At 44.1% G+C, this 57671-nt stretch carries 47 protein-coding genes and 2 tRNA genes (2 of these 49 cut by a window edge); 26 read left to right on the plus strand and 23 right to left on the minus strand.

Annotated elements, in window-relative coordinates:
- Nucleotides 1-536: the 3' portion of an ABC transporter ATP-binding protein gene (locus FKN05_RS14485; protein WP_170887812.1), read on the plus strand. The gene continues 493 nt to the left of window position 1, outside the view; the window shows 536 of its 1029 coding nt (coding positions 494-1029); its start codon lies off the left edge, out of view; it ends in the stop codon at nucleotides 534-536.
- A gap of 57 nt (nucleotides 537-593) precedes the next feature.
- Here the strand turns inward: FKN05_RS14485 and FKN05_RS14490 are convergent, their stop codons facing one another.
- From FKN05_RS14490 to FKN05_RS14550, 13 genes are all read right to left on the minus strand, one after another.
- Nucleotides 594-2009, minus strand: coding sequence for a phosphoglucomutase/phosphomannomutase family protein (locus FKN05_RS14490; protein WP_170887813.1), 1416 nt, complete (start codon nucleotides 2007-2009; stop codon nucleotides 594-596).
- Between the two features lie 46 nt (nucleotides 2010-2055).
- The gene (locus FKN05_RS14495) at nucleotides 2056-4458 is read right to left on the minus strand and encodes a glycoside hydrolase family 94 protein (protein ID WP_170887814.1); all 2403 of its coding nucleotides are present in this window, start codon (nucleotides 4456-4458) and stop codon (nucleotides 2056-2058) included.
- Nucleotides 4459-4546: 88 nt separating this feature from the next.
- A complete protein-coding gene (locus FKN05_RS14500; RefSeq protein WP_170887815.1) occupies nucleotides 4547-6463 on the minus strand; it encodes a beta-N-acetylhexosaminidase in 1917 nt (638 codons plus the stop codon).
- Between the two features lie 4 nt (nucleotides 6464-6467).
- A complete protein-coding gene (locus tag FKN05_RS14505; protein ID WP_170887816.1) occupies nucleotides 6468-7349 on the minus strand; it encodes a glucosamine kinase nucleotide-binding domain-containing protein in 882 nt (293 codons plus the stop codon).
- Nucleotides 7346-9073 (minus strand): glycoside hydrolase family 9 protein, encoded by a 1728-nt coding sequence (locus FKN05_RS14510; protein WP_170887817.1) that lies wholly within the window; start codon nucleotides 9071-9073, stop codon nucleotides 7346-7348. The genes FKN05_RS14505 and FKN05_RS14510 overlap by 4 nt, the downstream gene beginning before the upstream one ends.
- A 54-nt stretch (nucleotides 9074-9127) precedes the next feature.
- Nucleotides 9128-10123 (minus strand): ABC transporter ATP-binding protein, encoded by a 996-nt coding sequence (locus FKN05_RS14515; RefSeq protein WP_099610612.1) that lies wholly within the window; start codon nucleotides 10121-10123, stop codon nucleotides 9128-9130.
- A gap of 39 nt (nucleotides 10124-10162) precedes the next feature.
- Nucleotides 10163-11146, minus strand: a complete 984-nt coding sequence (locus tag FKN05_RS14520; RefSeq protein ID WP_170887818.1) for an ABC transporter ATP-binding protein — start codon at nucleotides 11144-11146, stop codon at nucleotides 10163-10165.
- 2 nt (nucleotides 11147-11148) lie between these two features.
- On the minus strand, nucleotides 11149-12174 hold the full coding sequence (locus FKN05_RS14525; RefSeq protein ID WP_099610614.1) for an ABC transporter permease: 1026 nt from the start codon (nucleotides 12172-12174) through the stop codon (nucleotides 11149-11151).
- A 3-nt stretch (nucleotides 12175-12177) separates the two neighbouring features.
- Nucleotides 12178-13164 (minus strand): ABC transporter permease, encoded by a 987-nt coding sequence (locus tag FKN05_RS14530; protein ID WP_099610615.1) that lies wholly within the window; start codon nucleotides 13162-13164, stop codon nucleotides 12178-12180.
- A 161-nt stretch (nucleotides 13165-13325) separates the two neighbouring features.
- Nucleotides 13326-14996: an ABC transporter substrate-binding protein gene (locus tag FKN05_RS14535; protein WP_170887819.1), complete on the minus strand. Its 1671-nt coding sequence runs from the start codon at nucleotides 14994-14996 to the stop codon at nucleotides 13326-13328.
- 943 nt (nucleotides 14997-15939) lie between these two features.
- A complete protein-coding gene (locus FKN05_RS14540; RefSeq protein WP_170887820.1) occupies nucleotides 15940-19329 on the minus strand; it encodes a response regulator in 3390 nt (1129 codons plus the stop codon).
- A gap of 198 nt (nucleotides 19330-19527) precedes the next feature.
- The gene (gene rsmC, locus FKN05_RS14545; RefSeq protein ID WP_170887821.1) at nucleotides 19528-20550 is read right to left on the minus strand and encodes a 16S rRNA (guanine(1207)-N(2))-methyltransferase RsmC; all 1023 of its coding nucleotides are present in this window, start codon (nucleotides 20548-20550) and stop codon (nucleotides 19528-19530) included.
- A gap of 65 nt (nucleotides 20551-20615) precedes the next feature.
- Nucleotides 20616-21701, minus strand: a complete 1086-nt coding sequence (locus FKN05_RS14550) for an AI-2E family transporter (RefSeq protein WP_099610618.1) — start codon at nucleotides 21699-21701, stop codon at nucleotides 20616-20618.
- A 101-nt stretch (nucleotides 21702-21802) separates the two neighbouring features.
- On the opposite strand from FKN05_RS14550, the gene FKN05_RS14555 reads away from it, so the two are divergent.
- On the plus strand, nucleotides 21803-21961 hold the full coding sequence (locus tag FKN05_RS14555) for a hypothetical protein (protein WP_157928678.1): 159 nt from the start codon (nucleotides 21803-21805) through the stop codon (nucleotides 21959-21961).
- Nucleotides 21962-22036: 75 nt separating this feature from the next.
- On the opposite strand, the gene hemL is transcribed toward FKN05_RS14555, so the two are convergent.
- The gene (gene hemL, locus FKN05_RS14560; protein WP_099610620.1) at nucleotides 22037-23329 is read right to left on the minus strand and encodes a glutamate-1-semialdehyde 2,1-aminomutase; all 1293 of its coding nucleotides are present in this window, start codon (nucleotides 23327-23329) and stop codon (nucleotides 22037-22039) included.
- A 358-nt stretch (nucleotides 23330-23687) separates the two neighbouring features.
- On the opposite strand from hemL, the gene erpA reads away from it, so the two are divergent.
- A complete protein-coding gene (gene erpA / locus FKN05_RS14565) occupies nucleotides 23688-24029 on the plus strand; it encodes an iron-sulfur cluster insertion protein ErpA (RefSeq protein WP_099610688.1) in 342 nt (113 codons plus the stop codon).
- A gap of 82 nt (nucleotides 24030-24111) precedes the next feature.
- Here the strand turns inward: erpA and shyC are convergent, their stop codons facing one another.
- Entirely contained in the window at nucleotides 24112-25404 is a 1293-nt protein-coding gene (shyC, locus tag FKN05_RS14570) for a peptidoglycan DD-endopeptidase ShyC (RefSeq protein ID WP_161426849.1), read from the minus strand.
- 130 nt (nucleotides 25405-25534) lie between these two features.
- Here shyC and tyrS point away from each other — a divergent pair, with 130 nt between their 5' ends.
- Entirely contained in the window at nucleotides 25535-26722 is a 1188-nt protein-coding gene (gene tyrS, locus FKN05_RS14575) for a tyrosine--tRNA ligase (protein ID WP_161427788.1), read from the plus strand.
- 56 nt (nucleotides 26723-26778) lie between these two features.
- Here the strand turns inward: tyrS and dacB are convergent, their stop codons facing one another.
- Together dacB and FKN05_RS14585 are read right to left on the minus strand one after the other, a co-directional pair.
- Nucleotides 26779-28227 (minus strand): serine-type D-Ala-D-Ala carboxypeptidase, encoded by a 1449-nt coding sequence (gene dacB / locus FKN05_RS14580; protein WP_170887822.1) that lies wholly within the window; start codon nucleotides 28225-28227, stop codon nucleotides 26779-26781.
- A gap of 100 nt (nucleotides 28228-28327) precedes the next feature.
- Complete coding sequence (locus tag FKN05_RS14585) at nucleotides 28328-29332, minus strand: porin (protein WP_099610624.1); 1005 nt, start codon at nucleotides 29330-29332, stop codon at nucleotides 28328-28330.
- 547 nt (nucleotides 29333-29879) lie between these two features.
- Between FKN05_RS14585 and greA the strand changes: the two genes are divergently transcribed.
- Nucleotides 29880-30353, plus strand: coding sequence for a transcription elongation factor GreA (gene greA, locus FKN05_RS14590; RefSeq protein WP_170887823.1), 474 nt, complete (start codon nucleotides 29880-29882; stop codon nucleotides 30351-30353).
- A gap of 83 nt (nucleotides 30354-30436) precedes the next feature.
- Here greA and yhbY read toward each other — a convergent pair whose 3' ends face one another.
- Nucleotides 30437-30733, minus strand: coding sequence for a ribosome assembly RNA-binding protein YhbY (gene yhbY, locus FKN05_RS14595; protein WP_078926153.1), 297 nt, complete (start codon nucleotides 30731-30733; stop codon nucleotides 30437-30439).
- 119 nt (nucleotides 30734-30852) lie between these two features.
- Between yhbY and rlmE the strand changes: the two genes are divergently transcribed.
- From rlmE to nlpI, 15 genes are all read left to right on the plus strand, one after another.
- Entirely contained in the window at nucleotides 30853-31482 is a 630-nt protein-coding gene (gene rlmE, locus FKN05_RS14600; RefSeq protein WP_099610626.1) for a 23S rRNA (uridine(2552)-2'-O)-methyltransferase RlmE, read from the plus strand.
- Nucleotides 31483-31589: 107 nt separating this feature from the next.
- A complete protein-coding gene (gene ftsH, locus FKN05_RS14605; protein ID WP_170887824.1) occupies nucleotides 31590-33545 on the plus strand; it encodes an ATP-dependent zinc metalloprotease FtsH in 1956 nt (651 codons plus the stop codon).
- Between the two features lie 92 nt (nucleotides 33546-33637).
- A complete protein-coding gene (gene folP, locus FKN05_RS14610) occupies nucleotides 33638-34471 on the plus strand; it encodes a dihydropteroate synthase (RefSeq protein WP_170887825.1) in 834 nt (277 codons plus the stop codon).
- Nucleotides 34472-34496: 25 nt separating this feature from the next.
- Nucleotides 34497-35837, plus strand: coding sequence for a phosphoglucosamine mutase (gene glmM / locus FKN05_RS14615; protein WP_099610629.1), 1341 nt, complete (start codon nucleotides 34497-34499; stop codon nucleotides 35835-35837).
- Nucleotides 35838-36073: 236 nt separating this feature from the next.
- Nucleotides 36074-36409, plus strand: a complete 336-nt coding sequence (secG, locus tag FKN05_RS14620; protein ID WP_099610630.1) for a preprotein translocase subunit SecG — start codon at nucleotides 36074-36076, stop codon at nucleotides 36407-36409.
- 27 nt (nucleotides 36410-36436) lie between these two features.
- Nucleotides 36437-36520 (plus strand) — tRNA-Leu (locus FKN05_RS14625).
- A 56-nt stretch (nucleotides 36521-36576) separates the two neighbouring features.
- Nucleotides 36577-36653, plus strand: a tRNA-Met gene (locus FKN05_RS14630).
- Between the two features lie 196 nt (nucleotides 36654-36849).
- Nucleotides 36850-37305, plus strand: a complete 456-nt coding sequence (gene rimP, locus FKN05_RS14635; RefSeq protein ID WP_099610631.1) for a ribosome maturation factor RimP — start codon at nucleotides 36850-36852, stop codon at nucleotides 37303-37305.
- A 34-nt stretch (nucleotides 37306-37339) separates the two neighbouring features.
- On the plus strand, nucleotides 37340-38827 hold the full coding sequence (nusA, locus tag FKN05_RS14640; protein ID WP_099610632.1) for a transcription termination factor NusA: 1488 nt from the start codon (nucleotides 37340-37342) through the stop codon (nucleotides 38825-38827).
- 24 nt (nucleotides 38828-38851) lie between these two features.
- Nucleotides 38852-41551, plus strand: a complete 2700-nt coding sequence (infB, locus tag FKN05_RS14645; RefSeq protein ID WP_161427793.1) for a translation initiation factor IF-2 — start codon at nucleotides 38852-38854, stop codon at nucleotides 41549-41551.
- Between the two features lie 96 nt (nucleotides 41552-41647).
- Nucleotides 41648-42043 (plus strand): 30S ribosome-binding factor RbfA, encoded by a 396-nt coding sequence (rbfA, locus tag FKN05_RS14650; protein ID WP_170887826.1) that lies wholly within the window; start codon nucleotides 41648-41650, stop codon nucleotides 42041-42043.
- Nucleotides 42043-42978 carry a tRNA pseudouridine(55) synthase TruB gene (truB, locus tag FKN05_RS14655; protein WP_099610635.1) on the plus strand — a complete coding sequence of 312 codons (936 nt, stop codon included), beginning with the start codon at nucleotides 42043-42045 and terminating at the stop codon, nucleotides 42976-42978. The genes rbfA and truB overlap by 1 nt, the downstream gene beginning before the upstream one ends.
- 130 nt (nucleotides 42979-43108) lie before the next feature.
- Nucleotides 43109-43378, plus strand: a complete 270-nt coding sequence (gene rpsO, locus FKN05_RS14660; protein ID WP_099610636.1) for a 30S ribosomal protein S15 — start codon at nucleotides 43109-43111, stop codon at nucleotides 43376-43378.
- Nucleotides 43379-43663: 285 nt separating this feature from the next.
- Nucleotides 43664-45799, plus strand: coding sequence for a polyribonucleotide nucleotidyltransferase (gene pnp, locus FKN05_RS14665; RefSeq protein WP_161427794.1), 2136 nt, complete (start codon nucleotides 43664-43666; stop codon nucleotides 45797-45799).
- Nucleotides 45800-45919: 120 nt separating this feature from the next.
- Complete coding sequence (nlpI, locus tag FKN05_RS14670) at nucleotides 45920-46816, plus strand: lipoprotein NlpI (protein WP_161427795.1); 897 nt, start codon at nucleotides 45920-45922, stop codon at nucleotides 46814-46816.
- 56 nt (nucleotides 46817-46872) lie between these two features.
- Here the strand turns inward: nlpI and FKN05_RS14675 are convergent, their stop codons facing one another.
- The 3 genes from FKN05_RS14675 to FKN05_RS14685 form a co-directional block, all read right to left on the minus strand.
- The gene (locus FKN05_RS14675) at nucleotides 46873-47766 is read right to left on the minus strand and encodes a U32 family peptidase (RefSeq protein WP_170887827.1); all 894 of its coding nucleotides are present in this window, start codon (nucleotides 47764-47766) and stop codon (nucleotides 46873-46875) included.
- An 18-nt stretch (nucleotides 47767-47784) separates the two neighbouring features.
- The gene (gene ubiU / locus FKN05_RS14680; RefSeq protein ID WP_099610640.1) at nucleotides 47785-48798 is read right to left on the minus strand and encodes a ubiquinone anaerobic biosynthesis protein UbiU; all 1014 of its coding nucleotides are present in this window, start codon (nucleotides 48796-48798) and stop codon (nucleotides 47785-47787) included.
- Nucleotides 48799-48961: 163 nt separating this feature from the next.
- Nucleotides 48962-51007 carry a putative bifunctional diguanylate cyclase/phosphodiesterase gene (locus FKN05_RS14685; protein WP_170887828.1) on the minus strand — a complete coding sequence of 682 codons (2046 nt, stop codon included), beginning with the start codon at nucleotides 51005-51007 and terminating at the stop codon, nucleotides 48962-48964.
- 256 nt (nucleotides 51008-51263) lie between these two features.
- On the opposite strand from FKN05_RS14685, the gene ubiT reads away from it, so the two are divergent.
- The 5 genes from ubiT to prfC all read left to right on the plus strand — a co-directional run bounded on the left by ubiT (nucleotide 51264) and on the right by prfC (nucleotide 54962).
- Nucleotides 51264-51791, plus strand: coding sequence for a ubiquinone anaerobic biosynthesis accessory factor UbiT (gene ubiT, locus FKN05_RS14690; protein WP_170887829.1), 528 nt, complete (start codon nucleotides 51264-51266; stop codon nucleotides 51789-51791).
- A complete protein-coding gene (locus FKN05_RS14695) occupies nucleotides 51775-52287 on the plus strand; it encodes a GNAT family N-acetyltransferase (protein WP_170887830.1) in 513 nt (170 codons plus the stop codon). The genes ubiT and FKN05_RS14695 overlap by 17 nt, the downstream gene beginning before the upstream one ends.
- Nucleotides 52288-52352: 65 nt before the next feature.
- A complete protein-coding gene (locus tag FKN05_RS14700; RefSeq protein ID WP_161427983.1) occupies nucleotides 52353-52754 on the plus strand; it encodes a DNA polymerase III subunit psi in 402 nt (133 codons plus the stop codon).
- Nucleotides 52755-52758: 4 nt separating this feature from the next.
- Nucleotides 52759-53208, plus strand: a complete 450-nt coding sequence (gene rimI / locus FKN05_RS14705) for a ribosomal protein S18-alanine N-acetyltransferase (protein WP_099610645.1) — start codon at nucleotides 52759-52761, stop codon at nucleotides 53206-53208.
- 164 nt (nucleotides 53209-53372) lie between these two features.
- A complete protein-coding gene (gene prfC / locus FKN05_RS14710; RefSeq protein ID WP_099610646.1) occupies nucleotides 53373-54962 on the plus strand; it encodes a peptide chain release factor 3 in 1590 nt (529 codons plus the stop codon).
- Nucleotides 54963-55116: 154 nt separating this feature from the next.
- On the opposite strand, the gene srmB is transcribed toward prfC, so the two are convergent.
- On the minus strand, nucleotides 55117-56343 hold the full coding sequence (srmB, locus tag FKN05_RS14715; protein WP_099610647.1) for an ATP-dependent RNA helicase SrmB: 1227 nt from the start codon (nucleotides 56341-56343) through the stop codon (nucleotides 55117-55119).
- An 89-nt stretch (nucleotides 56344-56432) separates the two neighbouring features.
- Nucleotides 56433-57140 (minus strand): tRNA1(Val) (adenine(37)-N6)-methyltransferase, encoded by a 708-nt coding sequence (locus FKN05_RS14720; protein ID WP_170887831.1) that lies wholly within the window; start codon nucleotides 57138-57140, stop codon nucleotides 56433-56435.
- Nucleotides 57141-57462: 322 nt separating this feature from the next.
- On the opposite strand from FKN05_RS14720, the gene brnQ reads away from it, so the two are divergent.
- Nucleotides 57463-57671 carry the beginning of a branched-chain amino acid transport system II carrier protein gene (gene brnQ / locus FKN05_RS14725; protein WP_099610648.1) on the plus strand. The gene runs 1108 nt beyond the window's last position, so only the first 209 of its 1317 coding nucleotides appear in the window; it begins with the start codon at nucleotides 57463-57465; its stop codon lies beyond the right edge, outside the window.

The raw sequence follows: 57671 nt of genomic DNA on the forward strand, positions 1-57671 counted from the left end.
CGAATATTGATACTCAAGTTCGGCATGAATTGATTATTGAAATTCGCAAGTTATTTAAGGCGCAAGGGGTGACCGCTATTTTTGTGACTCACAGCCGAGAAGAAGCGTTTGCCTTTGCTGATAAAATGGCGGTGATGAATCGAGGTGTGATTGAACAGATTGGTACTGCTTCTGAGCTGTATTATCGTCCAACGAGCCGATTTGTGGCAGATTTTTTAGGGGGTGGTCGTTATTTGCCTGCTCGCCGCGTCGATGCAGCGCATTACCAGACTCATTTCGGAATGCTAAAGGCATTAGCACAGCGACCGATTCAACAAGATCAGGCGTGTGATTTATTACTGCGTCCACAACATGTACATATTCAACCGGATCCTTCTAGCTCGATTGTCGTGCTTGAACAACAGTTTATGGGGGATCACTGCCGCTACCTGATCGATGTTGAGGGCCTGACATTACTTGCGACCGCAACAACGGAGATTGCTATCGGTCAGCCAGTTGCGGTGACGATTGATCAACAAGGGCTTTTGGCTTTTTAAATGGCATAAATTAGCCCAGCATCAAGCTGGGCCATGGCTAATCAGGTTGGTCATTTCTTATGATAAAGAGAGAAATGTTTTCATCTGATGTAACACTTGTTCTGCCGTCGCTTTATCTTCCATCTCAGCAAAAATTCGCAATAGGGGTTCAGTGCCAGAAAAACGAGCAATCACCCAACCGCCATTTTTAAAGTATACTTTTGCGCCATCGGCATAACTGACTTTTTCTACCTCATAAGCAAAATCGGGCAGTTGTTTCTCGACGTAGATTTTGTGATAAAGGGTCGCTTTTTCATCTGCTTTAAAAGTGCAATCTCCTTCTGCGGTATAGGCATAGCCGTAGCGATGGTAAATTTCATCCAGCAACTCTGAGAGCTTTTTGCCGGTTACGCTGAGCATTTCCACCAATAAACTGGAGGCAAACACGCCATCTTTACCTTTGATATGACCTCGGATGGTTAAGCCGCCGGAGCTTTCACCACCAATCAAAGAATCATCGGCTTCCATTTGTGAAGAGATATGTTTAAAGCCAACGGGAACTTCAAAGCATTGTTCACCGTGGTCGGCGGCAATTTTATCCAGCAGGTGAGTGGTCGCAATATTGCGCACTACGGAACCTTTCCAGCCTTTATACTCTAATAAATAGTAATAGAGCAGGATCAGTACTTCATTGGGGTGAATAAAATTGCCTTTCTCATCGATGATCCCCAGCCGGTCGGCATCACCATCGGTGCCGATCCCAATATCGTAGCCTTCATTTTTAACCAGATGTTGTAAGCGATAAAGGGTGGCGGCACTGGGGGAAGGCATCAGCCCACCAAAGTCAGGGTTTTTGCCATCATTGATCACATCGACATCACAGCGACCATTAATCAAAACCGTTTGGAGTGCATTTTTGGCAACACCAAACATTGGGTCGATCAACACGCGTAAGTTCGCTTTTTTAATCGCTTCGATATCAATGGCATTGATGATTGAATCGACAAATTCGTTCATGGGGTTGATGAGCATGACTTGCTGCTGGTTGACGGCATGATCAAAGTCTATAGAACGAACATCTTCAGTGCTTAAATTGGCAATTTGTTGTTCAATTTTTTGGGTGATGATCTCATCGGCATCTCGTCCACCACGAATAAAAATTTTGATACCATTATAATCGGCTGGGTTATGTGAAGCGGTAATGCAGGCGGAATAGGCACAATCCATCGCTTTGGCTTTAAACATAACCACCGGAGTAGGGACAAATTTATTAATAAAACTCACGACAATACCGTTTCCAGCTAACACTTCTGCAAACCAGCGTCCGGCTTTATCGGATAAAAAACGTCGATCATAGCCAATCACAAATCCAGACTGAGCGACTTGCTCCGCATTGATAATATTGGCTAGTGCTTGAGCAACTAAACGAACGTTGTCTTTGGTAAACTCTTCACCAATAAAGGCTCGCCAGCCACCAGTACCAAATTGAATCATTTATTGTACTCCTTGTATGGGCGCAGTATCACTGCGCCCAGAATATTTAACCCATAATGACGGTAACGTGATTGATACTGCCGGTCGGTTGAGCGGGGATCTCCTCAACCTCCTGATCATTAAGGATGAGGGTTTGCACGCCTTTACTGACGTTTTGTGGGTTTTCTACTTTGATCTGATAAGTCGCTCCACGCCATTGACGGGTAATTTCAAAGCCAGGCCATGAGGTTGGAATACAAGGATCAATCGTTAAGCTATCAAAGCCACAGCGCACCCCAAGCAAATAGTTGGTTGTGGCATAATAAGCCCAACCAGAAGTTCCGGTTAACCAAGGGTGGTTGGCTCTGCCATGATCTTGATGATCGCGCCCCATAATAAATTGCACATAGGAATAAGGTTCAGCGACCCGCGTTTCGATGATGTCATTTTGGTTATAAGGATTAAGGGCATCATAAAACTCCATTGCTCGATCACCACGACCAAGTTTGGCTTCTGCAACCCATGCCCATGGGTTAGGATGTGAGAAGATCGCGCCATTTTCTTTCACGCCTTGATAGACACGAGTTACAAAACCGATGTCATCATTGGGGGTGGCAAAGGAAGGAGCATTAAGGTGTAAACCGTATTGTGAGAACAGATATTGATAAACAGCATCCATCGCTTTTTGGCCGCGCTCTGCGGAAACGGCACCAGATAATACCGCGAGGGTATTGGATTCTAAATGCACTTTTCCTTCTGGCTGGTCGAAGGTGCCAATTTTATCGCCATCTTTGGTTAAGCCACGGATATACCATTCCCCTTGCTCATCCCATAAATGAGTTTCACAAGCTTGGCGAACTTTATCAGCCATGGCTTGGTATTTTGCTATCGCTACACTGTCGCCTCGATAGTTTGCAAGTTCTAAGAATGCTTCTAACGCCCAGAAGTGCAGGAAAGAAACCATCGCCGATTCCCCGCCACCGAGGTTTAAGCAGTCATTCCAGTCTGCACGTAAACCTTTACAAATACCGGTTTGACCCACGTATTCAGCTGAGAAATCAAGAGCGGCCATCATGTGCTGATAGACACTGGCTTCTCCACCATCCGCGTAGGGAATAACTTGGTCAATAAAATCAAGCTCTCCGGTTTCTTTAACGTAATTGAGAATAGTTGGCACGATCCATAAATGATCATCGGAACAGGTATCTTTAATACCGTGGATTTTGTCTTCGTCAGAAGGCGTAGGGACCACCGTGGGTGACTTCGATGGTTTAACATCGGCTTTTTCTGGATCAAACCAGTCGGGATCAAATAAGTGTAACCCGTACCCGGCTTTGACTTGCCCACGTAGTAAATCCACCAGACGTTTGCGTGTCATGGCTGGGTTGGTGTGAGGCACTGAAATGGCATCTTGTGCCGTGTCTCGGTAGCCAAGCCCAGTACGGCCTCCCACTTCGATAAAGGAGGCAAAACGAGACCAAACGACGCAAGTTTCTGCTTGATAAAGGGTCCATGCGTTGATCATGGTATCTAGCCCCTCGTTAGGCGATTTCACTTGGAATTTAGCACAGCGCTCATTCCAGTGAGCTTTGATACTGGCAAAAGCGTTATCGACTTGATTTAAATCTTGATATTTTTTACGTAGTTTTGCGCCATTACCTTTACCGACGCCAAGAATCACGGCAAAACGGACTTTTTCTCCCGGTTGTAGAATAAATTGCTTATGCAAAGCACCACAATGGTTGTAGCAGGTTTGTGCGCTATTAGAGCAGCGTCCCTGTTCAACGGCGATTGGGTTTGCTTCATCTCGATACATACCCAAAAAAGCATCACGTTGACCGTCATAGCTATCAGGATCAAAAGTGGAGGTTAAGTAGTAAAAACCTAAGAAGTCATCGGTGTTGTAGTAAAGATCGTACTCAATGACACCATCAGCATACTCAGTTCCAGCCGAGTATAATGACATTTGATGGTTTTGATTATCAGAAGCAATATGGCTAAAAGAGAACTCTACATAATTGAAAGCACTGATTGTTCGTACTTGATCCGAGGTGTTTTCGATCACCACATCCCAAAGTTCGGCATCTTCTCCTTTCGGAATAAATAGCGTCTTGCTGGCCGTGATGCCGTTGTACTCACATCGAAACTTAGAATAAGAAAGGCCATGGCGAACTTCGTACTTCGCTTGGTCTAAACTTTTGGCGACCGGTTGCCATGAAATTGACCAGCTGTCTCCGGTTTGGTCATCGCGTAGATAGACATAGTGACCGGGACGATCTTGCGTAAAGTTCGGGCGAAACTTAGTGATTCGGTTGTATTCAGGAGAGTGGTAAAACGAGTAACCCCCAGCGTTATGAGAGATCACACTGCAAAATTTTTCTGTTCCTAGGTAATTCGTCCAAGGAGCGGGTACATCCGGGCGAGTAATGACATATTCACGATGTTCATTATCGAAATAGCCGTATTTCATGGTAATTTCCTTTTAAAACAGCGATACAGGGTATCGCTCAATATCGATGCTAGAGAAAACAGGAGAGGGGCAACCCTCTGGTTTCGTTTTATACTTTCCACGGGGCTCGGTAACCAATGCCTTGTTTGTCTAATAAGGGTAAATGTCCTTTAAGACGAGCAAGATAATTGATCCAGTGGCGTTGTGGTTTTTCTGTCCAGCCAGCTTCTGCTAAGGCAGTAAGGCGAGGATAGAGCATATAATCCAAGCGTGATGTGTGATTAACACGTTCACTCCATAAGGCACACTGAATACCTAAAATGCGTTTGCGCAAAGGATTATCGTCAGCAACTTCTGCTAATGGTTCATAGTAATAAGCTCGTTCGAGCGGTATCACGCCAGCCCAGTCAGTGCCTGGTTCTTCAGGAGCGTAGTCTTGTACTATATCGAGATAGGTAAATTGACCCGGTTGCAAAATGACATCAAACCCTTGTTTGGCACACTGCAACGCTGCTTGTTCGGAAAGCCAAGAATAGATAACGGTATCTTTGCTGACTTTATTGCCATGTTGTGCCTCTTCCCACCCCACCATACGTTTGCCTAGTGACTTGAGTTTTTTCTCAGCGTAGCGCAGCAGATGGCCTTGTAATTCTTTGGCGTCTTGATAGCCATGCTCCTTCATTAAGGCTTGGCATTTGGTGCTAGCGAGCCAAACACCATGCGGGACTTCATCAGCGCCAATATGAATAAAATGGCTTGGGAAAAGGGCCGCAACTTCTTCCAGTACCAGATCCATGAAGCGATAAGTCCCGGCCAATGCTGGCGAGAGAACATTATCGGTATAGTATTGGATGCTACGATAAGTGGAGTGATCGTCTTTATCGACTAACCATTCCGGTAATGATTTAATCGCGGCACGGCTATGACCAGGAATGTCAATTTCCGGGATAATCGTAATGCCACGTTTTTCAGCATAATCAATGACTTGTTTTATCTCTTGTTGCGTATAAAAGCCGCCATGTACCTCGGTTAATTTGCTGTATTGCGGTTCAATGGGAAGACCCATCCCGCGCCACGCTCCAATATCAGTTAATTGGGGAAGGGATTTAATCTCAATTCGCCACCCTTCATCATCGGTTAAGTGCCAGTGAAACGTATTGAATTTATAGTGTGCAAGTTGGTTGATGAGCCTTTTTACCTCGTCCACACTGTAAAAATGACGTGCACAATCGAGCATCATACCGCGGTATGAAAAGCGAGGATGATCGACGATACTTAGTTGTGGGAAGGTTAATGCGTCTTGCGTTTTTTTCGCCAGTTGCAACAAGCTGGCGCTAGCATGAACAAATCCTTGTTGGCTATTGGCATCAACAAGAATGCTATCGTGTTCAATTTTGAGTTGATAGCACCCGTTATCAAGGGTTGGATTTAAGCGATAAGTGATAGCAATCGCCCCCTCGCCTGCTAAGGTGAAATGGTGCAAAGAGGTGAGCTCTTCTGTTAGCCAATGAGCGGCGGATTCAGCCAGCGGCGTTTGTATGTCTATTGAGCGGTTAGCCGTAAGATGGCACACGCCTTGCTGTTGCTCGACATGATTGGGGTAGGGAATCAAGCACAACTCAGCAACCTCAACCGCGGGAAGTTCACTGCGTTCTCGGTAGGGCGAAGCCAAAGCAATGGGGGTGACGATGACCGGGTAGCGGGTAATCGGATGTTCATCACTAAGTTGAATAAATGCTTCTTTAATCCCATCACTATAAAAATGGAAAGGGGCCGTTTTTATACAAAATTCACAGTAAAAATGGCTATTAGCTGCCAATATTTTTTGGTTTGGTAACAGGGAGCAAAAGCTACCAACTTGCTGTAGTTGACCTTGAGTTACGGTGTCGGATTCAATGTAGCGCTCAATAGAAAAATGCAGCGTCCAATGGTGCAGATCTTGATCGCTTAGATTATGTAATGTTAGACCAAAACGGCAATGGGAAGGCTGTTCTGAGAGTACCGCAAAGTCTATTCGATAGCTCATAATTCTATCCTTTATACAAGTTGTGTTCTGGTTTGCCAGCAAACATTAATGCGCCTTCAATCGCATCAAATTGAGCAGGGACAATCCAGTGTTGAACGGGTGGAGCGAGCCAAGTGATGATGCGTTCTGCGATACTGCCCATTAAGCAAAATTGTGAGGCTCCTTTGGCACGCAGTGCAAAAATGAACATTTCGATATTACGAGCCGTTTGTTTAAGAAGCTCCATGGCGAGCGGATCACCTTGCTCGGCAAATAAAAAAACTTGCGGGCAAAATTGACCATAATCTCTGGGTAGGGCGTTCTTAGACCAAGAGACAATCTGGTCAATATCATCGGCAAAATAAGCGAAGATAGCATCACTCAGCGCAGTAGCTGGGCGAATGCCATCATGAATTAAGACCAACTGCTGAATGAGATGCAACCCCATTGCCGCACCGCTCCCTTGATCAGAAATGGGGAACTCACGCCCGCCCACGATATGCTGCTGACTTTGGTGAATGAATAAGCCACAAGAGCCGGTTCCTGCAATGATAATTGCCCCATCGTTACCGTTATGCGCGCCTAGACAGGCACCGTATGCATCGGTATTGAGGGTCATCGAAGCGAATGGATGAGACTGCTGCATAAATGCAAACCAGCTTGTCTGATGCTCGGCACCCGCAAGCGCTAATCCAACATGCATATGAGAAAAGTGTTGCTTATTTAATCCACCTTGTTGAGCTGCTTGGCTAATGGCTGCCGTGATCGACTGCATTGCAGGTGTAATCCCCAGTAAAATATTGGCACTGCCGCTTTTTCCTTCTCCAATGAGTGTTCCGTGTTGATCCCGAATTCTGGCTCGGCACGAGGTGCCTCCGCCATCGATTCCGACGTAATAGCTGATCATTGGTCTGCTCCTGGTGCGGAAGAAAAGTGGACATATTGAGATGTGATCGCTAACAAATACCAAGCCGCATGAGGAATCCATTGTTCTCCCCAACGCCAGTTTTGTAACATGTCATCTTTTTGAGCGATAGGATTAAAGGCAATATCGCTTTCGTCCTCAAAGCCCGCAGTGATGCCATTACAGACGCCTCCTTTTGCGTTAAAAAAACCTAAATGGGGTAGGTAGTCTGGGTTATTTCGACCGTGGCCATCGAGCATACACATGTCGTAAGGATTGAGCCCGAGAATCCAATTGAGAGCATTATTGGCGAAACCGAGCAGCGAGGACCGGGTGGTTTCATCGCTTAAGTAAGGTTGAGCAAGGTAGGCCATGGATGCGAGAGAGGCTAAGCGAGCATTTTCACCTTGCCACCAATAACCACTTTCATTGTCGTGCGGCACAAAAAAGCTAGAACGTTTATTCCCTTGAGTATCACAAACGTACTGACGTGGATAACCAAAGGGATTGGCAACTTCTTGTGTGATGGTTAGTTCAAATTGGCAAGCACGCTCGACCACTTGCTGGATAGGCAATTGATGATTTTTGGATGGTTCGATTGCAAGGTATTCACATAATGCGATAACCGGAAGCCCTGCTTCCACAGCATGATAATAAGGACGAGAGCCATTGCTGTTCGCTGACCAAAAATACGCTTGTTGTTCATCACAATATTGTCGAGCAGATAAACGTTTAGCCCAGTCTCGGGCTGCTAATAAGTATGGATCTTGTTGCGTGGTACGATAAAGCTCGCAGCACGCGAGTAAGGCGCAATACTCATCAATGATATTTTCTTGTCCATCATCGAGGTAAGTGAGGTTATGGATTTTTAAATGGTGATACCCCCGTTCTGCCGCAGCAAGGTAGTCTTGACTAGAGTAATCTCCGCTGATTTCTAGCCTTGCTGCGGCCGCTAAAGCAGCGATAGCGATACCACCACCTTGGCGAAAGCCTGCTTGAAACTGCGCTGATTTTAGACCTTTTTGCGTCGAATACGCGCAGATTTCCCGTTGTTTGATCTCTTTACTCCATTGGTCAAAGACGGTCATGTAAAAAAAACCCTCGGCGTTTTGCATTCGAACCAGAAAATCAGCACCAAACAACGCTTCTTCCATGAGGCGAGTGCGAGGGAAAGCGGCAAAACCCGAGTGATGGTTTAAAATCGCTAACCCTTTGAGCATGTTCCAAACCACCATCGGTGTTTGCTGTGGGTTCAAATAGTTAGCGTAAGAAAGGTGACTTAAGTATTTACTTACGTCACCAGAAGCATCGTACCAACCTCCATGCACATCGGCAGTGGTGTGAGTGCCTAGAAGTGGTACGTGCTTATCTTGCTTATCAAAAATGCCGGAGCATCGTTGCGATTTAAAATAATGCAGCACATCTGAAAAGGTCGATTGCATCAGCAACCCTTGCTTGATCACAAAACAAGCAGATTGCGTTTGCTCAAGGCGGAGATAATATTGCCCTTCTTGAGTGATATAAGAAAAGTCGAGTTGATAGAAATCACCATGATGCCAATGATCAACTCGTCCACCTATTTTGATAGCTATACGAGCAACAGTTTGGTGACTGTGCGCGCATATCAAGCTAACTTCTTTGCTTGATAAACTTGAGTCATCAGCCAGTAATACCGCTTGTTTGGGGCCAAAAGTTTCGTAGCCAATATGGTTGATGAGCAATTGCATTTTACTTCTCCGCACTTCACACAAAAGAGCGCTCAGTGAGCTGAGCGCAACGTGTTATTTTTCATACAGGTAACAACGGACAAAATGGTTGTCCGACAATTGAGTAACCGGTGGCAAAGCTTCTCGACACTTATCGCTAGCATGTAAACAGCGACCGGCAAAAGGACATCCGAGTGAATCTGGCGTCCATAGTGGGATTTCTCCTTTGTTTCCTTTTAATTTCTCATGGATCGATTTTTTCGGATCGGGCACCGCAGAGACAAGCAATTGAGTATAGGGATGTTGTGGATCATGAATGATTTCATCGGTATCTCCCCATTCAACCATGTGGCCCACATACATCACAGCAAGGTCTTCTGCGATATAGCGTGCTGTTGCGATATCGTGTGTGATGTAAAGCAGAGACATCTGTTTTTCAAACTTCATCTCTTCCATCAGGTTGAGCACCCCTGCGCGGATCGAAACGTCTAGCATTGACGTCGGTTCATCTGCCAGTACAACTTCTGCGCCGACCGCGATATTACGAGCTAAGTTAATCCGCTGTCGTTGTCCCCCTGAAAGTTGATGGGGGTACTTCTCTGCGGTTTCTTTAGGAGGAATCAAGCCAACTTGCTCGAGTAGGTCATAAACCCGTTCTTGCAACTCTTTTTTATTGCCCGGGGTTACCTTTTTATGGATCAGTAACGGGCGAGCAATATGGTGAAAAATGGTGTGTGTAGGGTTGAGTGATCCAAAAGGATCTTGCCATACCATTTGTACACCTTCCCGATAGTGCATCAGTTCTTTGCGGGATTTGATGCCTAATATGTTCTTGCCCTTATACTCAATTGATCCAGAGGTTGGAGCGTACATTTTGGCAATCATTTTAGCGGTGGTGGATTTACCTGAGCCGGACTCACCAACGACCGACAAACCACGACTTTTGTACATTTTGAATGATACGTCGTTAATTGCACGCATCATGGGTTGTTTTAGTGCATTGCTGTTGATTGGGAAATCTTTGACTAAGTTTTTCCCTTCCATTAACAGCTCACCTAATGCTTTACTCATAATTGTCTCCAGAAATACGGTGATTACCTGCGTCGCAGCCTACAGTTTTACTTGGGTTATCGGTTCACCATAAAGGTGGCAGTTTGAGAACCGATTAGGCTCGATTTGGCGTAACGTTGTGGGCACTTTAGTGCAGGCTTCATGGACACGATCACAGCGAGCCTGAAAGCGACAACCTTCCGGTATTTCAAGTAAATTCAATGGGTTGCCTGGAATCCCGGTTAGTTTTGTTTTGGGCCCGGTTAATGGAGGGAAGGAACTACCCAAACCTTTGGTATAAGGGTGATACGGGTTTTCCAAGATCTGTTTAGATGGTGCAACTTCGATCAGTTCCCCAGAGTACATGATGCCAATACGATCAGAAAACTCGACCATCAATGACAGATCATGGGTAATGAATAAGATAGAAAATCCAAACTCCTCTTTTAGGGCATAGATCTTTTGCAATATTTCCCGCTGAACCACCACATCTAATGCAGTGGTTGGTTCATCCATAATGATCATCTTAGGGTTTAATGCTAGCGCAATTGCAATCACCAGGCGCTGGCGCATCCCGCCTGAGAATTGGTGTGGATAGTCATTTAAGCGACTTGGATGAATATCGACAATTTCGAGTAACCCCTCTGCTCGCCGTTTCGCTTGCGCACGAGTCATAGAGGTATGACGCATAATCACATCACAGAACTGTTCTTCCATCGTGAGTACTGGGTTAAGTGCGTTCATTGCACTTTGAAAGACCATCGACATTTCGTTCCAACGGAACGATTGCATACGGTTATCACTATATTTCAGGATATTTTCACCGTTGAAAATGACCTCGCCTCCGGTAATAAATGCGGGCGGCTTATGTAAACGCATCAGAGAGAAGGCAACGGTGGATTTACCACAACCAGACTCTCCCGCGAGGCCAAATACTTCCCCTGGAGCAATATTAAAACTCACGTCGTTACAAGCGCGGACATCGCCGGCATCAGTAATATAGTCAACGCAAAGGTTGCGGATTGAGATAAGTGGTTCAGTCATAATTATTTGTCTCCGCTCCAAATAGCTGGTTGAGGTTCTAGAACTGGCTTACGCTGACGTTTGTCTTGTTGAGCCAGTTTTTTCCAGCGTTTCATTCCTTTGTGAGAACGTAATTGTGGGTTGGCAATCTCATCAACCGCAAAGTTCAGCAGCGCTAAACCTGTCACCAGTAAGGTTAAGGATATACAAGGTGCTAACAGTTCCCACCAAGCGCCAATTAGCATGGAAGATGAGGTTTGTACGTTATATAGCATGATGCCCCAGCTAATGGTGTTTGGATCGCCTAAGCCAAGGAAGGAGATAGTGGCTTCCATCATGATGGCGTACATGACCGATCCAATAAAGCTGGCTCCCACAATCGAAATCAGGTTAGGCAGTATTTCGACAAAAATGATTCGCCAAGAAGATTCTCCTAACACTTCAGCGGCTTTCACAAACTCTTTTTCTCGTAGTGCCATGGTTTGGGCTCGGACAACCCTTGCCCCCCAAGCCCAGGAGGTACAGCCGATGATCAGCGCAATGGTTAATGGCCCCGCTTGACCGATGAAGGCAGCGACCACAAATAACAATGGATATTGCGGGATAACCAACATAATGTTCATTGCCGCGGTCAAGAAGTCATCAATTTTACCGCCAAAATAGCCAGCTGAAACACCGATGACTGTCGCAAGAAAACAGACGGTCATCCCTGCACCGAAGCCGACCGCAAGAGACACTCGAGCGCCATAAGCAACTTGAGACCACACATCACGTCCCATTCGAGTTGTTCCTAACACGTGATTTTCTTTTTTCGACATGGCTAATTTTCGACGGTCATTGCCCAAGTTTTCAGCCACCCAGCCATCCGGGTTTGCTTTGGCTGCTTTTACCACAAAGCTTGGATATTCATGGGGATTACCCGTGCGCTTATCAGGCGCATGTTGTGTAATAAAAGGTGCAAATACCGCCATTAATAAGAATAAACTGAGTATTGTTACGCCAAGCATCGCCATTCGATTGCCGCGCAGTAGTTTCCATAGTGCTTTCATAATTTATTTGCCTCCCTTACGTAAGCGAGGGTCGAGCACAACATAGAGCATGTCGGCTAGAAGGTTAAAGAACAGCATAAAGAGGGTCATAATGATGAGCTGACCTTGTAGGACTTGATAATCACGTGATGTGATAGCGTTAAACAGTACGGTGCCAAGACCGGGGTAGTTAAAGATAATTTCAATGATCAATTGGCCACCAATCGACATACCCAAAGACATCGATAATGCCGTGACACTCGGTAGCAGTGCATTACGAGCAGCGTAGTTGAAGACTACTCGGTTTTCGCTTAGCCCTTTTCCTTTCGCCATCGTGATATAATCTTCGGCGAGTAAGTTGATCATGTTGTTGCGCATGTTGACCAAAAAGCCACCAATTTGCACAATGGAAGCACAAAGAAGGGGGAGAACAGCGTGATAGCCGACATTTTTAATAAATTCCCAGCTGGTCCAATCGGGTAGGGTTCCGGGAGTATAAGCATAGCCGGTTGGAAACCATCTTAATCCGATGGCAAAAGTGAACATGGCCAGCATCGCAATAACGACTTGTGGCACGGCTTGAATGACCAGCATTCCCGGCGTGATAAACGTATCGTAGTAGCTACCTCGTTTCCATGCTGCAAAAATGCCAAGAATTGAGCCAATCGAAAAAGAGATGATCACGGCGGTACCGGCTAAAAACAGAGACCACCCAAAAGCGCTAGCCAATAATTCATTGACACTTAACGGATAAAATTTGATTGAAGTCCCAAGCTCCCAGCTGAGGATGCTCTTCATATAAGTAAAATATTGCATCAAGATAGGCCCATCAACGAATCCTAGCAGTTGGCGCATTGCTTCGATTCGTTCAGGCGTTACTTGTGTTGTTGCGTGTGCGAACATCATGGTAACCGGATCACCCGGCATTGCTCGCGGTATAATAAAGTTTAGTGTTGCTGCGACCAGCAACGCGGCAAAATAGAACGACAAACGTCTTAAAAAATAACCCATAACTTACACCTTACTCACCCAGTTTTCCTGATCTTTCATTCAGGCCGCTCCTTGCGAAATTAAGAGCGAGAAATCCCCTGACGACATGCGCCATACTTACAATGGATAAGCGAGGGGGATTTTAAATCGCGGCGTAACGGGTACGCCGCTGGAATAAACGTTTACTTAACTGGTTTTAAATCCAGTACGTGAAGTAGACGTTCTGGGATACCAGCCCAAATACTTGGACGGCCCTTAGGATTTTCTTCGTTCCACCATCCAGTAAAGCGAGTGGTGTTATATTGATACATCCAAGCACCAGACAGCACTGGAATCGTGACTTGATTTTCTGCAATGATTTTCTGGATACCATGAGCAATTTCTAGCTGTTCATTCTTATCCGCAGTTTTGTAGAAGCTATCAAGTAAACTATCCAGCTTACTGTTGGTGAAGTAGTGCATCGCAAAGCGAGGCATGCCATCACCTTTTTGTAAGGCTGAATTGTAAGCACTGTTCCAATACGTGTATGGATCTGCACCGTGGAAATAGTTGGTGTAAGCCACATCGTAATTACCTTCTAACATTGCTTGGTTATACACAGCAAATTCAGGTGTACGAGCGCGAGCTTTGATGCCGACTTCTTGTAATTGTTCAACGGCGAGCTGAACGGTATTGTTGAAATCAGTCCAACCGTTTGGTGATTGAATCAAGAGTTCAAAAGATTTTCCTGATGGGGTTTCTACGTAGCCATCACCATTGATGTCTTTAAAGCCCGCTTTAGCAAGCAATGCTTTTGAGCCATCAACGTTATAAGTATTGAACCCTTTGTATTTATTGTGAACTGCTTCGTCTGACCATGATTGGAACGCATAACCAAGCCCTGAAGCAAAGTCGTTGACTGTGCCACCGCCATAGAACGCAATATCAATGATGGTTTGACGATCCAGTGCCATAGAGAATGCACGACGGAAATCAACGTTAGTCAGTGCTTCTTTCTTCGCTGGATCTGAGTTTTTGAAGTTGACCATAAATGCTTGTGTACCGGCTGCAGGATACCAGTAATGGTGTTTTGGACTTGCGGCCGCGTAAGTACGATCAATGTCTGGTACAAAAGAAGAAGTCCAGTCTAATTCTGAGTTAACAATCTTGCCCAGCAATTGGTCGTTATTAGCAATTTGTGGTACGCGTAGACAGTCTACTTCTAAGTTTGCGGCATCCCAATAATTTGGGTTACGGCACTGGATGTAAAGCTGTGGAGTAAAGGTGTCGATCTCAGTAAATGGGCCAGTACCTACTGGATTTTCGTTCGTAAAGGTTGCAGGATCTTTGACTTTTTTCCAAATATGCTCTGCGACGATTGGCACCTGAGCAATTTCATACGGTACGTTAGAGTTGGCTTCACTTAAACGGAAACGTACTTTGTAATCATTAATTTTTTCAATGCTGGTTACCCATTTATTGATACCGCGCTGATCAAGTTCTGGTTTCTCTTTGAGTAGGCCAAATGAGTAAATAACATCATTTGCACTGAATCCTTTACCATCTGACCATTTCACGCCTTTACGAATATCGAAAGTAACGCTCATTAAGTCATCTGACATCTTAAAGTTTTCTGCCAAGCGCATGACAGGCGTATTGCCGTGCATTTCATTAAAAACCACTAAAGGTTCATAAATAAAATCAGTGGTAGTACGTAGGTTAGTTGCTAGGTAGGGGTTAAAGTTACGCACCATAGTTGGATAGAAATCTGGCACGATGGTCAGCTCACTACGCGCAAGCGCTGGAGCGGAAACACTGCTGGCAGCGGCAATAACGGCTGCGGCTAGTGCTGTTTTTTTAATATTGGCAAGCATAGCTGTTCCTTACTATTTGCTTTCATTTCACAAATGGATATGAATGTCATCATTGGATTAACACTCGCAATGACCTACCTCATTATATTCATCATGCCGGAGGAGCAAGATGGAATGAGTGGCCTGTAGGCCGTTGACAAGACTAAGGAAACACCTTGTGGGGAAAATTATCAATTTCAATTCTCGTTAAAAATGTCAAAAACACCCATTGTCTCGTCATTTTTGTTAAAATTTGTTTTTTAGGCCCTTTTGAGTTTGAAAAATGAACGGTGAGGCGGATCACGTTCTTCCTATTATTACATTAAAATAGTGAGTGCTCGCTATCATTTAAATGTTTTTAAATGAAGGGTTTTTATTTTTTTTAAGATTATTGAGATCTTGCTCACTACCGGATAAAACGGAAAGTTTTAGCCGGAAAATAAATCTGGCAAATTGTTGTGATTATCATCGCAAACCTTAGCGATAAGTGAAGCGTGAGCAGCCTTGACAATATTTTTCTATCAAAAATCACCAGTAAGCGAGGTTTTGGTCTAAACATAAAATGCCGGATAAGTGAGTTTTTTTGCTCTGTAAATCAAGGTGCGTTGGTGTGTTATTGGCATGATGAAAACCCTTAGCAAGCCTCAAAGAAGAGGATGTGTGTTTGAGTCCGCTTTACCCAATGAATAAAGCCTGATTTGATCATGCTAGTGAGGTTTAGGGCAAGGAAGGTATTAGACGGGACAATATAAAAAACCCGTTAAAACGGGTTTTTTAGGCCGACTGAATTAGGGGGCTGTTGATCTTTTGAGCTGATTGTTGCAGCCGTTTGTGCTTTCTTTATTCAAGGCAGAGAGATTTAAAATGTCGTTACTCTACCTGATGAGAAGCCGATAACGCCGTAGCAAGGAGCCGCACACGCTTTTATCTCGAACAAAATTTAATCGCGAAAGGTCAACAAACCCTAGTCACTGGTTAATAGTTTTTGCAGTTTATCGCGTTGTACCTCGATATAGGTTCGTTCTGGACTTTGTTCTTTACAATGTTCCAGAATATAGTCTAGTGAGTTAAGCACCGTGCGCCAGCGAGGCGTTTTAGGCAGGGTTTCAATTCTCAGGTATTTATCTAATGTGCGGGTTTGCAAGGTACTACGGTCTAAATAAACACGCCATAACCCACTCTGTTCAGCAAAGGTAAATTTACTTTGCCCCGTTGCCTTTTCCCAGTAATCAAGTGCACTGGTCATTGCTTCAACCAGCACTGAGCGCATTAAATCTTGTTTAGATTGATGCTCTCCCGCTACTTTTTCTGCAATACGGGTAAATTCTCCACCGAGTTCTTTTAATTGTTGGAGTTTGTCTTTATCACCATCAAAGGCATAGCTAGATAAGGCCTCTACTGCGGTTTCTAAGTGATGGATTCTTGTCGCATTGACATTGTTTCCAATATTAAAGATATACATGGCTTTAAACCCAGAGCCTTCAGGAAGACGCAGAATATCGGCTGAAATATGTTGCCTAATATCATCGACATAGATATCAATGTTTCCACAGTAATGTTCTTGCTCGACCAGTAAATACTTTGCTGCAATTAACTCTTCAGCATCTGAACGCTTGAGCTGTTCCTGACTGCGTTTAAATAGTCGAGTTGCCGCTTCATTAGCAAAGCGAATTTTATGATCATCGCGTAGACACAAAATAGCTTCTGGTGCTGAATCGAGCTGCTCTAATAATCGGCCCTGAGTTTCAAGTAAGCTCGCTTCAACCATTGCTCTTTGTTTTAGCTCTTTTTGCAATTGCGCATTTTCGATGCGTCTTTTTTCTGCTTGGCTTGCTGTTAAATGGGCTTGAATACGAGCGGCCAGCTCTTGTTTATTGAAGGGTTTTGATAAGTAATCATTAGCACCCACGTCAAACCCTTTGAGGCGATCATCGTTTTGATTGAGCGCTGTGAGCATAATAATAGGTAACTGCGCATGATCGTAATGTTGACGTAGCTGTTCGCATACTTGGTAACCACTCATACCGGGCATCATAATATCGAGTAATAAAAGCGCAGGTTGATCGTGTTCAACGGCAGATAATACATCATGACCGTCTAAAACCGTTTTCACGCGGTAGCCTTCTAAGCGTAAAAAGCTATCTAGTATGCGTAAATTGACCGGTTCATCATCAGCGACTAATAACAGTGGCCCGTCAGGATTTTCAGGAAGATGGTGTTCATCATCTTGCTCTAACTCGGTAAACTCTGGAACTTGAAAGTGTGCGATTTGAGTTCGTTGCACATGTTCTATCTGTTCTTGTGTTGCGAGTGGTAGTGTGAAACTGAATGTCGTACCGACCATGGGTTGACTGCTGACGTATAACGAGCCATGCATCAGTTCAATTAACTGACGGCTGATCGATAGCCCTAAGCCAGCACCTTGGCGATAACGGCTACTATCGTGCCCTGCTTGAATCAACGGCTCAAAAATATGCTCTAGCTGTTCGGCTGGAATGCCTTGCCCTGTATCCACGACTTGTACTCGAACATGATCTTGCAACTGAGTGGCAGAAATGACAATTTTCCCTTCAGAGGTATATTTAATCGCGTTGCCAATTAAGTTATATAACACCTGTTCAAGGCGTTGAGCATCAGCCGATACCCAGACGGATGTTTCAGCGACTTGGTTAATAATTCGAATTTGTTTTTTGCCCAATAAATGGCTAGAAAGCTCCAATACTAAGCGAGTGGCACTGGCGAGATTGACGGCTCGATAATCCATGTCTAAATGACCATAACGCATTTTATGGTAGTCCAAGAGATCATCAACCAAGCTTGCCAGTCGTTGTCCGCTACTGATAATGATATCGAGTTGATATTTATGTGCGGCATTGATTGGACCATTGGCCCCAGAAATTAATGCTTCAGCAATACCTATCATGCCATGTAATGGGGTTCGGAGTTCATGCGAGGTGGTGGCAAGAAACTCATCTTTAAGTTTATCGGTTAATTGTAATTCGTCGTTTTGTTTGCGAATAACTTGAATGTTATTTTCTAACTCAATATTTTGCGACTTAATAAGCTGGATTTTTTCTCGGATAGAACGTTGCATGCGTTCAAAGCTGACAGCCAGTCGGCCAATTTCATCGCGACGTTGAGTATTGATGATCGCTTGATCGAGATCGCCCGCGGAAGCACGCTCTGCTGCCCATGTTAACTTTAATAAAGGCGCGGTGATAAAGTTGGATAAATAATGAGAAGCAATGACGACTAAAATCGTTGCAATTAACATGGCGACAATAAATAATTTTTCTAATTGACGAACTCGAGCAAATGCTTCTTTCTCGGCAACTTTAACCACAAGAGCCCAGTCTAAATCTTTAATTTTTATTGGCGCATAAGCGGCTATGTATTTTTCACCCAAGGTGTTTTTATAGGTACCTACCGCTCGTCCGCCCGCCAGTGCTAAATCGATCACATCAGCACTGGTATCAATATCGCTTTGATTGTTACCGAGAATGCGAGAATGATGATCTTGTCCGACTAAGAGCGTGCGTTTTGATGAACCATTGTTATTTTCTGAAATTAATTTAGTGATACCATTATTGGGTAATCTAAACATGGCATAACTGTGTAAATAGCCTTGCTGTATAATGGGGGCTCCCATCCATGCGTAGGGTTGCCCATCTTCAGCGATAAAATCGGATAGCACCACCGGCGTGTAATCTTCATTGATTTTGCGATTTTCGCTAATAAGCTGCTCTAAACGTTGAAAGGTTTTTCCTAGGTTTGAGTCTTTATAGCGTCCACTGAGCAGGTTAGTACCATAGTTGTCATATTTATAGATGGAGTAGACCACGTTGCCATTGAGATCGACCAGTAATATATCGTCAAAATCGGATCGTTTTAGCAGCTCAAGATAAGCTGAATGATAACGTTTATGCAATAAACGGTAGCGCTCACTGCCGACATAACTACTGGATTTAGGCAGTACGGAGGTTTTAATTTGATCGCCAGAGCCAAGAATATAACGTTGTTGTGCATGCTGCCGGGCTTGCTCAATATTATCGCCTAATCGCTGAAAGGCATTGACTAAACCATAAAAACGACCGCCACTGGCATATGCCAACTCAGAACGGACAAACCCCATCACTTCTGATTCTTTAGCGTTAAGGTAATCAATGACTTGCTGTTGCTTAGTGTCACGTAATGAGACGAGGTGAGAGGTGCTTTGCTCTTGTAAGTCTTTACTGTGAGAATGAAGAAAAAACAGTGCTGTCAGTGTGAGAGGGGTGAGACTGAGCACTAAAAAAGCCAACATCAGCGTATTTTGCAGACGTTTGAATTTTTGTTTTCGATTGAACCTAAACATGGATAAAACGTTACTTGTAGTGATACTCACGATGAACAGAGCCTTTGTGAGAAAATAGAATTAAGGGATAGAGAAAGTAACGAAATTAACGAGTTTTTTTACTTTGACAAGTAAGTTACCCTGAAAGCGTGGACATGGACGCAATTTTCTCGTCCAAGCGGCTATTGCCGTTAAAATTGGTCAATAACCGCCCATCGATTACTTGCTGGCATGGTAAATCGAAAATTTACTGGTCTTACTGAGTGTCTCACAATGACCAAATGCCTGTTCGATAATAGGGGGATATTTAAGAAAACTGTTAGCAACTAAAAATAACTGCCCTGAACGAGTGAGGTAATTGGGAGCAGAGTGCAATAACGTCTCGGTGACCTGATAACTGGTCTCTAAGCCAGAATGAAACGGCGGGTTACTGACAATCACATCGTAATTGGTCGCCGTATCTGAATAAATGTCAGAAGCAAACACACGCCCTGAAAGCCCATTGGCGGCTAACGTTGCCTGACTAGAGCAGATGGCAAGGGCGTTGATGTCACACATCTCTAACTCAATTTTCGGGTTGAGCATTGCCATAACACATCCAATAACCCCAGCACCACAGCCAAAATCAAGTACTTTACCTTGTAGATAGGGGAGAGTATCAAGCAGCAATTGACTACCTAAATCAAATTCACCATGGCTAAATACGCCGGGGAGACTACGGATGGTTAACTCATGCTGCTGGTATTGCACCGAATAAGATTTAAACCAATCTGTTAGAGCAAAATCAGCCACTGTTTCGCGGCATTCTCCCCAATAAAATGAGCAGCGTCTTGCTGAATCATATTTTTTGATCGATCCGTAAGGTTTGAACATTTTTTCAATGCTTTTCACCCCAGATCGGTTTTCACCGATGACGATGACTTCACAAGGTGAAGGAAGCTTAGCTAAGAGCATCGCTAAGAGGTATTGAGCTTCGAGCTTCGCTTTAGGCCAATAGATGACAAGCAGATCGGCATCGAGATTTTCGGTTAATTCTGCACCAAAATAACAATTTACAGCAGACGATTGCTGTAATTGGCGGTAATAACCATAGTGCGTGGTAAAAACCGCAACGGATAAGCAGTGTTTCGCCAGTAGTAAAGGAAAGCCATCTTCTATTTCTCCAGCAATCAGTACTTTTTTGCCAGAAAAATAAGTCAGTTGACGCTCAGCGATTTGACTTGGCGCGGTGTAGTGAGACATAACAAACTCAAGAGCAAATTCAGGGGCCAAGATTTTCGCACAATTGCCTCTTGGCTTGAAGGAGTTTAACTATTGTCTTGTCGATTTAAAAAGGGTTGGAACTCTTCTTCATAAAGGTTAAATAGCACCATCGTAATGGCAAAAATTAACGGGCCATAAATCAAGCCAATGAATCCAAACAGTTGCAACCCTCCTAATAACGAGAAAAAAATCATTAAGGTGTTCATCCCAGCACTTCCTTGCATGAGGAATGGGCGCAGTAAATTATCGATAGAGCCAACAACGGCGATGCTCCATATCAATAAGAAAACCATCCAAGTCATATCACCTATAATAAAAAGGTAAAGAGTGGCAGGAACCCAAATCAACGCTGTACCGACCACTGGAATAAAAGAAGCAAAGCCCATCATCGTCCCCCAAAATAGACCAGGAAAACCGGCCAGCCACATACCGAACCCACCGGCGACCCCTTGGGCAATAGCGGTTAGAAATGAGCCCATGACTGCAGATTTAGAAACTTGTTCAATTTCATTGAGTAAGCGGTCTTCTTGGCTACGTGATAATGGCACGATATGGCGGATCGCGAGAATGATTTTATCGTGATCGCGCAGGAGGAAAAATAAAACAAACAGCATCAAAAAGAAGTTGACTAAAAAGCTGGTTGCATCGCCTAAAACTTTGGCACTGAGGGAAACGAGATCGCTAGCAAATGTCGTGGCTAATTGTGCGGTTTTTTGTGCTATCTGTTGCGGGGTTATTTCATGAAAGGGCAGGTAATCATTCGCTAATGCTAATCCTTTTTTCACCCAAGGATAAGACAATACGGTTTGAATTCCTCCTTCTGTGCCCCATTGATAGAGGTTTTGAGAAAACTTCGCACCTTGTTGGATCATCGCGGTAAATACCAGTAATAATGGAAGGACAATGATAAAGACCAGAATAATGCATGACAAAAGCGCAACTATATTTTTATGAGTCGGAAGTTTAGTTTCTAGCTTTTGATGAATCGGGAACATCAGCAAGGATATGATAAAAGCCATGATGATGGCGTTGATATAAGGTTTGAGTAATAAATAGCAACTTAGGGCCGCGACAAGCAGTGCAGCAATCAGCACCCAATGGTTTGAGTTCAACTTTAGTTTATCTGGCACAATCCGATTCCCTTTGTTAGATGATTCATGGCGCGGCTCGTGAAGGTGGGTTGATTTTAAAGCTTAAAACAGCCTGCCGATTCTTCACGGTTCGGTATATAATGAACGCAATTGAGTTGACGGGCAATGGGGAGATAAAAATGGGCTGCTGTGATAAAGAGTCTTGCTGTACACCGAAAAAATCGTTTTTCCAGCGAGTGCCTTGGTTAATGATGATACTCGTTATTTTGGCGGTATTGGTGGTGATCTATTGGCAGTAATTGACAGGCATTCACTCCCCCAAAAGGCTGCTTTGCAGCCTTTTGGGGTTTAACGCTTATGCTTGGGTTTAACGCTTATGCTTCTTGTGCTAATTGAGCAAAGCTGCGGTCTGCCGCTTCTAGTGTGGCTTCAATTTCTTTACTGCCATGCGCTAAAGAGGTAAAGCTGGCTTCAAATGCAGAAGGTGCTAGATAGACACCATAGCCCAGCATCAAATGGAAGAAGCGTTTGAAACGAGCCACATCACATTTAACCACCTCTTCGTAACAAGTGACTTGAGGTTGATCGGTGAAGAAGAAGCCAAACATGCCTCCTGCTTGATTGACTACCAAAGGAATACCATGCTTGTCAGCCAAAAATTTTAAACCTTCGGCCAATTGTTTGGTTTTATAGGCTAGGCGTTTTTCATTGCCTTCTTCTTTTAATAGTGACAGGCAAGCGTAGCCAGCCGCCATAGCGATCGGATTACCCGATAAGGTTCCGGCTTGGTAAACAGGCCCTGTTGGCGCGATGTACTGCATCACTTCCTTACGGCCACCAAAGGCACCGACTGGCATCCCGCCGCCAATGACTTTGCCCAAGGTTGTTAGGTCGGGTTTAATATTGTAATGGGCTTGTGCTCCGCCGAGTGCGACACGAAACCCTGTCATTACTTCATCAAAAATCAGTAGCGCTCCTTCTTGGTCACAAATATCGCGAAGTCCTTCATGGAAACCGGCTACAGGCGGAATACAGTTCATATTGCCAGCGACGGGTTCGACGATAATGCAGGCGATTTCTCCAGGGTTCGCCGCAAATAGCTGGCGTACCGATTCTAAGTCATTAAAACGTGCAGTTAGGGTATATTTAGCAAAGTCAGCGGGAACACCAGGAGAGCTTGGTTGGCCAAGCGTCAGTGCTCCTGAGCCTGCTTTTACTAGCAAACTGTCTGCATGTCCATGATAGCAGCCTTCAAATTTGATGATTTTATCTCGCCCGGTATAGCCACGTGCAAGGCGAATAGCACTCATTGTAGCTTCAGTTCCAGAGTTAACCATCCGGAGTTGCTCCATTGATGGAACCAGTTCAGACACCAACTCTGCCATCGCGATTTCCATTTCAGTTGGCGCACCAAAACTTAAGCCTCGCTGCGCTGCATCGATGACGGCTTCTCTGATCACCGCATGGTTATGGCCAAGAATCATCGGGCCCCATGAGCCAACATAATCAATATAAGCTTTTCCATCGGCATCAAAAATCAGAGCGCCATCGGCACGGTCAATAAAAATAGGCGAACCGCCAACACCGCTGAATGCTCGAACGGGAGAGTTCACCCCGCCAGGGATTTTTGTTTGTGCCTTTTGGTAAAGATCTTCTGATTTGGTCATTGATACTTCCTCTTTATGATTGCTCGACCTATTGCGCTGTGCATTGTACGCTGATGAAGCAAGAGGTGAAATCATTTCGCTTATTTCTGAGAGCGAAGACTTAGCATCAGAAGGTAGAACGGCATCTTTTTTTGTGTGGCGAGTTTCAGATAGGTTTAAGTATGGATTTCTCTGCCTTTTGCGCAAATAAAGGTAAAATAGACTAACCAAGATTCGTATAATGGTATCAATGGATGATTTCATTGCCGTTGCGGTTAATACTTGAACGAATTAGTCGGGTATTAGATAATCTAGCCAACAGAAAAATAATGATGCTCATAGATCACAGATGAGTATGGAACGAGTGAGAGAGGTCGTTGTGAGCGAAGCCAATATCCCATTATCCTTTTCGGATGCCGCTGCAAAACGTGTGCGGGCTTTAATTGCCGAAGAAGAAAATCCAGAGCTAAAATTACGTGTTTATATTACTGGGGGCGGGTGTAGCGGCTTCCAGTATGGTTTTACCTTTGATGAAAAAGTTAATGAAGGTGATACCACGATTGAGAATAGTGGCGTCACACTGGTGGTGGATCCGATGAGTTTACAGTACTTAATTGGTGGTGTGGTGGATTATACCGAGGGCTTGGAAGGTTCACGCTTTTTTGTCAATAATCCAAATGCCACTACTACTTGTGGTTGTGGTGCCTCCTTTAGCGTGTAGCCGGTTGCGACCAGCGAATCGAAGTAAAAAGCCCTTGTTGTATCGAGCAAGGGCTTTTTTATGGCTCAGAGTTTATCAACCTTTACGGGGTGGCGTATAGCAGTTGACTATAACGATGCAGGGTATCCAAGTGAAGTTTGGCTTGAGTAATGAAGCTTGCTTTATTTTTTCCAGTCAATGACTTTGCTTGAGGTAAATCGACAGTGCGTGGATCTTTATGCACACCATGGACTAAAAATTCGTAATGTAAATGGGGCCCCGTGACACGACCTGTTCCTCCCAATGTACCGATGACTTGTCCTTGCTTAACTCTTTGGCCGGTTTTCACTGTCCGACGAGTTAAATGCAGATATTTGGTGAGATAGGTATTACTGTGGCGGATAAAAACATAATTTCCATTGAATTGGTTATAGCTCGATTTTTCGACAACCCCATCCCCAGCAGCCCAAATAGGCGTGCCGACAGGGGCGACATAATCGGTGCCACGGTGGGCTTTTAACTGTCCAGTTACCGGATGGAGGCGACGAGGATTAAAGTTAGATGAGACACGGCGAAAATCGAGTGGTGAACGCAAAAAGGCTTTTTTCATTGCCCGTCCATGTTCATCAAAATACTGGCCAGTTCGATCATCTAAAATAGCTGTAAATGTTGTACCTTGATTGGTAAAAATGGCGGCAATGATCTGACCGCGTCCAACCACTTCACCTTCAACCACCTTTTCTTGGAAAAGTAATTGGAAGGTATCTCCCGCTCGAATATCCAAAGCAAAATCGATATCCCAACCAAAAATTCCCGCCAACTCCATAATTTGGTTAGCGGTTAGTCCTGCTGCATTGCCGGCATTCCAAAAATTCGATTGAATTTCTGCTTGAGCGTAGTTGTATTGATAAAAGACCTCTTTTTTATCCACTTTGGATGAAAAACCAGACTCTGTGCGGGTGATATCAAAAGTCTCATAAGCACTGATTCGGCGTTTTAGTTGAATCAGTTGATTTTGCTCATCAAAGCCAAATTGTAGTTCATCGCCTGGACGTAGTCGGCTCAACTGCTGATCAATGATCTGACTACTTGAGGTCAGTTCATATAAAAGACGAGGAGACAAACCAATACGTTGAAACAGTATCGCGGCACTTTCTCCAGCCTTTACGTGGTAGGTTTCCCAGCGCAATAGCGTGGAGGGCAAAATAGTATGGCCGGGTGAGAGAGCTTCACTATTGATCGTTAATGGATAATGCCGGCCAATTTGCAGGCGTTCAGGGTGGTTTCTCAATGCTTCCGGATCTGGGAGAAAAAATAGCGCAATAACAATTAACGCACTAAAAAAGGCAATAAATGCCCGATGAACCCAGGGAAGACGAGCAAAAAGTGCTAGCATACTCGTGTTCGTTCAATCATTAATAATAAAAATAGCCAGTTGATTAGTCTAACTGGTTTCAAAAGTCATCGCTATTCAAGTAATATGTCAAACTATTAAATTTTTGCCAAATCTGTGGGAGTGAACAAGAATGGCGAGTATTGAAGCTGCTTTAGCGGAGATTAAGCGTGGTGTTGAAGAACTAATTCCAGAAGAGGAGTTGGTGGCAAAACTAAAAGAAGGTCGCCCTTTACGTATTAAATTAGGAGCCGATCCAACAGCGCCAGATATTCATTTAGGCCATACTGTAATTCTTAATAAGTTGCGCACTTTCCAAGATTTAGGCCATGACGTTACTTTCTTAATTGGCGACTTTACGGGGATGGTCGGTGACCCAACAGGAAAAAACACCACACGGCCACCGCTAACGCGTGAAGATGTGCTGCGTAATGCCGAAACTTATAAGCAGCAAGTGTTTAAAATTCTCGATCCAGCGAAAACCAAAATTCAATTTAACTCAGAATGGTTATCTGAATTAGGAGCGGAAGGGATGATCCGTTTGGCTGCCCATCAAACGGTTGCTCGTATGCTTGAGCGTGATGATTTTAAAAAACGCTATGCAGGTGGTCAGCCAATTGCTATCCATGAATTTATGTATCCGTTATTACAAGGGTATGATTCAGTAGCGATGGAAACCGATGTCGAGCTGGGTGGAACCGACCAGAAGTTTAACTTACTGATGGGGCGTGAATTACAAAAAGCTAATGGTCAAAAACCCCAAGTCGTGTTGATGATGCCTTTATTGGTTGGCTTGGATGGCGAGAAAAAAATGTCTAAATCGGCCAATAACTATATTGGTGTAAGTGAAGCACCGAGCGAAATGTTTGGTAAGATCATGTCGATTTCAGACGATCTGATGTGGAGCTACTACGAACTACTATCTTTCCGCCCACTCGCTGAACTCGAGCAGTTTAAGGCTGATGTGGCGAAGGGTAAAAATCCACGTGACATTAAAATTTTATTGGCCAAAGAGATCATTGCCCGTTTTCACTCCGCAGCCGATGCAGATGCCGCTGAGCAGGAGTTCATTAATCGTTTCCAAAAAGGCGCTTTGCCCGATGAAATGCCAGAATTCACTTTTGAAAAAGGCATTGCTATTGCGAACTTATTGAAAGAGGCAGGGCTGGTCGCTTCAACCTCTGATGCGATGCGTATGATTAAACAAGGCGCAGCCAAGCAAGATGGTAAAAAGCTCGAAGATGCCAAACAGACAGCGCAAACCGGTACTTATGTTTATCAAGTTGGTAAGCGTAAATTTGCTCGCGTCACGATTTTATAAATGAATAACAGTGGGAAGGAGTAAACACCTGACCGCGGCATGATAACAAAAGCGCATCATTGCGCTTTTGTTTTAGTGGCGATGTTCGGTGAGTGATGAGTGCTTAAAATGACCTGGTAAAAATGTCGTTCAAACTGAGTGATAGGAGTATCAACGGGTTTTTTCGGGGCGGGCTTGGCAGGAAAGTAATCGGTAATCCATTGAATAAAGAGCGCTTGAGGCTGGCCCTTGTTGTCAAGCGAAAACCCCACCATATTATGAGTGCTATATAACGAGCCACTTTTTGCTTTTAAGCGACCACGAATTTTTCCATCTTGCATACTGCGTCGATAGAGCAAAGTACCATTCTCTCCAGCGCTAGGTAGTGCGTCAATTAAATGCAGTTCATTATCATGCTGCCAGAGATAGTTGAGGATTTGTCGCATCGACTTTAGGCGAACGCGATTATTTCTCGATAAGCCAGAACCATCAACAATTTGAGCATCATTGATATCTATTCCTGTGCGAGTAAAGATAATTTGTTTGAGTGCTTCACTGCCATTATTGAAGCTGCCGGGTTGTTGAAAAAATGTTTGTCCTAGGGTTTTCAACAGTGCATCGGCAATGAGGTTATCAGAATCTTGCAGCATCTTGGTGAGTAGCTGAGGTAAAAATTCAGAGCGATGGCTGGCAACAAGTGACCAATTTTGACTTTTTGGTGCGCCTAATTTTACTTCGCCGTCCAGTGTCATTCCTAATTGATTAAGTAACTGGTATATCACGCGTTGTGTATACAACTCAGTGTCTTGTACTGCAAATTGAAGGGGAAGAGGTTGATTGCGCTGAGTTAAACAGCCTGAAAGATGGTAGTGGTTATCGCGGCTAGCAATCAGCTCTAAATCACAGTGCTGAGCTTGTTGTTGTGTTTGTGTCACACTTCGGGCATCACTGCGAACATAAACCGGATAGTGAGGTGGCACATAGACTCGGGTTGTTCCGTCATCTTGGGTATAAATCGAGGCTTGAATGCAGTTACCATCTAAATTGATCGCGCTAATCGGCGCGCTGTAGCAAACCCCAAGGCTATCCCAAGGCCAACCGACGGCTCTTTGGTATCCGGTAAAATGGCGAGCATCTAACCAAATATTGCCCCGGATATGTTGACCATGTCGCTGTTTATAGCCAAGTAATAAGGTTTTTAAATGCCTCGAGGTTAAGGTGGGATCACCGGAGAAAATCAAGGCTAAGTCTTGCTGATCACTGCGTAGTTGCGTCTCAAAATAAAACTCATTACCTAATTCGAGTTGACTGGCGAGTGCGGTAACAATTTTTAATGTGCTGGCTGGGGGGAAATAGGCCCCCGTTTGCTGCTGCAAGATTGGCTGCGCATCGCCTAATTTCTGAATAACTAACCCACTGCGTGTGCCTTCGGGTAAGAGCGATAAAAAGTCTTGGTTGACAGCAAGATGAGCAGAACAAGGGAATGTTGACAATAACCAGAGGGTTAAACAGAGGAAAAAGCGCATACACCATCATGAGTAAAGCTGAGAATCAACAGAGTATACCAGAGAATAAAACGCCTGCTAGTAGCAGGCGTTATCTATAACCTATTAACGAATCAATCAATTAGAAATCGTAACGTAGGCCTAGCGCTAATTCGTCTTCAGCTTGTGTTTTAGTTGCTGTATCAGTTCCACCAACTACACCAATTTTGTCGCCTTTATCAATCATATTGAAGTTATAAGAGACATAAGCGCGGAAGTTTGGTTTAAAGAAATAAGTTGCATCAACCGCTAGGTTATCCGCTGAGGTTTCTTTATTGGTTTCTGCATTGTTATAAGTCAGAGTAAACACAGTTTGGTTTAGTGTGTATGCTGCTGCTAACTCATAACCCGTATAGTCTGCATCGTGCTTCGCTAGTTCACCGTCAGTGAATACACCTGCAAAGTAGAAATCAGCCATTTTATAAGAAGCGGCTAACATATATTCATTCGCTTCATCTTGGTCTGCATAGCCAGCACCAACTTTAAAGCCTGTATTTGCAAACGCGTAGATAGCAGATAGAGAGTAACCATCTTGGTTGTTATCTGCATAACTACCATTGGCTGTTGTGCCTTCACGGTCAGCAAAACGGTAGCTCGCTTTAACCGCTAAATCATCAAATTGACCTGCGTAAGTCAGCATGTTGTCTGCGCGGTCAGCAACCGTTAGTTTGTGAGCTGCAGAGTTACCGTGGTAAGCCATAATATCGGTAAAGTCAGTAACTACACCTAGTGCGCCATCATTTTTACCGTAAGTGACGAGGCCAAAATTACCGCCGATACCGGCAAACGCATAACGGTTAGTGATGTCGTTGCTATTTGCATCAACTTCGCCGCCATTATCTGCGGTGGTGAATTCACCTTCATAGAAACCAACGCCGTATAGGCTGTCGTTGATTTGAGTTTTGCCCAGTACGTTTACACGAGCGCGAGTTTTGTCTTCAGCTTTGCCATCTTTTAGAGATAGGCGTGCTTCTGCACGACCACCAAGAGTAAGTGAAGTACCATCTTGATTATAAATTTCACCAGCATTTACGCCAGCTGCCATTGCTGCTGCTGAAACGGCTAAAGCGATTAAAGTTTTGTTCATCTTATTAAATCCTAATTTACTGTCCATAAATCATTATTGTCTGCAAGTAACCTACAGGGGAGCAGTGTCACTTGAGCTACGAATATTAAAATGCATTCAGATTGCTTCATCGACATGATGTGTCAGCAAGTGAAGCATTCGTTTTCGTGCTTCTATTTGTAACTGCAAAGTTCCCCGATGAGTTAGTAAAATGATATAAATCCCCCTTATGAACAGTGTTTTATTGTGATGTAAAAAATATCAAAGCTTTGATTTTAATTGTTTTTATTGCTATTAATAACACTGATCTGATCAGTAAAAAAAACCAATTATTTAGTTTTTTTTACTTTATTCTGTGGTTTTAAGCAAAACCTAAGTGTGCACAAGATCACGTAAAGTGAATAAGTTCATAATGAATCTCAAATTCTGATCGCAATACTTGAATTTGGATGATTTCATCACCATGTTTGTTTACACTAATGGATAATGCATTCATCAATCACTACCTAGCCTATATGGGTTGGGTAGTTTTGTATTGTCCAAAGATAACTTTGGCATAGAGGTAATTATGGAAAAAGTTCCTATGACCGTCCGTGGTGAAAAACTACTGCGTGACGAACTCGAGCGGTTATTGAAACTGCGCCCGCAAATTTCTCAAGCAATCGCAGAAGCGCGTGAGTTGGGAGACTTGAAAGAAAATGCTGAATACCATGCCGCACGAGAAGAGCAAGGTATCTGCGAAGCTCAAATTCGTGATATTGAATATAAACTTTCGGTGGCACAGGTGATCGATGTCACTAAGATGGAAAATACGGGCAAAGTCATTTTTGGGGCTACGGTAACTTTGATCGATGTCGATACCGAAGATGAAAAACGTTACCAAATTGTCGGTGATGATGAGGCTGAAATTAAAGCCGGACGTATCTCCGTGAGTTCACCGATAGCTCGAGGCTTGATTGGTAAAAGCGAAGGGGATGAAGTCTCTATCAGTACTCCAGGCGGTGAAAAATTGTTTGAGATTGATCGCGTTGAATATCTATAATTCATTCGCCCATGGCGATGGATTAAACATAAAAAGGTCGCAATAAGCGACCTTTTTATCATTTATAATCTACACGTGACAGGCTATTTACGTGGTAATTCGATTTTACGCTGCTCAGATGGACGATAAAGAACCACAACTTTCCCAATAAGTTGGACTTTTTCTGCACCAGTTTCACGAACAATGGCATCCACTATCAATTGTTTCGTATCACGGTCTTCTGATACCACCTTCACTTTTATCAGTTCATGGTGATTAAGCGCAATTTCGATTTCTGCTAAAACAGCTTCAGTGAGGCCATTGGCCCCCATAAGCACGACCGGATTTAAATGGTGTGCCAAGCCTTTAAGATGCTGCTTTTGTTTGTTGCTTAGGTTCATTACGCGACCAAATTTATTTACTATAGGGTTGAAAACCACCATTTTAACGCCATCTATCCAGGAAGACTATATTTTCTGCCCAACTTTCTCTGGTAGAGACAGCTTTAGTTAGGAATCGAATGAGTAAACAGAAGCATTCAGCGAGTTCTGGTCGCTGGTTGAAAGAACATTTTGATGATAAGTATGTGAATGAAGCGAAGAAAAGAGGTTATCGTTCACGTGCTATCTTTAAATTGGAAGAAATTCAAAACAAAGATAAATTGCTTAAGCCTGGGATGACCGTTGTTGACCTTGGGGCCGCTCCCGGTGGGTGGTCTCAATACGCAGCCGGTATTGTTGGTGAACAAGGTCAGGTCATTGCTTGTGATATTTTGCCTATGGACTCCATTGCTGGCGTGGCTTTTTTGCAAGGTGATTTTAGAGAAGAAAGTGTTTTAGAAGCCTTGCTCGAACGTATTCAACCCGATATGGTCGACATCGTGATGTCGGATATGGCACCGAATATGGCCGGAAATTTATCGGTCGATCAACCCCGAGCGATGTATTTGGTCGAATTAGCTTTAGATATGTGTCGACAAGTTCTTGCTCCTGATGGTAGTTTTGTGGTCAAAGTGTTTCAAGGCGAAGGATTTGACCCGTACGTTCAAGAGGTACGACACCTTTTTAAAACGGTCAAAATTCGTAAACCAGATTCATCAAGAGCTCGCTCTCGTGAAGTTTATCTTGTTGCGACTGGTTACAAAGGCTAACTATTTGGCTTGACGCGAGAATACTTACACTATAGCTACAGTGAAAAAACTGTAGTACCCTACCTTTAATTACAACTAGTTATCGCGAGGCTGACACCTTGAGTGATATGGCAAAAAATTTAATACTGTGGCTCGTTATTGCCGTTGTGCTGATGTCTGTTTTCCAGAGCTTTGGCCCTGGTGACAGTAATGGAAGAACAGTCGATTACACCACATTTGTACAGGAAGTTGGTCAAGGCCAAATTCAAGAAGCTCAATTCAAAAACAGCGAAATTACCTTTACTCGTCGTGGGAGTAATAATCGTTTCGTTACCTATATGCCGGTGTACGATGAAAAAGTACTTGATGATCTGATTAATCAGAATGTCAAAGTACAAGGTACACCACCGGAAGAACAAAGTTTACTTGGAACGATTTTTATCTCTTGGTTCCCTATGATTTTGTTGATTGGGGTATGGATATTCTTCATGCGTCAAATGCAAGGTGGCGGTGGCAAAGGCGCAATGTCGTTTGGTAAGAGCAAAGCTCGCATGATGAGTGAAGAGCAAATCAAAACCAATTTTAGCGATGTTGCGGGCTGTGATGAAGCGAAAGAAGACGTTAAAGAGCTGGTTGATTACTTGCGTGATCCCAGTCGTTTTCAAAAGCTGGGCGGTAAAATCCCAACGGGTGTGCTGATGGTTGGTCCTCCGGGAACGGGTAAAACCTTGCTAGCAAAAGCAATTGCTGGTGAAGCTAAAGTGCCGTTTTTTACTATCTCCGGTTCAGACTTTGTCGAAATGTTTGTCGGTGTGGGTGCTTCTCGTGTACGAGACATGTTTGAACAAGCTAAAAAAGCTTCACCTTGTATCATTTTTATTGATGAAATTGATGCGGTTGGTCGACAACGTGGTGCGGGTGTCGGTGGTGGACATGATGAGCGAGAGCAAACATTAAACCAAATGTTGGTTGAAATGGATGGCTTTGAAGGCAATGAAGGCGTGATTGTTATTGCGGCAACCAACCGCCCAGATGTGCTTGACCCGGCTTTACTTCGTCCTGGGCGTTTTGACCGTCAAGTTGTTGTTGGCTTGCCGGATGTTCGAGGTCGAGAGCAAATTTTAAAAGTTCACATGCGTAAAGTACCATTAGCCAGCGATGTTGAACCTTCTTTGATTGCCCGAGGTACCCCTGGTTTTTCGGGGGCAGACTTAGCCAACTTAGTTAACGAGGCGGCACTGTTTGCTGCTCGTGGCAATAAACGTAATGTTTCGATGGTAGAGTTTGAACTGGCGAAAGATAAAATTATGATGGGGGCAGAGCGTCGCTCGATGGTGATGTCTGAAGAGACCAAAGCCTCTACCGCTTATCATGAAGCGGGTCATGCCATTGTTGGTCGTTTAGTTCCAGAGCACGATCCGGTTTATAAAGTTTCAATTATTCCGCGAGGTCGAGCTTTAGGGGTAACCATGTACTTACCTGAGCAAGACCGAGTGAGTATGTCTAAGCAGCATTTAGAGTCTATGATTTCGAGCCTCTATGGCGGACGCTTGGCTGAAGAGTTGATTTATGGCCCCGAAAAAGTATCAACGGGTGCATCTAATGACATTGAACGTGCAACTGAGATCGCTCGGAAAATGGTCACTCAATGGGGGTTCTCTGAGAAGTTAGGCCCTATGCTGTATGCTGAAGATGAAGGTGAAGTTTTCCTCGGTCGAAGCGTAACGCAAACAAAACATATGTCGGATGATACAGCCAAACTGATCGATGATGAAATTCGTAAAATCATTGATCGTAATTATGAGCGTACTCGGCAAATTTTGTTGGATAATATGGATATCATGCATGCCATGAAAGATGCACTGATGAAATATGAAACCATTGATGCTGGCCAGATTGACGATCTTATGGCTCGTAAACCAGAGATTCGCGAACCCGCTGGCTGGGGAGATCAAGCAAAACCTGTTCAGCAAGAACAAGCATCAGACGATAAGCCAGATGCAGAAAAACGCCCATCAGAATCAGTGCCAGAGGAACCGGTGGATAATGAATCTGCCCCTACTGAGAAAAAAGACACTGAATAAGGCTAGCACGCTAATCAAACCCCGACTTGTTCGGGGTTTTCTGTTTCAGGCTAAATTTTATTTTTATTGTCACTGTAAATATTCAGAGAGTTATGGACATTCGAACTGATACTAAACAGCTTTCTTTGCACCGCCCACAAGTTATGGGGATTTTAAATACCACACCTGATTCGTTTTCAGATGGTGGACGTTATACACATTTGAATGATGCATTTGATCGGGCCGAGCAAATGATAGCAGCCGGAGTAGATATTATTGATATCGGGGGCGAGTCGACTCGGCCTGGCGCTCCTGCGGTTTCTCTTGCTGACGAATTACAAAGAGTCATTCCGCTGATTGAACGGATTAGGGCTCGCTATCCCGATATCTGGATTTCGATTGATACCAGCAAAGCGGAAGTGATGCGGCATGCTGTCGATGCAGGTGCCGACCTCATCAATGATGTTCGTGCATTACAAGAGCCTGGGGCATTACAGGTTGCGGCTCAAGCGAATATTCCCGTTTGTATTATGCACATGCAAGGAGAGCCTCGCACCATGCAAAACTCTCCTCATTACGATGATGTCATTAAAGAGGTGAATGATTTTTTTGCTGAGCGAATCGATGTTTGTTTACAAGCTGGGATCAAAAAACACAATATTATTCTTGATCCTGGTTTTGGCTTTGGTAAATCGATTGAACACAATTATCATTTGCTAGCTCATTTAGATAAATTTCATCACTTTGAGTTGCCGATTCTGGCTGGCATGTCGCGTAAATCGATGCTGTTTAAGTTACTAGATAAAGCCCCCGCAGAATGCATGGTTGCAAGTGTCGCAGGGGCGACGATTGCGGCAATAAAAGGAGCGCATATTCTGCGTGTCCATGATGTTGAACAAACGATAGAAGCCATGGCGATAGTGCAGATGGTAAATAGAAATAAATAACAAACAAAAATATTAAGGAATCATCATGTCTGAAACACGACGTTATTTTGGTACTGACGGGGTACGAGGTAAGGTAGGGCAGTATCCGATAACTCCTGATTTTGTATTAAAGCTGGGATGGGCTGCCGGGCGTGTACTGGCACAGCAAGGCACAAAAAAAGTCATTATTGGCAAAGATACACGTATTTCTGGCTATATGCTTGAGTCAGCGTTAGAAGCTGGGCTTGCGGCGGCGGGATTAAAAGCGATTTTCACTGGGCCAATGCCAACGCCGGCGGTCGCTTATTTAACCCAGACCTTTCGTGCGGAAGCTGGAATCGTTATTTCTGCTTCACATAATCCATATTACGATAATGGTATTAAGTTCTTCTCTTCTGCGGGGACTAAATTACCCGATGAATTGGAGCTGGCCATTGAGGCTGAATTGGATAAACCACTTGAATGCGTGGAATCAGCCGAGTTAGGTAAAGCGACGCGTTTAGTTGATGCGGCTGGACGCTATATTGAATTTTGTAAAAGCACCTTTCCATCTGAATTAAGCCTTGCTGGTTTAAACATCGTGGTGGATTGTGCACATGGAGCCACTTACCACATTGCCCCGAATGTTTTTAAAGAATTAGGTGCTAATGTGATCGCGATGGGAACCGAACCTGATGGCTTGAATATTAATGATCAAGTGGGGGCTACCGATATTCGAGCTTTACAGCAACGAGTTGTTGAAGAGCAAGCTCATCTAGGCCTTGCTTTTGATGGTGATGGTGATCGCATTATCATGGTGGATCACTTGGGGCATAAAATTGATGGTGACCAAATTGCTTATATCATCGCGCGAGATGCATTGCGGCGAGGAGAGCTAAAAGGTGGCGTTGTCGGCACCTTAATGACTAACCTAGGGATGGAAAATGGCCTGAAACAGTTGGGGATTCCATTTTTACGCGCTGCGGTTGGTGACCGTTATGTGATGGAAAAATTACTCGAGAAAGGTTGGAAAATTGGTGCTGAGAATTCAGGTCATGTCATTTTGCTGGATAAAGTAACCACAGGGGATGCGATTGTGGCAGCTTTGCAAGTTCTTGCTTCTGTGGTTGGCAGTGAAATGTCGTTACATGATCTGGCACAAGGCATGACACTGTACCCTCAAGTCCTTGAAAATGTGCGTTTTAACGGTGATAGTAATCCGCTTGAGTCTGGTGCGGTGCTTGAGGCAGTCAAGTATGTTGAATCTCAGTTAGGAGAAAAAGGACGGGTATTACTGCGTAAATCAGGAACCGAGCCTTTGATCCGAGTTATGGTAGAAGGTGAAGATGCCGCTTTAGTGCAATCGTCTGCCCTGCATATTGCTGATGCTGTAAAAGCAAACTGCTAACCTATAAATTCCCCACCAACAGATTAACGTTGATGGGGAATTTTCTTTTTTCACTAAACTTTGAGCCTTTTTTGACCGTTTGGTTGATAAAAAAGGATTTTTTATCAAATACCTCTTGTCAGCGAAACGAGCATTCGTTAGTATTGCGTCCGCCTTCAGTGAGGAGGTCGCTAGCCTTGTTTAAGTCGAATGATTTAACGGCGCTGGCTCAACAATTTGGAACATAGGTGGAAGTCATGTTTAGCGTTCTACTTGTGATTTACCTGTTGGCAGCGGTTGGTATAATTGGCCTCGTATTGATTCAGCAAGGTAAAGGCGCAGATATGGGAGCCTCTTTCGGGGCTGGTGCTTCAAACACAGTGTTTGGCGCGAGCGGCTCAGGTAGTTTTCTAACCCGAATGACTGCAATTTTTGCAACCGTATTTTTTGTTATTAGCTTAGTGTTAGGCAATATGTCTACTCACAAAATTGAGTCTCAATGGGTTGATCCATTACAAGGTCAAGTTATCGAGCAAGCTAATGATACAGTGAGTGAAGTTCCTCCCGCATCAGGTGATGAAATTCCTCAATAACTTATCGTTACGATAAGTTCAGGTTATGCCGAGATGGTGAAATTGGTAGACACACTAGCATGAGGTGCTAGCGCCTTAGGTGTGAGGGTTCGAGTCCCTCTCTCGGCACCATATTTACAAACTTGTAAATTATACCTTGTACAGCTTATAATTGCTTACAAGTCGGACGCGGGGTGGAGCAGCTTGGTAGCTCGTCGGGCTCATAACCCGAAGGTCGTCGGTTCAAATCCGGCCCCCGCAACCATTTTTTTATGGATGCAAGTTTGGCAGTGTCAACCTCACTGCAATTGAGAAGGCATTCTCAATTTATCTGGGTCCAGCAACAAAAAACCCCGACTATCGGGGTTTTTTGTTATCTGAATTTCATTACGTTAATTCAGGTGCTTGCTTGGAATTTAAATTGGGCTCTATGCCCTTTTTTTGTTTCTGGAGTGGTTTAAATGACAGGTTTAGAAAGACAACTTACTGAAATGCTTGAAGCTCCAGTGGTAGCATCAGGTTATGAACTCGTTGGACTGGAATTCGTACGTGCTGGTGAGCATTCTACATTGCGTATTTATATCGATCATGAAAATGGTATTACCGTTGATGATTGTGCAGAAGTGAGTCATCAAGTTAGTGCAGTATTGGATGTTGAAGACCCGATTACGGTTGCTTATAACCTCGAAGTCTCCTCTCCTGGTTTAGAAAGACCACTCTTTAAAGCAGCGCATTATGAGCAGTTTATCGGTCACGATATCAATATCGTGTTAAAAATGGCGGTAGGTAACCGTCGTAAATGGAAGGGAAAAATTCATACCGTAGAGGGTGAAACCATCCATATAATGGTTGATGGTCAAGAAGAGCATTTCGCTCTCAGCAACATTGCCAAAGCTAACCTGATCCCTAAATTTTAGTTCTCCTAGAGAAAAGAGCTTAAGAGGCTATACCATGAGTAAAGAAATTTTAGCGGTTGTTGAGGCGGTTTCGAATGAGAAAGCAGTTCCTCGTGAGCGTATCTTCGAAGCGCTAGAAGTCGCACTGGCCACATCAACCAAGAAAAAACATGACATTGAAATTGATGTTCGTGTCGCGATTGACCGTAAAACGGGAGAGTTTGAAACTTTCCGCCGTTGGTTAGTGGTTGATGAAGTTGAAAATCCGACCAAAGAAATCTCTTTTGATGCCGCAAATTATGATGATGAAACGGTACAATTAGGCGATTACGTTGAGGATCAGATTGAATCGGTTACTTTTGATCGCATCACAACCCAAACGGCGAAGCAAGTGATCGTACAGAAAGTTCGTGAAGCTGAGCGTGCGCAGATTGTCGAGCAGTTTATCGACAATGAAGGTGAGCTAGTGACAGGCGTGGTCAAAAAGGTCAATCGTGACACGGTGATCTTAGACTTAGGTAACAATGCTGAAGCTGTGATTTTACGCGATGATCAACTGCCGCGAGAAAATTTCCGTTCTGGTGACCGTGTTCGAGGGCTGCTTTATAAAGTGGCTCCGGAAGCTCGAGGTTTTCAGCTGTTCATTACCCGTTCAAAACCAGAAATGTTAGCGGAGCTGTTCCGCGTTGAAGTTCCTGAAATTGGTGAAGAGCTGATTGAATTGAAAGCTGCTGCTCGAGATCCTGGCTCGCGTGCGAAAATCGCAGTGAAAACCAACGACAAACGTATTGACCCAGTTGGCGCTTGTGTTGGGATGCGTGGTGCTCGTGTTCAAGCCGTGTCTGGCGAACTTGGTGGTGAGCGTATTGATATCGTGTTGTGGGATGATAACCCTGCACAATTTGTGATCAATGCAATGGCACCAGCCGATGTTGCCTCGATCATCGTTGATGAAGATGCACATGCAATGGATATCGCTGTCGAGGCTGATAATCTTGCGCAAGCGATCGGCCGTAATGGTCAGAACGTCCGTCTTGCATCTCAGCTAACCGGTTGGGAACTGAATGTGATGACCGTAGCTGATTTACAGAAAAAGCACCAAGAAGAGTCTATGGCTTCAATCGAAAACTTCATGAAGTATCTCGATATTGAGCAAGACTTTGCTGAGATGTTAGTCGAAGAAGGCTTCTCTACATTAGAAGAGATAGCTTATGTTCCAGTTAACGAGTTACTGGAAATTGATGGATTAAACGATGATCTGATCGAAGAGCTAAGAACTCGAGCAAAAGATGCTTTAACCACCATGGCTCTCGCGCAAGAAGAGACATATGAAGGGCTTGAACCTGCAGATGATCTACTTGCTCTACCAGGTTTAGAGCGTGAAATGGCATTTAAATTGGCTGCGAAAGGGGTTGCAACTCTAGAAGATCTCGCAGATCAAGGCATCGATGATCTCGAAGGTATTGAAGGCCTAACCGAGCAACGTGCGGGCGAATTGATTATGGCGGCTCGCAATATTTGTTGGTTTGGCGAAGACGCATAAGTTTCAGCAAGGGGAGAAAGCGGCATGACACAACTTACAGTTAAAACACTGAGTGAAGAAATTGGTACTCCAGTTGACCGCTTATTAGAGCAACTTGCTGATGCTGGTATGACAAAAGCGAGTTCGGATAGCGTGACTGAAGACGAAAAGCAAAAACTGCTTGCCCATCTACGCAAAGAACATGGTGATGGTTCAGAACCGACTCGTTTAACACTCCAGCGTAAAACTCGCAGTACACTGAGTGTGAATGCAGGTGGCGGTAAAAGTAAGAATGTTCAGGTTGAAGTGCGCAAAAAACGGACGTATGTTAAGCGCAGTGTAATCGAAGATGAAGCGAAACGCGAAGCCGAAGAAGCAGCTCAGCGTGAAGCGGAAGAAAAAGCAAAACGTGAGGCAGAAGAAGCGTTGAAACGTGAAGCTGAAGAGAAAGCAGCACGAGAAGCGCAAGAGAAAGCCCAGCGTGAAGCGGAAGAGAAGGCAAAACGCGAAGCTGAAGAAAAAGCGAAGCGTGATACGCCAGAGCAGAAAGCCAAACGTGAGCGTTCTGCACAAGATAAATTAAAGCAAGAAGCAGCGCGAAAAGAGGCCGAGGAATTAAAACGTCGCCAGGAAGAAGAGGCGAAGCGTAAGGCTGAAGAGGAAAGTCAGCGTCAGCTTGAAATAGCGCGCGAATTGGCCGAAAAAAATAAAGAGCGTTGGTCTGCTGAAGAAGAGAAAACAGGTGCTATGCAAGAAGATACAGATTACCATCTAACCACTTCACATTATGCTCGTGAAGCGGAAGATGAGGCAGACCGTCGTGAAGAAGGCGCTCGTCGTGCAGCGAAAGCGAAAAAGACCAAAATGTCTTCTCGTGATGATAAACAAGAGCGTAATTCACGTCCTCGTGGTGGTAAAGCTGGCCGTAAAGGTCGCATTCATAAACCAACTTCTATGCAACATGGCTTTGATAAGAGTGCGATTGTTGCGAAATCTGACGTCGTTATTGGTGAAACCATTGTCGTTTCTGAATTAGCCAATAAAATGTCAGTCAAAGCGACTGAAGTGATCAAAGTGATGATGAAAATGGGCGCGATGGCGACCATTAACCAAGTGATTGATCAAGAAACGGCTCAGTTAGTTGCGGAAGAAATGGGTCACAAAGTCGTTCTTCGTAAAGAAAACGAGCTAGAAGAAGCGATTCTTTCTGATCGTGATAACAAGTTTGAGGCGGTTTCACGTGCTCCGGTTGTCACCATTATGGGGCACGTTGACCACGGTAAAACCTCAACACTTGACTACATTCGTCGCACTCACGTCGCGGATGCTGAAGCGGGTGGTATTACTCAGCATATCGGTGCTTACCACGTTGAGACACCAAGCGGGATGATTACCTTCCTAGATACTCCGGGACACGCGGCGTTTACTTCAATGCGTGCTCGTGGTGCTCAAGCAACAGATATTGTTGTGCTGGTTGTTGCAGCTGATGATGGCGTCATGCCTCAAACGGTTGAAGCGATTCAGCATGCCAAGGCTGCTGGCGTTCCTCTTATTGTTGCCGTAAATAAGATCGATAAAGAAGATGCTAATCCTGATAACGTGAAAAACGAGCTAGCTCAATACGATATCATTCCTGAAGAATGGGGCGGAGAGAATATGTTCGTCCACATTTCAGCGAAACAAGGGACCAATATTGATGGCTTATTAGAAGCGATCCTATTGCAAGCCGAAGTACTAGAACTGACCGCCGTTAAAGATGGCATGGCTTCAGGGGTTGTTATCGAATCTCGTTTAGATAAAGGCCGAGGCCCAGTGGCGACCGTTCTTGTTCAGTCTGGTACTTTGAATAAAGGCGATATCGTACTTTGTGGTCAAGAATATGGCCGTGTTCGTGCAATGCGTGACGAATTGGGTAATGAAGTTGACCATGCGGGGCCATCTATTCCAGTCGAAATTCTCGGCCTATCGGGTGTACCGTCTGCAGGTGACGAAGCCACAGTCGTACGTGATGAACGTAAAGCACGTGAAGTTGCTAACTACCGTCAAGGTAAGTTCCGTGAAGTGAAACTCGCACGTCAACAAAAATCTAAACTTGAGAATATGTTCTCTAATATGGCCGCGGGTGATGTTGCCGAATTGAACGTGGTACTGAAAGCAGACGTACAAGGTTCGGTGGAGGCGATTGCCGATTCACTGAGAAAACTTTCAACTGATGAAGTTAAAGTGAACATTGTTGGTTCTGGTGTTGGTGGTATTACCGAAACAGACGTTGTATTGGCTGCGGCTTCAAATGCGATTGTCGTTGGCTTTAACGTGCGAGCTGATGCTTCAGCGCGTCGTGCAATCGAAGCGGAAAATATTGACCTACGTTATTACTCGATTATTTATCAGCTAATCGATGAAGTGAAACAGGCCATGAGCGGTATGCTCGCTCCTGAATTTAAGCAAGAGATCATTGGGCTTGCTGAAGTTCGTGACGTATTTAAATCACCGAAACTGGGTGCTATTGCTGGTTGTATGGTGACAGAAGGTGTGATTAAGCGTCATAGCCCGATTCGTGTACTGCGTGATAACGTGGTGATTTATGAAGGTGAGCTTGAATCATTACGTCGCTTTAAAGATGATGTTTCTGAAGTGAAAAATGGTTACGAATGTGGTATCGGCGTTAAGAACTACAACGACGTGCGCGTTGGTGACCAGATTGAGGTCTTCGAAACCGTTGAAATCCAGCGTACCATCGACTAGCAACTAAAATTGCATTAACGGTAATGTTAGGTTGTTGAATACACCATGGGGGGCTGGGAAACCATCCCCCCATTCTTTCTACTAGTGAGAAAAAATATGCCAAAAGAATTTAGCCGAACCCAACGTGTGGCTCAGCAATTACAAAAAGAACTTGCCATGATCCTACAGCGTGAAGTCCGTGATTCACGATTAGGTATGGTAACGATTTCTGATGTCGAAGTATCACGCGATCTCGCTTATGCCAAAGTCTTTGTTACCTTTTTATGTATTGGCGAACAGACGCCTGAATCATGCTTAAAGGTATTGCGTGAGCATGAAGTTCATATTCGAATGATGCTCGGTAAGCGTATCCGCTTGCGTCTGACTCCTGAAATTCGCTTTTATTACGACAATACATTAGTTGAAGGGATGCGGATGTCGAATTTAGTGACTGAAGTGGTCAATCAAGATAAACGACGCCAACAAGATTCAGGTCGAGAGGACGAAGAGTAATGGCACGACGTCGTAAAGGCCGTGCAATTAACGGCGTCTTACTACTCGATAAAACCACGGGCATCTCATCGAACGATATACTACAGAAAGTGAAACGCCTCTATTTTGCCGAAAAAGCAGGACACACTGGTGCGCTTGATCCATTAGCGACGGGGATGTTACCGATTTGTTTGGGCGAGGCGACCAAGTTTTCTCAATTTTTACTCGATTCGGATAAGCGTTATCGTGTGATTGCTAAACTAGGTCAGCGTACTAATACCTCTGACTCGGATGGTGAAGTGGTTGAGACCCGTCCAGTTCAGGTTGATAGAGAGACATTACTCGCTAAGGTGGCAAGTTTTCGTGGCCAAACGGATCAGATTCCCTCGATGTTTTCAGCGCTTAAATATCAAGGGCGTCCACTTTACGAGTATGCTCGCCAAGGTATCGAGGTTCCGCGAGAAGCACGTAAAATACAGGTTTATGAAATTATTTTGCATCGTTTTGAGGATGATGAAGTAGAACTGGAAGTACATTGTTCTAAAGGTACTTATATTCGAACTATCGTTGATGATCTCGGTGAAATGCTTGGGTGTGGTGCGCACGTGACCATGCTACGTCGTATCGGTGTAGCGAACTACCCAGCGCAAAATATGGTGACACTAGCACAGCTTAACCAACGGGTTGAGCAAGCTCAACGAGAAGGTTCAGATCCTTACTCAGCCCTTGATGCACTTTTATTGCCGATGGATACCGCAGTACAAGATTTACCAGAAGTCAATCTAATTGCTGAACTGGTGGATATGGTGCAACATGGTCAAGCCGTCCAAGTGTTTGGTGCACCAAGTGAAGGGTTAGTACGAATGACCGGTGGTGAAGAGAAGCGTTTTCTCGGTGTTGCTCAGATTGATGATGATGGAAAGATCGCGCCAAAACGTTTGGTGGTTTACTCCTAGGCTTCAGTGGCATAAAGCAATATTTGCGCTTGTATCAATAGGTTTTATTCCCTATAATTCGCGCTTCTCGTGTCGGCTGAATCAGAGATTGGCTGACACAACGATTAACTTAACTCTTTAGGAGAGAATAATGTCTCTGAATGCAGAAACTAAAGCAGCAATCGTTGCTGAATACGCACGTAGCGAAGGCGACACTGGTTCACCAGAAGTACAAGTAGCACTACTGACTGCTTCTATCAACCATTTACAAGATCACTTTAAAGAACATAAAGGCGATCACCATAGCCGCCGTGGTCTGCTACGCATGGTTTCAAGCCGTCGTAAACTTCTAGATTACCTGAAAGGTAAAGATCTAGGACGTTACCAAGACCTAATCAAACGTCTAGGCCTACGTCGCTAATCAGTGACTGCATAGTACAGTTTGTTTAAAAAAGGGGCATTAGCCCCTTTTTTATTATCTAAATTTGGCATATTCCCACCCAAGTAGTTTATACTAGATGCCGTCCAGCATTCAGTGCTGGATTTGTTATCTCTCACTGCATTACAGTCACCCAAGTCGGCCAGCAGGTCGCGGCTATTAAAAAGTGATTTAGGCGATATAGAGTCTCTTTTTACTAGTCGCGATTGGTAATGCTTTGAGTGTTGATTAATTTATCTAGGTTTCTCCCTAGAAAAGGAAAACTCAATGTTCGAAAAACCAGTAGTAAAAACATTCCAATACGGAAATCATACCGTTACATTAGAAACAGGCGTGATGGCACGTCAAGCCACCGCAGCCGTAATGGCAACCATGGACGACACCGCCGTGTTTGTTTCAGTTGTCGGTAAAAAAGAGGCAGTACAAGGCCAAGACTTTTTCCCTCTCACAGTGAATTACCAAGAGCGTACTTACGCAGCAGGTAAGATTCCTGGTGGCTTCTTTAAGCGTGAAGGTCGTCCTTCTGAAAGCGAAACCTTAATTGCACGTTTGATTGACCGTCCAATTCGTCCTCTTTTCCCTGATGCCTTCACAAATGAAGTTCAAGTGATTGCAACCGTTGTTTCGGTTAACCCGAATGTTCAGCCAGATATCATCACTATGATTGGTACTTCGGCAGCTTTGGCGATTTCTGGTATTCCATTTAATGGTCCTATCGGTTCTGCTCGTGTGGGTCATATCGATGGTCAATTGGTGTTAAACCCAAGTCCAAAAGAATTAGACAAATCTCGTCTTGATCTTGTGGTTGCGGGTACTGAAGGCGCTGTGCTGATGGTTGAATCTGAAGCTGATATTCTGACTGAAGAGGAGATGTTGGCTGCGGTAGTTTATGGTCATGAGCAACAGCAAGTGGTCATCAAGGCGATCAATGAATTCGCAGCTGAAGTCGCGACTCCCGCTTGGGAATGGCAAGCTCCAGAAGAAAACATTGCCCTAAAAGAAAAAATTGCTCAGTTAGCTGAAACTCGTTTTACCGAGGCTTACCAAATTACCGAAAAAATGGCGCGTTATGAGCAAGTCGGTCAGATTAAGTCTGATGTGATTGACGCGCTATTAGCCGAAGATGACTCACTTGATGTGATGGATATCAAGAAAATGCTCGGCTCTCTTGAGAAAAAAGTGGTACGTAGCCGTATTATCGCCGGTGAGAAACGTATCGACGGGCGCGAGAAAGATATGATTCGTGCTTTAGATGTACGTACAGGAGTATTACCACGTACTCACGGTAGCGCTTTGTTTACTCGTGGTGAGACTCAAGCTTTAGTCACCGCAACCTTAGGGACGCAGCGTGATGCACAAATTATTGATGAACTGACAGGTGAGAAGAAAGATCACTTCTTATTGCATTATAACTTCCCTCCATACTGTGTGGGTGAAACTGGCTTTGTGGGTTCACCAAAGCGTCGTGAAATTGGTCATGGTCGTTTAGCGAAACGTGGTATTGCGGCGGTGATGCCATCAGTGGATGAGTTCCCATACACCGTACGCGTTGTTTCTGAGATTACTGAATCAAACGGTTCTTCTTCAATGGCATCTGTGTGTGGTTCATCACTAGCGTTGATGGATGCGGGTGTACCTATTAAAGCCTCTGTTGCCGGTATTGCGATGGGCTTGGTGAAAGAAGAGCAAGATTTTGTCGTCCTTTCTGACATTTTAGGTGATGAAGACCACCTAGGTGATATGGACTTTAAAGTTGCCGGTACCTCTAATGGTGTGACGGCACTACAAATGGATATCAAGATCGAAGGCATTACTAAAGAGATCATGCAAATTGCGCTGAACCAAGCGAAAGGCGCACGTTTACACATCCTTTCTGTGATGGATCAAGCGATTGCTGGTGCACGTGATGATATCTCTGAATTTGCACCTCGTATCCACACGATGAAGATCAGTGCTGAAAAGATTAAAGATGTGATCGGTAAAGGTGGTGCGGTTATCCGCATGTTGACTGAAGAAACCGGTACAACCATTGAAATTGAAGATGACGGTACGATCAAGATTGCCGCCACAGATGGTGATCAAGCCAAAGAAGCGATTCGTCGTATTGAGCAGATCACAGCAGAAGTTGAAGTGGGTAAAATTTACACCGGCAAAGTCGCTCGTCTAGCTGATTTCGGTGCTTTCGTAACCGTGTTACCAGGCAAAGATGGCTTAGTCCATATTTCACAAATTGCTGATAAACGCATTGAAAAAGTGTCTGATGTTCTCTCTGAAGGCCAAGAAGTTCAAGTGAAAGTCTTAGAAATTGATCGTCAAGGCCGTGTTCGTTTGAGCATGAAAGAAGCGGTAGAAAAACCGGCAGAAGAAGCCCCTCAAGAAAATGCGGCACCAACTGCGGAATAATAATTGCATTATTGTTCTCGAAGAACAGTTTTCGCTTTTTGGGGACAAAGCATGATATAAAGGGAGCGTAATTCGCTCCCTTTTTAATTGGATCATGCGAAATAACAGGAGTATGGATTTGTGAAATGGCTTCAAACCGCTCTTATCAGTGCGGCATTCTTGTTACTTGCTGGATGTGTTTCTACTGGATCTCAACAAACCCAGTGGGTCTACCCACCCATGGCGATTCCACTGCAATCAAACGTGCAGCACGAAGTTAAAATTGCGCGCTTAACGCAGTTACTACAACGTAGCGATTTAAATGATGACGTTCGTGCGAAGATGTTTTTTGAGCGGGGAAATAGCTATGACAACGTCGGATTACGCGATCTGGCTCGCCTTGATTTCACTCAGTCATTAGCGCTCAATCCTGCTCAAGCGGACATTTTTAACTTGCTTGGCGTTTATTATACTGAAGCGGGAGAGTTTGATGCGGCTTATGAAGCGTTTGATTCAACCCTCGAATTAGATCCAAGTAATGAATATGCGGTACGTAATCGTGCCATTGCGTTGTATTATGGGGAGCGTACCGAGCTTGCCTTTGAAGAAATCAGTCAACATTATCAACAAGATCCAGACGATCCATTTCGGGCGCTTTGGCAGTACATTATTTATAGTGAACTCAACCCAGAGCAAGCAAGGGATGAATTAGCCACTCGTTATCAGCAGCATGATGAACAGTGGGGATGGATCATGGTTGGATTAATGTTGGATAAGGTGTCGGAAGAGCAGCTATTTAAAATTTTGCTCAATAATACGCGAGATAATACCGCACTGGCTCAACAGTTGACCGAAACCTATTTTTATCTAGGCAAGCGGTATCAATTACAAGGGAACTACGCTCATGCGATTTCCCTATATAAACTGGCCCTCTCGTTTAATGTCTATGAGTATGTGGAACACCGTTACGCTTTCTTAGAGTTAGGGCGTATCTATCAGAATCTACGCGAAGCTCAACTGGCAAAAAGCACCCAATAAAAACGTACAATAGAGGTCGGTAGCATCATGGATTATCGATGCTGCCTGCCTGCTTTTTAATTATTCACTAATTCATTATTAACTAAAGCTAACCCCTCAATTTGATGCCAATAGCCGTTACAGTGATGGTTCGTGAGCGATTGCGGTTGTTGGCCTCGCTCATTGGCTTGGAAAAGCTGAAGATGCTCAAAGGTTTCAACACCGAGAGGGCTTAAGCGAACAACGTCAACTAACCCTACCATGCTGGATAAATCATTGACTAAGTTATAACAGTAGCCAGATTGGGTCTGAATACCATTCAAGTTAAAGACGTCTTGTCCTTCTTGGCTCTGGACGGAAATCCCCGTAGGGTAACGGATACAGCAGGTTTCGCATTCGTCTTTAGCTTTATTTTCGGCACGCGCAGTAAAACAGCGGGCAGAATAGGCCAGAGGTAAATAACCATGGGCAAACACTTCGGTCGCAAACTTATCTTTAATATTCAATGCGTCACACTGCTCAAGTACATTGATGAGCCATTGACGAGAAAGTTCGACCGGCATACACCAGCGAACCATTCCCTGTTTGAGAAAAATCTTGAGTGTTTGCGCATTATAGCAATTGATGGCAGGGCCAACGACAAAGGGAACGTTTTGTTGGTGTGCCATCTGAATCGCAGAAACATCATTGGCTTCAATCGTAAATTCACCATTATCAATGTATTTTTTCATAACATTGAGTTCGCTCGGTGCTTCTAGCAAAGCCATGGTAGAAATCACCACTTCCTTACCTTGAGTGGTGAGCTGCTTTGCTAGATCAAGCCAATCTGCGGCTTTAAGCTCACGACGTTTAGAACAGACCGTTTCCCCTAAATAAATGATATCGGCCGAGCTTTCACAGGCTTGGTGATAAAAATTTTCAACATCGTTTTTTGGCCAAAAGTATAGCAGAGGGCCTAATGCGTATTTCATGCGTTTTTCCCTGTTCATTTATTGCCATTGACGATGATAAGCACCAAGTGTGGTTTGGGTGCCTTCTGAGACGTTGGCAAGGCTAGCATCCCAAGCCGGTTTTACTTGATACTGGTCTGGGTTGGCAAGGTAGTTATCGATGGCGGCTCGCCAGGTGCGAGTTACCTGTTCAACATAGGCTGGGCTACGTTGACGTCCTTCTATCTTCACTGACGCGATATTGGCAGCAAACAGTTCAGGCACCATCGATAATGTATTTAAGCTGGTGGGCTCCTCTAGAGCATGATAGCGTTTTTGCTCGCCATCAAGTTCAGCGAGAAATCGCCCTTTACATAGGGTCGGGTAGCCTGCGTTTTCACCACAGGCATAGCGATCGATCAAGATGTTGTTAAGACGAGATTCTAAACCTTGTTCTGTTTCTTGCCAGCGAACGTACTTGGCGGGAGAGCACGCTCCGACTGTATTAGGGGATTCTCCGGTCATATAGGAGGAGAGGTAGCAACGTCCTTCCGACATAATGCATAAACTACCGAAAGCGAAGACTTCCAATTCGACCTCTTTCGGTATATTGCGTGATAGTTGTTTCACCTGATGAATGGACAGCACACGAGGTAAGACAACGCGTTTGACATTGAAATTTTCATGATAAAATTCAATAGCTTTGACATTAGTCGCTGAGGCCTGTACCGAGAGATGTAATTCAATGTCAGGGTAGCGCTGAGCTGCATATTCAAGAATGGCGACGTCAGCGATAATCAGAGCATCAACCCCGAGAGCGGCAGCTTGATCAACCGCTTGTGTCCAGCGTTGGAAACCTTCTGGGTGGGCAAAGGTGTTTAGTGCAATATGTAGTTTTTTATTTCGATCATGCACATAGTTGATCGCTTTTTCTAGTTTCTTACCAGTAAAATTCAAACCGGCAAAGTGACGGGCGTTGGTGTCATCTTTAAAACCGATGTAAACCGCATCGGCACCACAATCAATGGCGGTTTTCAAGGCAGGTAAGTTACCTGCGGGGCAGAGTAGTTCCATTGCTCATTACTGTTTTTAAAGGAAAAGTTTTTATATTTTAGGAAGAGTTGTTGGTCCACTCCTTGATATAAGGCAGGTTTCACTCATTCAATTGTTATTTACCGATAAAGGTTTATTGTGCGAAGCCACGAATTTAGTCTGTCACTTTATCCTTGATTGCTCGCTATTCAATATTTAGAGGTGTGCGCCGATATTGAGTAAATAGCTCCTCAACTTCGTGTTTAGGTTTGGGGCGATAAAAATGAAACCCTTGAATGGTATGACAGTGAAGGTGGGAGAGTAATGTCGCCTGTTGCTCTGTTTCAACGCCTTCGGCAACCACGTCAAGATGGAGCGATTTGCCTAATTTAATAATGCTTTCCACCACCGTGGCCTGCTTAGGAAGGGTGTCAATATCGGTAATAAAGGTGCGATCTATCTTTAATTCATCAATCGGGAAGCGGGCTAAATAAGCCAATGATGAATAGCCAGTACCAAAATCATCAATAGACAATGAAAAACCTAACTTTTTGATCGCATTTAACATTTGTAAAGTGTGTTGACTGTCACTCATCACTGCACTTTCGGTCAGTTCAAAAGTAATACAGCTAGGATCAACGCCGGTTTGTTGTAGTAATTTTTCTAAGTGATGGATTAATTGTGTATTGCCAAATTGCTCTGGGGAAAGATTGATAGCCACCTTACCGGGTAAAATATTTTGTTGTTGCCAACGCTTAACGGTAACAAAAACTTCTCGGATCACCACCCGCCCTAGGTGTTCAATAAGCCCAGATTTTTCCGCAACAGGGATGAACGCACCGGGGCTGATATAACCTTCAATAGGGTGTTTCCAGCGTACCAGTGCTTCTGCACCATTGATACTAAAATCACGGGCATTCACTTTGGGTTGATACCAAACTTCAAGCCCATTTTGTTGCAACGCTTTCTGCAATTCAATTTCCAGCCATAAGCGCATGCGAGCTTCTTTATTCATTTGGTTATTGAAGGTGATCCAACGATTACGGCCACGATCTTTTGCTTCATACATGGCAGTATCGGCATTTTGCAGTAACACCCTAGCGTTATTACCATCTCCCGGAAATTGTACACAGCCGATTGAACAGGCTAAACGTTTACTAAAATGGTGAAGGTCAAAAGGTTGGTTAATTAAGCGAATAATTCGATCGGCTAACATTTCTCCCATTTTGGCATGTTCAGGCTCCGGGATAATCAGGCCAAACTCATCGCCACCCAAATGACCTAATACCGCTTGAGGAGGGAGTATACGCTGTAATCGACTAGAAACTTCTTTGATGACTTTATCACCAATATGATGCCCTAATGAGTCATTAATATTTTTAAAGTTATCAATATCTAGATAGAGCATCATGAGTGGGATTTGATTATCAATAAAATGGTCGAGACACTTGGTAAACCCTAATCGGTTACTGACGCCAGTTAATTGATCAATATGAGTATGGTGTGAAACCGTATTCGTGATGTTTGATGATGGCGCGGCATCTTGAATCAAAATCAGGTGTGCCGGCTGGTGAAACAGTGAAGTTGATTTTGCACTGAGTCGCACGCGGCGAGCAGCACCACAACGAGGCCCAGTGACACACAAAAGCGAATCTTGCATCAGCCTATCGGCAAGAGATGATGTCAATGGTTGTTGTGTCGACTCATCGACAAAGAGCTGGGACAGTGATTCGCCGAGTAAATTGAGCTGTCCAGCATGTCCTAATAATTGAGCGGCTGATGCGTTAGCAGATAAAATATAGTCGTCTTCAACCAGTAGCACTCCACAGGGCAGCAGCTGGCTGAGAGCGAGAAATTTTTGTTCCGCTTCCTCCAACGCACATTGCAATGTGTGTTTTTCAGACTCATCTATGGCCTGAAATAGAATATAATCTGGATGATCTTGATGAAAAATTGGTGAAAGAAAAATACGCAGGTGTGTCGTCAGACCGAGCCAGTCAATCTCGATTGTGCTTTCTAATGTTTCCCCGTTAAAAGCACGGTCATAATAAGGCTTTAACTGTTGGTACAGCGCTTCATTAAAAATATGTCTATCATCCATTCCCACCATTTCAAAGGGAGTCAAGCCACTGAGTTCAGCATAGCGCTCATTCACTAAGACATACTGATGTTGGCGATCAAAAATAGCGATCCAAACTGGGCTATGTGCGGTTATTTTATTAAACCAATATGGTAGATGTTGAGTGGGCATTAAAAAGTGACCAACCCTATAAAATCTGTCGTATTCACAAAGTGATTAACTCTTCTAAATTTCATCAACTATAACTTTGATTCAATAGGTTGGAAAGCTTCATAAAAATCTCCAACTGAGAATTTTTTCATCTGAACCTCGCGAAGTCGTCCCGTTGATATTTAGAAAATTCCTTTTCTTTGATGCATAACAGGTACGAGACTTGGCCGAACCATTATGATAATGAGCAATGATTCTAAGGTAACGGATAACGCGCGTGATAAACAAGATTCGAACCCAACTCGTTCAAAATGCAGCATCAATTTTGCGATCTCCAGTCCATTTATTGCCGAAATTTATACAAAAAAAACTTTTACTTGATGGCTTGAAAATGGTCTTTCAAGAAGCATTGGAAGAGGGTGATTTTGAGTTTCTGAGTGATAAATGGTTGAAAGTTGAAATTCGTGATCTCAAATTGCACTGGTATATTAGTTATCAACAAGAGCGTTTGTTGGTTGCCGATGTAGCGCAACAAGAAGATGTGAGCTTTAGTGGTAATATGAATGATTTAATCTTAATTGCGGGGCGTAAAGAAGATCCCGATACACTATTTTTCCAGCGTCGTTTATCGATTGAAGGGGATACCGAATTAGGATTAGAGGTTAAAAATTTGATGGACAGTGTGGATTTGCAACAATTACCGCAAGCGCTACAAATTTTACTTCACCAATTGGCTGATTTTGTGCATAAAGGCATGCAAACGCCGAATAGACACAATGAGGTCGAAAATGCTTATTCGAACTGAGGCTCCTGCGGATATCCTCGCGGTTGATCGCTTATTAAAATCGGTATTTGACACCGAACGAGAAGCGAATTTAGTGATGAAACTAAGAGAAAATGGTCGTCGAACTTTGTCGTTAGTCGCTTGTGATGATGACGGTGATATTGTCGGGTATGCTTTATTTAGTCCGGTAATGTTGAATGGCGAAGATTTCAACTGGCAAGGTTTAGCGCCATTAGCCGTTGAAACAAATTATCGCTGTCAAGGCATCGGTGCTCAACTGGTCAATGAAGGGCTAAGTTCCTTAGGTGAGTTGGGGTATCCTGCGTGCGTGGTATTGGGAGCCCCGAATTACTATCAACGCTTTGGTTTCCGTGTTGCGAAGTCGCATGGTTTTCATTGCCCATGGCCTGAGGTTGAGTCAGCATTTCAAGTGGTCGAATTATGGGAGGATACTTTTGCTGGTCGTCAAGGGCTCATCGAGTATTGCGATGAATTTTCCCAACAGATGTCAGTATAAGTCTCTTGAGCTGAGTTGATGATATTTGTTAGCATGCGCTCAACTGACAAGAGAAGTAGAGTATCATGGTTGATCAGCAGCAGTATTTACAAGCGATGGGCATTCAATATTGGCAATTAGTCCATCCACAGCGACTGGCGGGCTATCAGCCTCAATTAATGCCGCTTGATCCTGATTGCCGCCTATTGTTGATCTCCCCCTCCTTTCCCTCTGAGTCGGAAATTTTGTGGCTAGAAAAAGTACTAAAGTCTTTCCATGTGACGTTAGTTGAAGCTAGACAGGTTTTTCCTGAACACATAGCACAATTGGATCTTACTCACTTGGCGTGGATCTGGTATGCCGGGTGCGAGGTGTCAGTGACGGCTCAAGCCAACTTGCTACACACTCCCCCCTTAAGTGTTATTAAAAACGATACTCGTTATCGACGAGATTTATGGCAGCAAATTTGCTCTTACAGTGAACAATAACCATATGGCAATGCAATTTTTACCACTTTCTACAGCACATCTAGCAGAGGTTTGGCATATCGAGCAGCATGCTCACAGTCATCCGTGGTCAAAAAATATGCTGGAAGATGTCGCTAGCCGAGGAGCTTGTCATCAAGTGATGATGGTTAACCAGAGCGTTGTTGGCTATTACTATGCACAAAATATTGTTGGGGAGGTCACCTTGCTTAATATTGCGATTGCGCCGAGTGAGCAAGGAAAAGGATATGGCAAACAGCTTCTCCAATATTTTTTAGCGCAATGTGAACAAAGCAAGGCCGAAAGTGCTTGGCTCGAGGTGAGAGAGAGTAATCAACGAGCATTTCATCTTTATCAGCAATTAGGTTTTAATGAAATTGATCGCCGGTTTAATTATTATCCGACCGCACAAGGAAAAGAAGATGCGATCATTATGAGCTATTTTTTCTTTGATTAATGCTGCTGTTTCCTCCTCTATTTTTCTCCTGAATAATAAGCTGTGAAAACTCGATTCGTTTAGTTGCTCCGATCGTGAAGATCAGCGAGAATATTCGGTAATTTGAACTCAAAGGGCAACTTCTGCCATTCGGCGGAAGTGACCTTAAAAAGAAGATTTCTTGCATGTCTAATACTCCTTTTATTGGCGAAGTCGCTAAGCGTCGAACTTTCGCCATTATCTCGCACCCTGATGCGGGTAAAACAACCATTACTGAAAAAGTATTACTGTTTGGAAATGCGATTCAAAAAGCTGGAACGGTGAAAGGCCGAGGTTCGGCCCAGCATGCCAAATCAGACTGGATGGAGATGGAAAAAGAACGGGGAATTTCGGTTACCACCTCGGTAATGCAGTTCCCGTATCGTGATGCTTTGGTCAATTTGCTTGATACTCCCGGACACGAAGATTTCTCGGAAGATACCTATCGTACATTAACCGCGGTCGACTCATGCTTAATGGTCATTGACGCGGCAAAAGGGGTTGAAGATCGCACTCGTAAATTAATGGAAGTGACTCGTTTACGTGATACGCCGATCATCACTTTTATGAACAAACTTGACCGTGATATTCGAGATCCAATGGAGCTGTTGGATGAAGTTGAGAACGAGCTAAATATCGCCTGTGCCCCTGTGACTTGGCCGATAGGCTGCGGCAAAGAGTTTAAAGGGGTGTACCACATTCATCGGGATGAAACCATTCTTTATGCCACAGGGCAAGGGCATACCATTCAAGAGGTGCGTGTGATTGCTGGCTTGAATAACCCTGAGTTAGATAATCAAGTCGGTAGTGAGCTGGCCCAGCAATTGCGGGATGAATTAGAATTGGTGCTTGGTGCATCAAATGAGTTTGATCGAGAACTATTTTTAAGCGGCGATTTAACTCCGGTTTTCTTTGGTACAGCATTAGGTAACTTTGGCGTCGATCATATGCTGGATGGTTTAACCGAGTGGGCACCTTCTCCTTTACCTCGCCAAGCCAATGAGCGAGTGGTGCAAGCGACAGAAGATAAGTTCTCCGGCTTTGTGTTTAAAATTCAGGCCAATATGGATCCGAAACACCGTGACCGTATTGCTTTCATGCGCATCGTGTCTGGGACTTATAAACAAGGCATGAAGATGAACCACGTTCGCTTGGGCAAACAGGTTAGCATTTCTGATGCGGTGACCTTTATGGCAGGGGATCGTTCACGTGCCGAAGAAGCGTTTGCCGGTGATATCATTGGCCTACATAACCACGGAACCATCCAAATTGGTGACACTTTTACTCAAGGGGAAACGTTGAAATTCTCAGGAATTCCTAATTTTGCTCCTGAGTTATTCCGTCGTATTCGTTTAAAAGATCCACTTAAACAAAAACAACTGCTCAAAGGGCTAGTGCAACTTTCTGAAGAAGGGGCGGTACAGGTTTTTCGTCCTCTACAAAATAACGATTTAATCGTTGGTGCGGTCGGGGTATTGCAGTTTGATGTGGTGGTCGCTCGTCTTAAATCGGAATATAACGTGGAAGCCATTTATGAAGGGGTTAATGTTGCGACAGCGCGTTGGGTTGAGTGTGACGATGCGAAGACACTGGAAGAGTTTAAGCGTAAAAACCAAAGTAATTTAGCGTTGGATGGCGGGGATAACTTAGCGTATATCGCTCCAACCATGGTTAATCTGAATTTAGCGCAAGAACGAGCACCTGAGATTTTGTTCCGAGCGACGCGTGAGCATTAATCTTTACTTGTCCTATTTGATGCATAATGGTTAGTACTGGCAATGAGACCGCTTAAGCGAGCTCCAGCACTACACTTTGAGTCAAACGCATTGTGCTAAGCAAGAAAAAAGCCGATGAACGATGCATCGGCTTTTTGCTATTGAGAGGAGCGGGTTACTTTTTTTTCTTTGTCGCTTTCTTTTTCACAACGGTTTTCTTTTTTTCATCTTTTTTCTTTTTCTTGAAGGTCGGCTTTTTATGTTTAGGGCGTAAACCTTCTATAAATCGTTCTTTAATCTCTTCTTTTACATAACGGGCGACCCGATCCATCATCGGCTGATCGTGTGCTTCGACCAAAGAAATAGCATTGCCTTTCTTACCGGCGCGAGCCGTTCGACCGATGCGGTGTAAATAGACATCAGCACTACGGGGCATGTCAAAGTTTATTACATGGCTAATGTCAGGCACATCAATGCCTCTGGCGGCAACATCAGTAGCCAGTAGGACATTAACCTCACCCTCACGAAAGCGAGTGATGGCGTTATTACGGCGATCTTGTGGCATTTCACCTTGGATCCAAGCGCAAGCAATTTGTGCTCTTTCGAGTTCTGCACGCAGTTCAGCTAATCGTTCACGGGTTTTTAAGAAAACAATTGCCCGTTCAGACTGTTGGGTAAGAATGGTTTTGAGTAGTTCAAGCTTATGTTCCATATTGTCTGCGCGGTGATACCATTGCGCAATTTTTTTCCGCTCACGGCGCGGTGGTTCTGCGTTAACTTCTGCTGGGTTAGTGAGTAGATCAGCAGTAAACCCTTCTACTCCTCGCCCCTCTAATGTGGCAGAGAAAAGTAAGGTTTGCTTACGCCAGCGACATTCAGAAGCAAGGCGATCAACCACAGGGCCAAAGCCCATATCTAGCATGCGATCAGCTTCATCAAGTATTAGCCATTCAATGGCACGGCAATCGAACCGTTCCGCTTCTATATATTCCAGCAAACGGCCAGGGGTTGCCACGACAATATCTTGGGTCGTGGCGAGAATCTCAGCATGCTCTTGATATTGAACCCCCCCAGTGATGGTAAAAATATTAAGATGGGTATATTTAGCCAATTCACGAGCTTGTTCGGTGATCTGCATGGCGAGTTCACGAGTAGGCGTGAGGATTAAGATCCTCGCTGGGCCTCCTTTTTTGCGCGGGAAATCTTGTAAATATTGCAGTGCAGGGATGACAAATGCCGCCGTTTTACCCGTACCTGTTGGTGCAGAGGCAAGAATATCTCTACCGTCCAGGGCATGGGGAATCGCTTCCTCTTGAACTTGAGTGGGGCGTTGAAAGCCCATTTCTTCAATTGCTTCAAGAAGATTGGCATCCAGTTCTAGGTCAGCAAAGGTTTTAGTCACAGTTGGGGTACTCCGCAAGGCTGGGGCTGAATAGTCTAAAATAAAAGGCGCACATTATAGTTGGATCTTTAGTCAGATCACATCTTTAATTACTTCATCTTAAGATAAAAATCCCGAGTCAGGGCTATAAAGTCATCACTATACCCATTTTTAGTATGGATCGTCAGTTTACTGCGTTCAACTTGACTCATTTTTTTACTGAGTTCAAATAGTAACCGATGTACTGCTTTTGAAGGCGTCGGGCTGACTTCACATAATCGTGTTAGGTACCAACCTTGTTGTTGGGCTAATTGAATAAATGATTTTCCTTCTTTAATTGGCAAGATAAAACAAGCTCGACCATCTTCAGTTAATAGATCGGCTAAACGATCAATTAAGCTTGAATGAGTTAAGTTCTGAGTATGTCTAGCGAGCGCTCGTGAATAAGAGTGCGCCATCTCTCCACTAGTGAAGTAAGGCGGATTACAGATCACCCCGTCAAAATGGGTACTAAAGAGAGTGGTCAGTATGTCTTGTTGGTATACCTCAATGCGTTCTTGCCAAGGCGAAAGAGCCACATTATGAGTGGTTGAGTTGAATGCCAATGGATCAATATCGATAGCACAGATAGATACTTGAGCAAAGCGCTGCGCGCACATAAGGGAAAGTAAGCCTGTGCCACTACCTATATCAAGAATCCGTTTCGGAGAGTGAGTAAATGCCCAAGCTCCAAGCATCACGCCATCAGTACTGACTGGCATGCCACATTGCTGTTGAGTAATCGAAAACTGTTTAAATTTAAAAGGGTTACTTTTCATTGCGCTGCTTTTTTATAAACATCGGGTGTTATATGAATTATGAGACGATTTTCTCTGATGTTGTGAATTTGTTTGGTGTTTCATGCTATATGTTGACCATTTGTAGTGGAGTTTAATTGAAATATGATTCTGTATTATTTTTAACAAATAGTGTAATACACTGCTTTTTGGCTCCATTGATAAATTAATATGGTGTTTTTTGCTTAGCTATTGCGAAAAGTCGATAGGTTCGTCATTATTCCAGTCTTATTAGTTAGAGGAAGCTCGACTTCCCTTTCAATGCACACACAACATCTATTACATATTTATTTAAGGGTTATCTGTGAAACAGACGTTAAAATTAACAGATATTGCCGCGTTAGGCTTTATGCTTTTTGCGTTCTTTCTCGGCGCTGGAAATATTATCTTTCCGCCATTGGCCGGCCAATTAGCTGGAGAAAATTTACTTTCAGCGATGACCGGCTTTCTTCTCACTGCCGTTGGCTTACCGCTTGTCTCTATTATTGCTGTAGCGATTGCTGGCGGAACTTG

The sequence above is a fragment of the Vibrio sp. 1-1(7) genome, assembly GCF_013048485.1.
Taxonomy (GTDB): Bacteria; Pseudomonadota; Gammaproteobacteria; order Enterobacterales; family Vibrionaceae; genus Vibrio; species Vibrio fujianensis.

Coding starts and splice junctions, on each gene's coding strand:
- pnp (WP_161427794.1), top strand. CDS start 43,664: ATGTTCGAAAAACCAGTAGTAAAAACATTCCAATACGGAAATCATACC.
- rimI (WP_099610645.1), top strand. CDS start 52,759: ATGGCAATGCAATTTTTACCACTTTCTACAGCACATCTAGCAGAGGTT.
- tyrS (WP_161427788.1), top strand. CDS start 25,535: ATGGCGAGTATTGAAGCTGCTTTAGCGGAGATTAAGCGTGGTGTTGAA.
- rpsO (WP_099610636.1), top strand. CDS start 43,109: ATGTCTCTGAATGCAGAAACTAAAGCAGCAATCGTTGCTGAATACGCA.
- glmM (WP_099610629.1), top strand. CDS start 34,497: ATGTCTGAAACACGACGTTATTTTGGTACTGACGGGGTACGAGGTAAG.
- FKN05_RS14535 (WP_170887819.1), bottom strand. CDS start 14,996: ATGCTTGCCAATATTAAAAAAACAGCACTAGCCGCAGCCGTTATTGCC.
- yhbY (WP_078926153.1), bottom strand. CDS start 30,733: ATGAACCTAAGCAACAAACAAAAGCAGCATCTTAAAGGCTTGGCACAC.
- FKN05_RS14675 (WP_170887827.1), bottom strand. CDS start 47,766: ATGAAATACGCATTAGGCCCTCTGCTATACTTTTGGCCAAAAAACGAT.
- FKN05_RS14700 (WP_161427983.1), top strand. CDS start 52,353: ATGGTTGATCAGCAGCAGTATTTACAAGCGATGGGCATTCAATATTGG.
- FKN05_RS14685 (WP_170887828.1), bottom strand. CDS start 51,007: ATGCCCACTCAACATCTACCATATTGGTTTAATAAAATAACCGCACAT.
- nusA (WP_099610632.1), top strand. CDS start 37,340: ATGAGTAAAGAAATTTTAGCGGTTGTTGAGGCGGTTTCGAATGAGAAA.
- rbfA (WP_170887826.1), top strand. CDS start 41,648: ATGCCAAAAGAATTTAGCCGAACCCAACGTGTGGCTCAGCAATTACAA.
- ubiU (WP_099610640.1), bottom strand. CDS start 48,798: ATGGAACTACTCTGCCCCGCAGGTAACTTACCTGCCTTGAAAACCGCC.
- rimP (WP_099610631.1), top strand. CDS start 36,850: ATGACAGGTTTAGAAAGACAACTTACTGAAATGCTTGAAGCTCCAGTG.
- dacB (WP_170887822.1), bottom strand. CDS start 28,227: ATGCGCTTTTTCCTCTGTTTAACCCTCTGGTTATTGTCAACATTCCCT.
- folP (WP_170887825.1), top strand. CDS start 33,638: ATGGACATTCGAACTGATACTAAACAGCTTTCTTTGCACCGCCCACAA.
- FKN05_RS14525 (WP_099610614.1), bottom strand. CDS start 12,174: ATGAAAGCACTATGGAAACTACTGCGCGGCAATCGAATGGCGATGCTT.
- FKN05_RS14720 (WP_170887831.1), bottom strand. CDS start 57,140: ATGAAAAGTAACCCTTTTAAATTTAAACAGTTTTCGATTACTCAACAG.
- FKN05_RS14500 (WP_170887815.1), bottom strand. CDS start 6,463: ATGAGCTATCGAATAGACTTTGCGGTACTCTCAGAACAGCCTTCCCAT.
- FKN05_RS14540 (WP_170887820.1), bottom strand. CDS start 19,329: ATGTTTAGGTTCAATCGAAAACAAAAATTCAAACGTCTGCAAAATACG.
- rsmC (WP_170887821.1), bottom strand. CDS start 20,550: ATGTCTCACTACACCGCGCCAAGTCAAATCGCTGAGCGTCAACTGACT.
- FKN05_RS14695 (WP_170887830.1), top strand. CDS start 51,775: ATGCTTATTCGAACTGAGGCTCCTGCGGATATCCTCGCGGTTGATCGC.
- FKN05_RS14515 (WP_099610612.1), bottom strand. CDS start 10,123: ATGAGTAAAGCATTAGGTGAGCTGTTAATGGAAGGGAAAAACTTAGTC.
- shyC (WP_161426849.1), bottom strand. CDS start 25,404: ATGCTAGCACTTTTTGCTCGTCTTCCCTGGGTTCATCGGGCATTTATT.
- hemL (WP_099610620.1), bottom strand. CDS start 23,329: ATGACCAAATCAGAAGATCTTTACCAAAAGGCACAAACAAAAATCCCT.
- infB (WP_161427793.1), top strand. CDS start 38,852: ATGACACAACTTACAGTTAAAACACTGAGTGAAGAAATTGGTACTCCA.
- FKN05_RS14530 (WP_099610615.1), bottom strand. CDS start 13,164: ATGGGTTATTTTTTAAGACGTTTGTCGTTCTATTTTGCCGCGTTGCTG.
- FKN05_RS14490 (WP_170887813.1), bottom strand. CDS start 2,009: ATGATTCAATTTGGTACTGGTGGCTGGCGAGCCTTTATTGGTGAAGAG.
- FKN05_RS14510 (WP_170887817.1), bottom strand. CDS start 9,073: ATGCAATTGCTCATCAACCATATTGGCTACGAAACTTTTGGCCCCAAA.
- greA (WP_170887823.1), top strand. CDS start 29,880: ATGGAAAAAGTTCCTATGACCGTCCGTGGTGAAAAACTACTGCGTGAC.
- rlmE (WP_099610626.1), top strand. CDS start 30,853: ATGAGTAAACAGAAGCATTCAGCGAGTTCTGGTCGCTGGTTGAAAGAA.
- FKN05_RS14585 (WP_099610624.1), bottom strand. CDS start 29,332: ATGAACAAAACTTTAATCGCTTTAGCCGTTTCAGCAGCAGCAATGGCA.
- ftsH (WP_170887824.1), top strand. CDS start 31,590: ATGGCAAAAAATTTAATACTGTGGCTCGTTATTGCCGTTGTGCTGATG.
- prfC (WP_099610646.1), top strand. CDS start 53,373: ATGTCTAATACTCCTTTTATTGGCGAAGTCGCTAAGCGTCGAACTTTC.
- FKN05_RS14495 (WP_170887814.1), bottom strand. CDS start 4,458: ATGAAATACGGCTATTTCGATAATGAACATCGTGAATATGTCATTACT.
- FKN05_RS14505 (WP_170887816.1), bottom strand. CDS start 7,349: ATGATCAGCTATTACGTCGGAATCGATGGCGGAGGCACCTCGTGCCGA.
- truB (WP_099610635.1), top strand. CDS start 42,043: ATGGCACGACGTCGTAAAGGCCGTGCAATTAACGGCGTCTTACTACTC.
- FKN05_RS14520 (WP_170887818.1), bottom strand. CDS start 11,146: ATGACTGAACCACTTATCTCAATCCGCAACCTTTGCGTTGACTATATT.
- secG (WP_099610630.1), top strand. CDS start 36,074: ATGTTTAGCGTTCTACTTGTGATTTACCTGTTGGCAGCGGTTGGTATA.
- FKN05_RS14555 (WP_157928678.1), top strand. CDS start 21,803: ATGAACGCAATTGAGTTGACGGGCAATGGGGAGATAAAAATGGGCTGC.